Source organism: Niallia sp. FSL M8-0099, assembly GCF_038006945.1.
Lineage (GTDB): Bacteria > Bacillota > Bacilli > Bacillales > Cytobacillaceae > Niallia > Niallia circulans.
The window spans coordinates 1-57,671 of record NZ_JBBOWF010000003.1 but is presented as its reverse complement, the minus strand read 5'-3'; the positions used below and the strand labels follow the sequence as shown (position 1 = coordinate 57,671).

Below are 57,671 nucleotides of genomic sequence, written 5' to 3'. Positions count from 1 at the left end.
TTAATATATCATTAGATAGCTTGGTATTTATGGATGATAGTGAATGGGAAGTTTTTCAAATTCAAGAATTACTTCCAGAAGTGAAAGCTATTCATATGCCAAGGAAAAAACCATATTTATTTCGAGATAAGTTACTTGAAGCATATGAGTTGTCAAATCAATCATTAACTTCTGAAGATACAATGCGTACGAAAATGTACCAAGAAGAACAAGATAGAATTCGAGACAAAAGTCTTAAAAGTGATATGGATATTTTGAAATATTATAGAACTCTACAAATGAAAGTAAAAGTTTCATTGGCAGAGCAAATAATAATTCCAAGAGTAGCTCAACTAACTCAGAAGACTAATCAATTTAATTTAACAACTATTCGATGTACTGAGGATGAAATAAGACAACGGTGTAACAATGAAAATTATGATGTGATTGTGATTCAATTGGAAGATCGTTTTGGGGATTTTGGGGTTATTGGAACCAGTATAATTCATTATGAAGGAGAAAAAGCAGTAATTGAACACTTTATACTATCCTGCAGAGCATTAGGGCGTTTAGTAGAAGATGCATTACTCTCATCTATAATCCAGCGTACGAAATATAAAGGTATAACGAAATTAATAGGGGTTTATAAGGCGTCTCCTAAGAATAAACAAACAGAACTATTTTACGAAAAGCGAGGATTCCAACAAACTAGTAAAAATGAGATAAGTACCATTTATATTTGTAATCCATTTAAGTTTAAAAATAGTGAAAAGTGGAGAGAGAGCATAGAAATTTGTTCAACTTTTGAATAGATTAGGGTGATGATAGTGGATAAAAACGAGGAACTATATCTTGCATGTTATCAAACTCTTCTAATGTACTATTTTAAAGAGAGATTAAAGATAAATAATCCAATTGATTATATGTATTGTAATGCACTGGAAACAACTAGCAGAATTTATAAAGGCAGTTTCATAGAGAGAAAATCTAGATTCGACTATGAAAATCAGGTTAAATTATCAAATCTAAAGTATCTTAATATAAATCTTTTCGTTACAACATGTTCAGATTATCAAGAATTAAAATCTAATATGATTGAGCTACTTGGCAATGGTAAAGAAGTATTTTTATATGTTGATGAATACTATCTTCCTTATTCTCTTCAATACAATAAACTTCATACTAGTCATAGCCATATGATCGTCGGATATGAATATGCTGAAGATGGGAGTATGATATTCAATACAATCGATAACGTTGGAGCAAATATTAAACAACAAAAATGTCCTGAAGAGTACCTTAAGCTTGCGTTTAATGCTATAAGGAAAAAGTTTGTTATCCATTTTGAAATTAGTCAAAATTCTAATGAAACCTTAGATAAACACCATTTTATTAATCAGATTAGAAAACTCATTTTAGAGTATGAAGATGATTACGAGGTTTATTACGACTTCATTAATGCTTCTGAAGAGAAGTGGGAAAGCTTAAGGAAGCAATCTGAAGATTTGACTTTTTATTCACATGTTTTTGGATTAATTTCTGGTTCTAGGTACTGTTTCTTAAAAGGGCTAATTTCACTTGGTTGTCATAATCATTTAATTCAATCTTATCTTACTCAATACTACCAAGAAGCAAAGGTACTAATGTTTCTCTTTGGAAAAGCTGTGTTTTCCTCCAAATTAAATATGGAGAATATTAAAACAAAATGTAAACATTTATTGGAATTAGATAAGAACTTAATTAAGGAAATAAGAAGAGATCCATATATTATGGATTTTGCAAACAGGAGTAAAGAGAAAGCTTAACTCTAATTGTCGCTATATGAGTAGAAAGGGAGAGGGTTTTATGTTAGAAGCAGTTTATCAAAACGAACGTTATAATTGCACGCATATTACGATTGCCGCGATGCTGGAAAGGCTAGGGATTGATGTTACACTGCTTTTTAATCAAGCTGGACTCTACTTTGAATTTCAAAAGGGGCAATCTCCAACGATTGTTATAGAACCCTATTTTCAAAGTTTTAAAGATAACATAAAACAATATTTTGGACTGAATGTTGAAACTGAAGAATATCTGGATATAGATTCATTTATACATCGTTTAGAAGAACTGTTAGTCGCCAATCAAACAGTTGGTGTCTTATCAGATGTATTTTCATTAGATTACAGTCGTCTTAACGAAAAGAGAGTTCATTATTTACATAGTTTTGAAATACTAGGAAAAGTAGATAGTAATTATAAAGTAGCTGATCATTATTTTTCTCATAGTGAGAAAATGAACAAGTTTAGATTGATAAATATATTGAATGAGTTTCAAAATCAACTGTCAGGTGGGCGTTTAGTTCTTTTCTTTTTAACTAGAGATACTAATCAGTTTTTTTTACCAGAACAAAACTATATAGAAGTAATAAAAAACAATTGGAATGTAATGAGAGGTGAGCGTTGCTTTTTACTACAAGACACTACTGAATATCCTGGAGTGTTAGGGCTACAAGCTATAAAAAAATGTGGCGACCAGCTATTGAATATTATTAGAGGTAATTTTGATAATAAAGACTTTTTGGTTTCCCACATATATACAAGTCTGAAAGAAGTTTCAAATTCAAGATATAATGCCCATTCATATCTTAATAAATTTGGAGAGTTAGATTTAGCTAAGCTGTATCTAACTAGTCATCAAAGTTGGATTGTATATGCCAATTTACTAATGAAAGCTTTGATGTATCCAAATATAGATATGCAGGATAGATTACAAAAACGTATACAACTACTATTTAGCCACGAGCAAGCAATATTGGAAAATATAGAAAGACTCATAGTTAAAGTTTAAATTAACAGAACAAGGAGGTGTAAAGAAATGATGTTTAAAAAAATCCTATTCTCTCTAATCTGTATTATTTTTTGTTCATTACATGTATATAATTCGGCGTTTGCAATATCTTCTAATACATTAATAGATGATATAGATTCTTTTGTAGAAGAACAAAAAGAGAAAGCAAAGATTCCCGGTCTTGCTGTTGTAGTAATAAAAGATGGTAAAACTATTTATAAGGAGACAAAAGGATACTCAGATATTGAATCTCAGAAGCTGGTGTCAGACTCAACGATGTTTGAAATTGGTTCTAATACCAAAGCTTTCACTGCTTTAGCAATATTAAAGCTTGAAGAAGAAGGGAAATTAAAACTATCTGATCCAATCTCTAAATACCTTACATGGTTTGATGCGACTTTTGAAGGAAAAAGTGCTGATATAAAATTAGAACATTTTTTATATCATTCAAGTGGTATTCCATACTATACAATGGTAGATATTCCAAAGAGTAGTTCTGAACATGCACTTGAAGAGAATATTCGAGCACTTTCAGGTGTTGAATTAAAAGAGGCACCTGGTAAGGAATATCACTATGCAACAATTAACTATGATGTATTGGGCCTAGTAATTGAAAAAGTAACATCTACTAAATATGAGGATTATATTACAACAAATATCTTAAGTCCACTTGGACTTAATGGTATGTCCGTAGGTAGACCTTCTGATGAATCAAATATTTCAACGGGCTATAAACTTGCTTTTGGAAAACCCTTTCCATATAAAGCACCAGATTATCGAGGGAATACCCCAGCTGCATATATACTTACCGATTTAAATAATGCAGAAAAATGGTTGCGTATTCAAATGGGACTTGAACATAAAGAGTGGTTCAATCTTATATCTCAATCGCACCAGCCAGATCGAAGTGTTGAACCAACTATAGATGGTTCTTCATATGCTGCAGGGTGGGCAATTTATCAGGATGGCGATGGAATGGTAGCACACCTTGGTTCTAACCCTAACTATTCGGCTCATACATTATTTCGTCTGGGGCAAAAAAATTATGCAGTAACAGTTTTAGCTAATCTTAGCTCTTCAAATGTACAAAAAATTGGCCAAGGAATCATGGAGTTAATGGATGGTGAAGAAATAAGTGTTAGTGATAGTTTAGACGGCTATATTAAAATAGATTGGGTTAGCACATTAATATTAGGTGTAGGAGCTATATTCACAATATCCCTTATTGCCTTTTTAGGGTTACTGATTAAAGAAGTAATTCAGGGGAAAAGAAAGCTACGCAAGTTAGGAGTTAAAGAAAGTGCAATCATGTTTTTAGCTACTATACTTATAGTTATATATGAGCTTGCTATTTTTTATATTCCAGATATTTTTTTAGGACGAGCGAATTGGGAGTTTATTAAAGTCTGGGCTCCATTTACTTTATCCTTAGCTGGTTGGACTTTAAGGATAATTGGATTTGTATATTATTTATATTTTATTTTTCTACATGTAACTATAGGTACAAAGAATAAAGTAGTTTTTAATTTAATTATTTTAAGTATTGTCAGTGGTTTAGCAAACTCATTATTAATTTTTATAATCAACAGCAGTATTGGTATAGAAGATGAAGATCGAAATAGGATTTTTATGTATTTTATTATGGTTGTGATTGTGTATTTAATTGGTCAAAAGTATGTCCGTGGTGGGTTGGTTACACTTACCAACGAGTTTCTTTATGAAAAGAGAAAAGAATTAATTAATAGACTGATTAATTCTTCATATGAAAGCATCGATAGATCTGTAAAAAGTAATATCTATGCAACATTGAATGGAGATATGGAAGTAATCAGTAGAGCTGTCAATTCTCTTGTTACAGCTGGAACAAACCTTATAACATTACTCGTATGTATAGTGTACTTATCATTTATTCAATTTGAAGGATTTTTGCTATCAGTTGGGTTAATTGTCTTAGGCCTAACTCTATATATTTTGACGGGAAGGGTTTCCCAACGTTTTTGGGAAAAGAATCGGGATGTACAAAACATATTTTATAAATTAATTGAGGACATGATCTCTGGCTTCAAAGAACTACACATGCGCCAAAAGAAGAAGAGTGCTTTTTATAAAGACATAATTGAACAGTGCTTAAAACTTAAAAATTTTCGTATTAAAGGTGACTTGAAATTTATAAATGCTTATGTACTTGGTGAGTTTTTATTCATTATCGTTTTAGGGTTATCGGTATTCCTTCTTCCTAATATAATTGATAGTTTTGAGGACACTACTATTCTAAACTTTGTTGTTGTCTTTTTATTTATTATTGGTCCTGTAAATGGGTTGTTAAGTACAGTTCCAGTTTTATTTCAAGCTAAAGTTAGTTGGGGAAGAGTAGTTCAATTAGAGAAGGAATTAAAAACTTCTGCACATCCCCCTATAGATGAAGAGGTTCTTTTAGAGGAGTTTTACCATATAGAGCTTGAGGATGTAAGTTATCAGTATTTTGGAGAAGATTCTTTTAATGTGGGTCCATTGAATGCTCATTTCCGCTCAGGTGAAGTAACTTTTATAGTCGGTAGTAATGGTAGTGGGAAATCAACACTCGCAAATCTTATAATGGGATTATATGAACCTAGAGGTGGAAGCATTAAAATAAATGGTTCAAGTCTTTCTTCTAAACAGTTAGGTGAATATTTTTCAGCAGTTCAAAGTAACTACTATCTATTTGATCGATTGTATGGTATTGAAACGAACGGACGCGAGGAAGAAATAAAAAGATATTTGAAGTTGTTTAAGTTAGAGGCTAAAGTGCAAATTCAAAACGGTGAATTTACTACCACGAAACTCTCAACTGGGCAGCGGAAAAGGCTTGCTCTTCTAATTTGTTTACTTGAGGATTCACCTATCTATCTATTTGATGAATGGGCTGCGGAGCAAGATCCTCAATTTAGAGATTTGTTTTATCATGAGTTTATACCTGATTTAAAAACAAGGGGTAAATGTATTATTGCAATAACTCATGATGACCGATATTTTGATATAGCTGATCAGGTAATAAAAATGGAGTTAGGGAAAATAGTAGATTCTAATTATTCCTCAAAAACTGGTTATATATATCAACCTAGTTTAAATTAATCAAATGGGAAAATAATGCATTTTTAATGTGAAAGGGGAAAAGGTAAAGGTGGACTACAGACTATCAAAAAATGATGTGGAAGACATTGTGGCATTATCCCCTATGCAAGAGGGTTTATTGTACCACTATCGTATGGAGCAAAATTCGAATCAATACTGTCAGCATTTGATTTTAGACATTGAAGGTCGAATAGATATAGAAAAACTAAAAACAACTTGGATGAGAGTTCAGAAGATTAATGAATCACTTAGATCCATCTTTAGATGGAAAAATATGAAAAACTCTGTTCAAGTTATTCTAAAACAGAAGACATTACCTCTTCATATACATGACTTTCGTGAATATTCATTTCATGAAGCAAATCAGAAAGTAGAAATGGAAAAAAAACATGTTTTTGCAAAGCCGATTCCAATTGATTTAGAACCATTTTGCATTACCATTTATCTTATTACTGATTCATCCGCGGTTATGGTTTTTAGTTATCACCATATATTACTTGATGGGTGGAGTTTAGTTCAACTTCTTCATGAATTTATAAATCTTTATGAAAACGAAAATAGTGCTGAAATAGTTTTACCTAAACCCAAATTAAAGCAAACTGCTAAATGGCTTTTACAGAGGGATAAAATATCACTACAAGATTTTTGGAAGGATTATTTACATGGATCAAATGCCCAAACATTAATTCCTGTTAATAGTAAGGCAATTTCAGATGATAAAAATACTAATGCTGCTATTTATAATCATAAATTAACTTTCGAGAAAACGGATGAAATTTTGAATTTTGTTAAAAGCAATAGCTTTACTTTGTCATCAACTTTGTTAGCAGCTTGGGGGATCTTGACACAAATTTATAATGATACAGATGATGTCTTAATCGGTACAGTTGTATCTGGTCGTAAAGCACCTATTATTGGTATAGAAAATCTTGTTGGAGTTTTATCAAATACGATTCCTTTTAGAGTAAGAGATAATGGCAAGGATACAGTTCGGCAATTTATTAATCGGGTACATGAAAACTATATTAGTTTAGAACCATACGAGAATACTCCACTGGTGGATATAAAATCTTATAGTGGTATAGACAGTAGGAATTCCCTATTTGATACATTAATTGTTATTGAAAACTATCCCCTTCATGACTTATTAGAATTTTCAACTGATAAAAGTATTCAAATAAAATCGTTCGAATTTATAGAAAGTAATCACTTTCCTTTAACCCTAACACTAATGGTGGTAAACGGAAAACTTGAATTTAATTTCACTTATAATCCGGAAGTATTTCAAAGTTCAATCATCAAAAGAATAATTGAGCTTTATGAATCAATTATCAATAAATTTATTAGCCAATCTGAAAGTAGATTAGGGGCAATTAATTGGATTTCTGATAATGATAAAAATCTTCTCATTAATAGTTATAATACAACTGATCATGATTACAAAAATAATTGCCCTATACCTACATTACTAGAAAGTCAGGCTAAGCGTTGGCCAAATCGTATTGCATTAGTCTGTAACCAAGAAGAAATAAGCTATTCAGAATTAGATAATTTAGTAAATCGAATTGCAAATGGTCTCTTAGACAAAGGGGTTCAGCCAGAAGAAGTTATTGGTATTATGATGCCACGTTCTATTAATTTGGTAGCGAGTATGCTTGGAATTATGAGAGCTGGTTGTGCTTATATGCCAATTGATCAAAAGCTTCCATTAGATAGAATACAGTATATGTGTTCAAATGCTGGTGTGAAACATTTAATCTTGGATAACGGTGACACCCTTATAGTTTCAAATGTCATTTCACATCCTATCGATGAACTCGAAAAATATCCATCTGTTAAGGTTAAAGTAAATGTAGCTCTAGAACAATTAGCATACGTTATTTATACTTCTGGCTCAACTGGAGTGCCAAAAGGAGTAATGGTTACTCATAAGGCAATCCTAAATAGATTAAATTGGTCACAAACGAAATATCAATTAACCTTAGAAGATACGATACTGCAAAAGACACCTATTAGTTTTGATGTATCCGTATGGGAACTATTTTGGTGGATTTTTGGAGGAGCTAAACTTTGTTTATTAACACCTGGAAAAGAAGGGGATCCGAGTTCATTAATACAGCATTTATATGATAATAATATAACAATAATTCACTTTGTCCCAAGTATGCTTGGTTATTTTTTAGACTACTTGGAAAGAAATCCGCATGAAATAAAGAAACTTAAGAGCCTTCAAAGAATTTTTACGAGTGGGGAAAGTATAAAGCTAAGTCATGTAGAACGGATTAACAAACTGCTAACGATTCCAAATGGTACAAAAGTTACGAATATGTATGGTCCAACAGAAGCTACAGTAGAAGTTTCATACTATGATGTAAACGATATAGAAGAAGGTCTTACTTCAATTCCTATCGGTAAACCAATAAGTAACGTGAACCTTCATATCCTCGATAGGAATATGAAACTTCAACCAATTGGAGCAATAGGAGAGCTTTATATCTCTGGTGTTTGTCTGGCAAAAGGATACATTAATCAGCCACAACTAACTTCAGAGAAGTTCATTCAGCATCCATGGAATAAAGATGAGTTAATTTATAGAACTGGCGACAAGGCGATTCAACTTCCTAATGGGAACATTCAATTTCTTGGTAGAGATGATGACCAAGTGAAAATTAGAGGTTATCGAATTGAAATAGGTGAGATTGAGGAAGCTTTGTTATCTGTACCATTAGTTAATGACGCACTTGTATTAAAAGTGGAAAAAGATGATGATGTCATTCTTCACGCTTTTGTTATTTCTTCTGAAGAATTAGAAGCGGAGAACATTCGGAAGGTATTGTTAGAAAAACTCCCAGAATATATGGTTCCCAACTATTTTCACAAGGTTCTAGAGTTTGCTAAGACTCCTAGCGGAAAAATAGATAGATTAGCTATGGTTAAAAATATTAAAGTGCAATCCAATAATTCAAAATCTCTCAGTCCAGAAAGTGAAACAGAGAGAAAACTCATTTCTATATGGAGCGAGGTATTAGATCTTTCTAATATTGGAGTTCATGATAATTTCTTTGAAGTTGGTGGACATTCACTGTCATTGTTAAAAGTTCAAATGATGATTCAAGATGTTTTTGGAAATGAACTTACTGTTTCGGATATGTTCCGTTTACCTACAATAAAATTTCTTGCAGAATATTTAGATGGAAAAAACCAAGAAAACACTGTAGATATCCAAGAACAACAGAGCCAAAATCAAATAGATAATGATATTGCAATTATAGGAATTGCAGGACGTTTTCCAGGTGCAGATAATACCGAAGAGTTTTGGGGAAATCTAGTAGAAGGTATTGAATCAATTCACTTTTTTTCAGATGAAGAATTAGTGAATTCTGAAATACCTGAAGAACAAATTAGAAATCCTAAGTATGTAAAAGCATCAGGGATTATTAATGATGCAGAATTTTTTGATGCAGAATTTTTTAATATGAGCCCAGTTGAAACTGAGATGACGGATCCACAACAAAGATTATTATTAGAGTGTTCATGGGAAGCTTTAGAGAACGCAGGATATAATCCATTTGAATATAAAAATAAAATAGGATTATTTGCTGGCACTAGCATGAGTACTTATCTCGTAAATCAATTACTCCCTCTCGCAACTTCACGGTCATTGGACGAATATAGATTAATGCTTGGAAATGACAAAGATTTTCTAACAACACGAGTATCACATAAGCTTAACCTGAGAGGTCCGAGTTTAGCCATCCAGACAGCTTGTTCCTCTTCATTAGTTGCAGTACATGTAGCTTGTCAAAGTTTACTTAATAGGGAGTGTACAATCTCATTGGCAGGAGGGGTATCTGTTGAAATCCCTCAAAATCATGGTTATTTGTATCAAGAAGAAGGAATTCGTTCTCCTGATGGACATTGTAGAGCTTTTGATGAAGGTGCATCTGGAACTGTTAGAGGAAGCGGAGTAGGCATGGTAGTTCTGAAGAGACTTAATGATGCTATTAAGGACGGGGATCATATTTATTCTATTATAAAAGGATCATCTGTGAACAATGATGGGGCTGTAAAAGTTGGTTATACCGCTCCTGGAGTCGAAGGACAGGCAGAAGTGATTATGGATGCTCATAATAGGGCAGGTGTGAATCCTGAACAGATTACTTATGTAGAAACGCACGGAACTGGGACAAGTTTAGGTGATCCTATTGAGATTGCAGCCCTGACGAAGGCATTTAGAAAGAAAACAGATAAATATGGATATTGTGCAATTGGTTCTGTAAAGACGAATATTGGACATTTAGATGCAGCTGCAGGCATTGCTGGATTGATTAAGACTGTACTCGCAATTTACAATAGGGAACTTCCTCCTTCGCTTCATTTTCAAAGTCCTAATCCTAAAATTGATTTTGAAACGAGTCCATTTTATGTTAACAACTTGTATAAAAAATGGGAGTCACCTATCTCAGTACCACGAAGAGCTGGTGTTAGTTCATTTGGTATTGGGGGAACCAATGCTCATGTAGTCTTGGAAGAATTTAAATCAGAATTAAAAAATGATAGTAAGGGGAGAACTCAAACTTTAATAGTACTATCAGGCAAATCCGAAAATTCAATTATACAAAATAAAAAAAGGTTAGCTTATCATCTACGTAAACATCCAGATATTAATCCTGCCGACATTGCTTTTACTCTTCAAGTAGGAAGAGCTGCATTTGACACTCGACAATACTTGCTTGTTAAAGATCGTGATGACTTGATTAAAAAACTAGAACAATCCGAACAAAATAAGATTGCCAACATAAAAGAAAATAGTCCGATAGCTTTTTATTTTACTGATCAAGATTCAGCGTATATTGGTATGGGTCGTGAGTTATATGAAACACAAGAGTATTTTTGTGAACAAGTCAATTTATGTTCTCAAATTCTGTCTCCATTAATTGGTTATGAAATTAATAAGGTATTATATCCAGGTGAAAGAAAACCAATAATAGAAGAGAATATTAGTAATTCTTTAACGGCTCCAATGTTATTTACCATTGAGTATAGTCTTGCAAAATTTTTGATTCGCATCGGTATTATTCCAAACTGTTTAATTGGGAATAGTGTTAGTGAAATTACCTCTGCTTGTTTATCTGGAGTATTTTCTTTAGAAGAGGCTCTTTGGCTTGTCACAGAGCGTGAAAAGGTATCTCAATTAACGTTTGCTGATTTCACACAACAATCGAGTCAATTAAATCGTCTTAAGAAAGAACTTCATCAACAGCTAGCTAAAAAGGTAACATTTAATGCTCCAAATATTCCATTCTATTCAAATATAAGCGAGGATTGGATAACAGATGAGCAAGCGACTAGTTCCGAATATTGGATTCAGAATATTTTTACGAATGCTAAGATAAGACACTGTCTGCAGTTTATTGAAAACTTTCATAGTATCTTAATCAGATTGGGTTCGGATAATAATGATACTAATATGATAAATACTGCGAATGTAAAACTTAATACTTTAGCCTCTTATGAAGATAAAAATAGTGATATGTATTACCTCTTAAATACTATTGGGAAACTTTGGATGTTAGGATTTAATCCAGATTGGAATATCTTGCATGAAAGAGAGAATAGAAGGCGTTGTCCACTACCAACCTCTTATTTTGAAAGAAAACGATACATGTTGCATGGTGAAAAAAATTTAAATGTTTTGTTAAATCAGGATTCTAACGATATTTATCAAACTTTTGTAGCAAATTGGTCAAGAGCTTTTAAAAGTATTAATAGGATTGTAGCTACAAATGGACTTTCTTTTATTATTTCTGAAGAAGAGAATGAATTAGAAGAGGAACTAAAATATAAATTAGAAGTGCTTGGTAAGACTGTGTTCATACTAAAAAAGGAACATGATTTTAATTGGGAAGTTGTGCAAGGATACTTGAAGAATATAGAAGTACCAGTTTCTATTTTCGATATAAGAGGCTTATATTCAAAACAGCCACTAATTGCGAGTTGGAGAGATTTATATAAACGATTATCAGCTTTCGATGGAAAGCTAAATTATATTCTTGTTGGGGATAAATACTATAACATAACAGGAATTGATAAAATAATCCCTTCTAAGACTGCGGATTTAGAACTCTATTTGGGGAATATCCAAAAGTCAAAAAATATTATGGTAAAAGTAATTGATATTCCAACGCCTGATAAAATTTCATATGACATAGTAAATCTATTAATACAGGAAGCAGAGATTAAAGAAAGTCACAAACAAATTGTTGGATACCGTGGAGGGAAGCGTTGGATAAGAAGTTATCAAAATATAAAACTTCCACAGGGTGCAAATTTACGAACTGACTTGCAGAAGGTTTTTTTAGTTATTAGTTTAACATCAACAAGTGATGAATGGTTACTCTTAGAAAAGTATTCTGAAATGGAAAATATAAATATTGTTCAAAAAAACATCTCATTTAATGGGAGTTATCGTGAGGAAGAGCAAGATTACAGTAAACTAATCTTGCAAGTTAAAGAGAAGTTTGGGCATATCGATGGAATTATTTTCTCACTTAATGGCTCAGAATTACTTGGAGGCAAATCATTTGAAGAGTGGGAGCATGTAATATCTTTATTAGACTTGGAAGTACGAAGATTGCAAGATTCTATCAGAGATTTAATTTTGGATTATACTGTCATACTTCTAACTGGTCTAAAGAAGTATACGAGTGTATTACATGCTTTTACCTCTTCGGTTGCAAATGTAGTCGCAGCTGAAGGTGAAGTGCATTTGTGGAATAGCGTTTATATAGAAGGAAGTTTAGAGAGTCTTGAGATAAATCATATGAAAGAGATTTTAGGGAATATAGATACAATTATTTTTGATATGGAACCAGCTGATTGGGTTATTTCAATTAAGGATGAAATGACATTAGTTACTAATAAACAAAATGTAAAAGATGACTTAAAGACATTTTATTCAAGGCCAAAGCAAAGTAATGAATATATAGAGCCTAGAGATTATGTTGAGAAATTTATTGCCCAGGTTTGGCAAGAATTACTTCATATTGATCAGATAGGGGTAAATGATCATTTCTTAGAACTTGGTGGAAATTCACTTTATGGCTTACAGATAGTGTCTAGATTACGAGAAGTGTTCCAAGTAGAGTATATGCTTGAAGATTTATTTACCCATCCAACTATTTCAACCACTTACAAAAAATTGGAATCTATTTGGGGGAATAAAGAAATATTGGAGGAAATTGTTAAGGTTTATAACGAAATCATTCTTACAACGAGATAAGTACGATTATTATTATAGTAATAAGGAGCGATAGAGGTGGAATGGTATGCGATTTTTGTTGAATCAGGAAAAGAAGAAACTGTGCAAAAATTATTGAAGTTACATTTTGGTGAAAGTTTCGTCGCCATTATTCCAAAACGTATAATTCCAGAAAAAAGAAATGGAAGGTTTATTAATGTAGTAAAAACTTTATTTCCTGGATATGTATTAATTCGGACTAAAATAAATAACTCTATTCATGCCAATGTTAATTCTTTACCATATATATTTCGTATACTTGAGAATAAAGGAACTTGCGTTCCTCTAGAGCCCAAAGAAATTTCTATTCTATTAAAACTACTTAATGGTCAAGATATTATAGAATTGTCAAAAATTGATGTGAACACAAATATTAAGGTGATTTCGGGCCCTTTATTTGGACTTGAAGGTATTATCCAAAAGATTAATAAACACACTCGGAGAGCAAAAGTCTTCGTTAATTTTGCTGGAAGAGAAACTTTATTTGATGTAGGTATAGAATTTTTGGAGAGGGTATAAATCCCTCTCTGCTTTGTAGAATTAAGGCACATTATATGAGGGATTTTGCAGAAAAAAATAAAGTATTTTAGTGGGAATTATTGAAATATTTGGTTAACATGGTAATATAGTTATATAATATCCTATTATTCTTTTAATGAAGCTTAGGCACATTATAAGAATTGTGGTGTTTATACAAAATAATTAGTTATGGACACAGTTCATGACCGGCGAAGCATGCCTTAATTCGATTATTGTCAGTAATACATCATTTTAATATGAGAATATAAAGGAGGGTTAATGAGTTGGCCACAAATAATACACAGTTTTATCCCTTAACGTATTCCCAAAAAAGAATCCTCAATATTGAATTAGAACATTCTCATTCCTCTTTGTGCAATATTGGAGGTCATGTGACGTTTGAAGGATCAATCCAATTAGCAATTTTGGAACAAGCAATTCAAATGTTTATAGAGGATAATGAAGCTGTCCGAATACAAATTACTGAAATTGAAAGTAATTTTTTTCAAAAGGTCAAAGAATATCAAAGAAGTCCTTTTGAAATTATTGATTTTTCTGAAAGGGGAAATAAACAGGATAACTTTTCTGATTGGATACAACATGAAGCTGAAAAGCCATTTGTTTTTACTAACAGTTGGCTTTTTTATTTTGCACTATTTAAACTCTCAGAAAATAAGTATGGTTATTTAGCAAAATTTCATCATATTATCGCTGATGGTTGGTCTATGCAACTAATGACTGACCAAATAATTGATAACTACCAACTACTAATTGGTCAAAACCTCAACAATAAAAATCAAAAGTTAACAACTTATATAAATTATATTGAACAAGAACAAAACTATTTGAATTCTCAACGATTTATTAAAGATAAATCATATTGGAATAAAAAATTCGAATCACTCCCGACTGATTCGGTTAATACATTAATAAACAAACAAACTAATAGTACAAAGGGCAAACGTCTAGTTTTTAATATTGAAAAAGAAACCTCTTTACAAATAAAAAATTTCATTAAAAATACACCTTACTCATTACAAACATTTTTTGTATCATTGTATTCCATATTAATACACAAAATTAGTCGGAAATCGGATGTTTATCTTCGTATACCCGTTTCGAACCGTACAAATGGTATTCAAAAAAATACTTTTGGTATGTATGCTTCTACTATTCCTTTTTGGATTAATATTTCATCAGATGATTCTATATTAGAAGTCCTGAAAACAGTACATCTTGAATTAAGACGCGATTATATTCATCAAAAATATCCATTTAATCTTATTATCAGAGAGTTACAATCTAACTCCAAAATATCGGATCAAATATTTGATTTAAGTATTAATTGTTACAACACTTATTTAAGGCAAGTAATGGATGGAGTAAAGGTTTATAATGAAGAATTTTATAACGGACATCAAAATTATTCAATGCAACTTATTGTGAGGGAATGGTCAAATTCAGGGAGTATAGAGTTAGATTTTGATTTTAATGTTGGAAATTTTTCCGAAGAAGAAGTAGTTTATTTATATGAAAAACTACTTTTTTTAGTTAATCAAGTATTAAAAACTCCAACAAAGAAAGTTGTGGAACTTAGTATTCTGAGTGATAACGAAATAAGAGAATTACTTGTGGACTTTAATTCTACTGAGTCTTTTTATCCTAAAAATAAATCAATGCATCAGTTATTTGAAGAACAAGTATTACTAAACCCATACAAGATTGCAATAAATTTTAATAATCTAACCATTACATATGAGGAACTTAATGAGAAAGCAAACCAACTTGCAAACTATCTAATTTCACGAGGGATAGGTCAAGGTAGTATTGTGGGAATCTTAGCAGAACATAATCAATATTCAGTAATCGGAATTCTAGCTATTCTTAAATCTGGTGGAGCATACTTACCAATTGATCCAACATATCCTATTTCTCGTATAAAGTTTATCCTTGAGGATTCAGGTACTAAATTAGTTTTAAGCGATAATGTAGAAGTTGAGCAACAGGTCGAAGTTTACGATGTGGAATTTATGAAATTAAATGACGGAAAATTTTTTTCTGGGAAAAATCGCAATCCTGAGTCTAAGTCTAAACCCAATGATTTAGCCTACGTAATTTATACATCTGGTTCAACTGGACGTCCAAAAGGGACACTAATTGAACATCAATCACTTGTAAATTATATATGGTGGGCAAAAAAAATGTATGTAAGTGATATCAATGAGATTTTTGCATTATTTACTTCCTTTGCATTTGATTTAACTGTGACTTCTATTTTTACACCCTTAATAAGTGGTGGAAGTATTGCAATTTATAATAATGATGGAAAAGATCATGTGCTTCGCAGAATATTAAATGAGAATAGAGTAACGGTTCTAAAACTTACCCCTGCTCAATTATCGTTAATGCAGAAATTCGATGAATTAACTAACAATACATCTATTAAAAGAATGATAGTCGGAGGAGAAGAATTAAAATCGAATTCAGTTCGCCTTCTATATGAAAAATGGAAGCGACCAATTGAGATTTTAAACGAATATGGGCCAACAGAGGCAACTGTCGGATGTATGATAGCAAAATATAATCATAAAAATAACCATTTGAAAAGTGTACCAATTGGAAGACCAGCTGATAATGTTCAAATTTATTTACTAGATTCCTATAAAAAGCCAGTTCCAAAACAAGTAGAAGGTGAAATATATATTTCTGGAGAAGGATTAGCAAGAGGTTATTTGAATAATCCAAAGCTAAATGAAGAAAAGTTTATTGATAACCCATTCATACCTGGTAAGAAAATGTACAAAACTGGTGATAGGGCAAGGATGCTGTACAATGGCGATTTAGTGTATTTGGGTAGGAATGAAGACTTTATAAAACATAAAGGTTATAGAATTGAATTAGGTGAAATAGACAGTATTTTACTATCGTGCGAAGGCGTGCTGGAATCAGTCACATTGCAGAGGATGGATAATTCCGCTAATGCATATCTTTGCTCCTTTGTCGTGTGTGCTTTTCATAGAACTGAAAGGGAACTAATGGAAGAACTATCAAAGCAAATCCCTTATTACATGATACCAGAAAGTATTAACTTTCTTGATAGAATGCCTTTAAATAAGAGTAATAAAATTGACAAACATCGTTTACTCACATTAGAAACTCATATAAGCAAAATAAATAAAACCTCATATGAAGAGAGAGTAGCTGTACTAGTTAGTGTAGTATCGAAGATTCTTCAAGTGAAAAATGTGTATAAGGAAAGTAATTTTTATCATCTTGGTGGGGATTCGATTAAGGCTATACAAATAGCATCTGCTTTAAATGAGAAAGGATATCAGATTCTTGTAAAAGATATTATGACTAATCCTGTTATTAAGGATATTGCAATCTATATGTATTCACAGCAAAATATCGAAAGAACTATAGAGTCAACTCAGGGTAATGTTCCTTTAACTCCTATTGTTTCGTGGTTCTTCGAACAAAAATTTGAATTTCCAGAGATGTATCACCAAAGCATTCTTTTGCAAGTAAATGATGATATAGGAGAAAGTGACCTAAAATTAATGTGGAGTGAAATAATAAATATTCATGATTCATTAAGAATGGTTGTAAACTATGATACTGGTCAGTTAATGTATCAGAAAGAACTGGACCATCATAAGCTTTTCTTGAAAAAAGACTTTAGTTGTCTTCCATCCGAAACCCAAGAAGAAAATATTCAGAAGACTATCCAGGAAATAAAGCGATCAACTGACTTAGAGAAGGGTCCATTGGCTAGGGCTTGTCTTTTTGAATTAGGCTCGATGGGGAAAAAATTATTACTAACTGCTCATCATCTAGTTATCGATGGTATATCTTGGAGAATTATATTAAAAGATATGCAAACTATAATCTCCCAATTAAGGGGAAATAAAAACTTAACTTTTTCTAATAAGTCTTCTAGTTATAAAGATTGGGCTCTTAAAATAAATCATTATAATTGTGCAGAAGAGGAAAGTTATTGGAAACAACAGAGCGAAAAAATTTATATGACATTACCGTATAAATATACTGATTCTTTTGGAAATCAAAATATATGCGTAGTACAAAATTTACTTGAGCTTGATGAAACCAATGATTTATTGTACTCAGCTAATCAAGCATATCGAACTGAAACCAATGATTTACTATTATGTGCACTTTTTTTAACGCTATTTGATTTTTGTAATACCAAAAAAGCTGTTGTTGAGATAGAAGGCCATGGAAGAGAAGAATTGTTTCAAGGTATAAATCTAAATAGGACTGTTGGATGGTTTACAAGTTTATATCCTTTTGCTTGGGAACAAACAAATGAGGATCTTTCCTTACAAATAAAATCAATTAAAGAAAGATTAAGAGAAGTACCAAACCATGGAGTTGGTTTTGGAATTCTAAAATATATTCAAAAAAAGAATAATATGAATCATCCACTAATTCGATTCAATTATTTAGGAGAATTTATTAATGAAGGTAATGAAGAATTTTGGAAGGTACTTGATATATCAGGTATCACAAAGAATACAAAAAATATAGCAAATCATTTATCAACGGAAATTGATATACAATGTATCGTGTTGAAGAATAGATTATCCATTTCAGTGAATTATAGTCTCTCTTCCTTTACTGAAGATACTATGCAATCTTTCTTACAAGCTTATATGAATCATCTCCGTAAAATCATCCAACATTGCTGTAATCGTGAGTCTTTAGATTTTACACTCTCTGATTTTGATGGAGTCCAATTATCTGAAGAAGATTTTAATAAAATCTTCGAATAGACGTAAGTGAGGAATATTAGATGAAAACAAATTTGTATGTACTTCCATATGCTGGTGGTTCTTCAACTCTTTATATGAAATGGGCTCGTTATCTTAATAAGGACATTGAAATAATTCCAATTGAGCTTCCAGGGCGGGGTAAGAGAATCAATGAACTCCTACTGGTTAATTTTGACGAAATGCTCCAAGATATAACCCATAGTATATCAGAAAAAATTTCTAGTGATGGAGATTCTAGGTACGCAATTTTTGGATACAGCATGGGGAGTCTTCTTGGTTATGAATTGTATTATCAAATAGAAAAAAAGAAACTCCCTTTACCTAAACATATGTTTTTCTCGGCTATGGAGGCTCCGCATTTGCTAAAAAATGAACTTATTCATACTCTTTCCAATGAACAATTATGCAATAAAATTGCTACACTTGGGGGGACCACGCAACAATTTTTTGAATCAAAGGAGTTACTAGAATTTTTTCTACCGATAATTAGAGCAGATTTTAGTGTAATTGACTCATATCTTTTTATACCAAAAGCAAAAAAAATTAATTGTGATATTTCAATCTTATATTCACAAGATGATGTAGAAACTAAGGTAGAGAATGTACAAGAATGGAAAGATTATTCTAATAAAGAATGTAGTTTTCATTCTTTTAGTGATGGTCATTTTTTTATTAATAAATACCCAATAGAAATTATGCAAATTATAAATAGAACGCTCTTATGAAAATGAAAGGTTGGGAATGCTAGATGACCAGATTATCTGATCAACAAGTCAAGCAATTCACCGAGATTTTGAAGGATAAAGGAATATTAACTTCTAAACAAAGCTATATTCCAATACGAGAACAAAATGGTATGGCTAGACTCTCTTTTGCTCAACAAAGAATATGGCTATTTGAACAGTTAAATCCAGGGAATACAGCGTATCTAATTCATACTGGAGTTAGAATCAAAGGCCATCTAAATTATGATGCTCTTTGTTTTAGTATTAAAGAACTAGTTAAACGTCACGATATGCTACGAACGACTTTTAAAAATATTGATGGTCAGCCGATGCAAATAATGGATCCAGATATAATAATAGAACCAGAGGTAATTGATATTACTGAATTTGATTCGAACAGCGTTCAACATGAAATTAAAAAATATTCTAGGCAGGAAACAACAAAACCCTTTAATTTATCATCAGAACCATTAATGCGAGTTAAGATTCTAAAAATAAGTCCAACTAACAATATAATGTTTATTACTATTCACCATATAATTTCTGATAGTTGGTCGTTAGATATCATGTTGAAGGAAGTAGCTGTACTTTATGATGGTTATATTAATCAGAAGTTATCTTACCTTCCGGAGAATAAAATCCAGTATGCTGATTATGCAGAGTGGCAGCATAAATTAAATTGGGATTCACAAATTTCATATTGGACTAACAAACTTAGGAATGCTCCACATGTATCCGAATTACCAACTGATTTTCCTAGGCCGGAAATACAGGAATATAACGGTGGATTATATCGTTTTCAACTTTCAAATGAACTTACTTATAACATTCGTAAATATTGTAAACAAAATAATGTGACCCAATATATGTTTTTTCTAGCTGCATTTAATGTACTTATTATGCGGTATACAGGTCAAGATGATATTTTAATTGGAACGCCAATTGCTGGGCGTGAACATGCTAATCTTGAAAATTTGGTAGGTATGTTTGTAAATACTACTGTAATTAGAACTCGATTAATTGAAAATATGACATTTAAGCAGTTAGTAAATCAAACAAAAGAAACAACTCTTGAAGCGTTCGAAAATGGAAGTCTACCATTTGACAAATTAATTGAGAAAATTGCACCTAAACGTGATAATAAGAGGTCACCTCTTTTTCAAATTATGTTCATGATGCAAGAGTCTGCTGTTCACTCATTTAATATGCATAATTTAAAAATATACAAAATTGATACTGATTATGGTACTTCCTTATTCGACCTTTCTTTAGCTTTTAAACTAGAACAAGACTGTTTCTTAGGTGTTTTTGAATATAATAGTAATTTGTTTCAAGAAAACAGTATCCAACGTTTACAACAACATCTAATTAATTTACTTAATCAAATTTGTGTTTTTCCTGATAAACCAGTTGTGGAATTATCTTTTTTGACCCAGGCTGAACTTCAATATAATGAAAAATTGGAATTAACACATTATGAACAAAACAATAACATAGAAGGAATCCATAAAATTTTTGAAAAACAGGTTATTAATTTTCCGAACCATGTTGCCATTACTAACGGGGAAGAGTCTTTTACCTATGAAGTATTAAACAATAAAGCGAATCAACTAGCGCACTACATAAGAAGAAATGAAAAAAATACTGGTAACGAAATTGGAATAATGCTCGGTCATAGATTAGATACTGTTATTGCGGTTTTAGCAGTTTTAAAGGCCGGATATAAATATATTCCTATTGATGTTAATGCACCAATGGACCGAATATCGATAATTTTAGAGAATCATGAAGATTGTTTGGTCATTACTACATCAGAATATTCTTCAGTTTTAGAAACTCTTGGAGTAAATTTTATACTGACAAGTCCTAACGCAAATGAGATATATAATGAATCACTGGAGAACTTAGAGTTAAATACTTTTCAGAATGATGCATGTGTTATTTACACATCTGGCTCAACTGGTAAGCCGAAAGGAGTAAAACTGAGTCATAGGGGGTTAATAAATGTCACAGAATCATTTATTAACTCATATAATGTGACCCCAAAGGATAGGATTTTGCCCTTATCATCTGTTGCTTCAGCGAGCTTTGTTGGAGAGATATTTCCCATGTTGTGTGTAGGTGGTAGTATTGCCTTATTTGAACATGATGGGATATTGGACGTGGAAAATCTATATAACAGAATCAGCGAGAATGATATTACAATTATCAGTACTGTTCCATCTTTTATTAGGTATTTAAATCAACATCAACATCAAATTCCTTTGTTACGTTTAATATTGAGCGGCGGTGAACCTTTGTATTTTAGTGATATTTATAACCTAATTAATGAAAAAACCATTGTAAATGGATATGGTCTAACAGAAACAACAATTTGCTCAACTTATTACATTATTAGTAAGGAAGATTCAAAAATAGATGGACCATTACCAATTGGAATACCTATTCAAAATACACAGGTTTATATTCTTGATAGAAATAGAAATATAATGCCGTTTGGTTGTATTGGCGAGATTTATATTTCTGGTAGTGGAATTTCAATGGGTTATATAAATGATAATGAATTGAACGATAAACGTTTTATTGAACATCCATTTATAGTAGGAGAAAAAATCTTTAGAACAGGTGACCTTGGACGCCGCATGTCGGATGGAAAAATATTGTTTATAGGTAGAGAAGACTATCAAGTGAAGATTCGAGGTTATAGAGTAGAGCCAAATGAAATTGAAGCCTGTCTTCAACGCCATTCTGATATTCAGAAAGCACTCGTAATAATTAAGGAAGAAGATAAACATGAAAAAGTAATCTCTGCATTTATTCAAACAAAGAGCGGACAAGATATAGAATTAAATGGTCTAAGAAATTGGCTAAGAGACAGATTACCAGAATATATGGTTCCAACAAGGTACCTTTATCTTGAGGAATTTCCAATAGGAGTTAATGGTAAGGTTGACATTCAGAAACTCATGAATAGTCAATCTTATTTTAATTCTAGCAATGAAATTTTGGAGGAAGCTGGTACATTAATAGAACAAAAGATTGCTGAAATATGGAAAGAGGCATTATCAATAGAAAAAGTCGGAATCAATCAAAACTTCTTTGACATTGGAGGACACTCATTGATGCTAATAAGTCTAATGTTGAGGATTAAAAATGAAATCTATTCTGAAATAAAAATTGTTGATTTATTTAAGTATCCTACGATTGCTTCATTGTCCAACTTTTTGGATAATGAACACAAGGATCAATTCAGTGAAACCAATTCCATACTGGAGAGGGTAGCTAAACAAAAAGCAATGATCAAGAAAAGACATGAATTTATAGACAATATAAAGCTCAGAGGGAGGGATTTAAAAAATGACGAATAAGCCTCAAGAGGAGAATATCGATGGAATTGCAATTATAGGAATGGCAGGGAAATTTCCTGGTGCCAAAAACATAAGGGAGTTTTGGGAAAATCTAATTCAGAACAAGGAAAGTATTACATTTTTTGAAGAGGAGGAGCTTCTTCAAGCAGGAATACCTTCTCATCTATTAAAAGACCCATATTATGTTCGTGCTAGAGGAGTTTTAGAAGATATAAATTTATTTGATGCATCATTTTTTAATATGACTCCTAGAGAAGCGGAAGTTACTGATCCTCAACATAGATTGTTTTTAGAAAGTTGCTGGGAAGCCATGGAAGATGCAGGTTATAACACAGAAAGATATCCACATCGAGTCGGTATTTTTGCAGGTGAGAGTATGAATAGCTACTTAATTGAAAATGTTTACCCACAATTTAGTGGTGCCCTTGGTGTTGATTCGTTACAGATGGCTATAGGTAATGATAAGGATAGCTTAACAACAAATGTATCTTATCGTATGAATTTAAGAGGACCAGGTATAACCATACAAACTTCTTCCTCGACTTCTCTTGTTGCTATAGCAATGGCATGTCAAAGTTTACAAAACTTTCAGTGTGATATGGCATTGGCTGGCGGCGTTGCTGTTGGAGCACGCCAAAAAACAGGGTACTTGTATCAAGAGGGTGGAATACTTTCTCGAGATGGACACTGTCGAGCATTTGATGCAAACTCTAGCGGATTTGTTACTGGGAGTGGAGTAGGTTCTATTGTCCTTAAAAGACTAGAGGATGCTTTAGAAGATAAAGATCAAATTTATGCTGTTATTAAGGGATATGCTGTAAACAATGATGGTTCTAAAAAAGTTAGTTATTCAGCTCCGAGTGTTGAAGGACAAGCAGAGGTGGTTTCAGAAGCTCTTGCTTATTCTGAATTTGAACCGGAGAGTATTGGATATATTGAGGCACATGGTACAGGAACACCAATGGGAGACCCAGTAGAGTTAGGGGCATTAACTCAAGCATATCGGATGATGGGCGCAAATAAAAATCAATTTTGTGCTATTGGTTCAGTAAAAACCAACATCGGACATCTTGATACAGCAGCTGGAGTAGCAGGCGTAATAAAAACAGCTCTATCATTAAAGAACAAAAAGATTCCAGCAAGCTTACATTTTCAATCACCAAATCCTCATATTGATATAGAGAATAGCCCTTTTTATGTAAATACAAAATTAACTGATTGGAATGCTGAAGAATATCCTAGACGTGCTGGAGTGAGCTCTCTTGGAATGGGGGGAACTAATGCCCATGTTGTTATAGAAGAAGCACCAGCTAGACCAGCTATAAAGGAAACTAGTAATTCGAAATTATTACTGATCTCCGCTCGAACTGAAACAGCACTACATTCCATTGCAGATAATTTAGCAGAATTTTTATTTGATAACCCACATGTCAATATGGATAATGTTGCTCATACACTCCAAATTGGTAGAAAAGAAATGGAATTTAGAAGTCATATAGTTTGTAATAATGCGAAAGAAGCTATTCGTATATTAAATGAACGAAAATATGATATGAGTATTGTTGGCGGAACTTCTAGTATCAAGCCTATTACCTTTATGTTTAGTGGGCAAGGCTCCCAGTATGTAGATATGGCTAAGGACTTGTACAACCAAAATGAAGTATTTCGTAAGACAGTAGAAGAATGTTCAACTATCTTAGAACCATTGATTGGTTATAAGATAGAAAAGATTATATATCCTGAAACCACTGAAGTAAAGACAGATATTGAAAACCTCATAAATCAGACAATATATACGCAGCCTGCAATCTTTACCATTAGCTATGCGATAGCCTCACTTTGGATTGAAATGGGGATAAAACCAAATTATTTAATTGGACATAGTATTGGTGAAATAGTCGCAGCTTGTATTGCAGGGGTTTTCCCGCTAGAAGATGCATTAAAGTTAGTTGCTGGTAGAGGGCGATTAATGCAAAATATGGAACCTGGGGCAATGTTAGCAGTAAATTTATCTGAAGCTGAAGCTTATGAAATTGCGGGTGATAAATTATCAGTAGCTGCGATAAATAGTCCAAACCTCTGTGTTATTTCTGGGCAAATCGACGAAATAGATCAACTTCAAAATAAATTAGAAACAAATGGAGTATTCTACAAAAGGTTACGAACGTCACATGCATTTCATTCTATTATGACAGAACCGATACTAGATGAATTTAGGAAACTTGTGAATATGATTTCATTTAACTCTCCAGAATTTACTATTATTTCTAACGTAACAGGACGTATTATCGGAAAAGAAGAAATCACTGATCCAGAGTATTGGGTAAAGCATATGAGACAGCCTGTGAATTTTGACGCAGGTATAAGAGGATTATTAAAAAAATCTGAAATGATTTTCTTGGAAGTGGGGCCAGGGGACACACTATGTTCTTTGGTTCAAGAACAATTGTCCATTGAAGATAAAGAGCAGGTTTTATCATCTATTAGGTCAACATTGGATAAAGTTAATGATTATGAGTTCTTTTTAAATACTGCAGGAAAACTATGGGGTAATGGATTTAAATTTGGAGATTCAGCTTTTTATCAAAAAGATGAAGCATCAAGAATTTCTTTACCTACCTATCCGTTTGAACGAAAAAGTTATTGGATAAAGGCTAAATATGAGCATAAACACATTATTGAGAACAATAACAATATAGAAATACCCGAAACAATTGATACTTCAGAGAGAGTAACGCTTAGGTTAAATACTTATGAACAAAGGCCACGACTTTCAAATGAATTTGTTAAAGCTGAAAATGAATCTCATCAGAAAATTGCGAATATATTTACTGATTTATTAGGAGTTGAACCAATAGGGATTTTTGATAACTTTTTTGAGTTAGGAGGCAACTCATTACAAGCTACCCAATTAATATCAAGAATTCAAAAACAATTTGGTGTCAGCCTTCCTTATCAAAACTTTTTCGAGGAACCAAATATAAATAATATTAGCAATTTTATAGACTCTCTAACAAAAGAAGAGGATACAATCGATTCTATTCTCGAGGAATTAGAAGGACTGACTGAAGAGGAAGCGGCCAAAATATTTATTCAGTTCAATACTGAGAAATAAGAGGAAGTGATTGCATGAAGACTATTTCTGATAGAATTTCTCAATTATCTCCAGAACAAATTATACGTCTTAAAGAAAAATGGGAAAATCAATTACAAAAAAATATACCAAATCAGGATACTACCTCTCTTTTGTCATTAAATCAACAGAGAATCTATTTACATCAACAAAATTATCCTGCTGATAGTTCCTATAATATGACTTACGCCGTTGAGCTACTTGGTCCAATAAATATATCAGCATTAGAACATGCAATTAATAGAGTAGTTTCTAGACATGAGATATTAAGAAGTCGATTTATTGAAAGAGAAGGTAAACCTCAACAAATAATTGAATCTTCATTAATTATTGATCTTTCTTATGAGGATTTAAACAAGATAGATTTTAATGAAAGAAAAAATGAAGCAATTAACAAGATTAAAAATATACAAAACATACCATTTGATTTAGAAGTTGGTCCTTTACTTAGAGTAACGGTATTTGAACTTGAGAAAGAGAGATTCATATTTTCATTAATGATGCATCATATTATTTCTGATGGATGGTCCATTCAAATTTTTGTTAATGAACTTTTGTCATTTTATAAGGAAGCTGTAGGGTTTATCCAAGTAAAACTACCTCCTTTAAAGATGCAATATAAAGATTTTGCAGAATATCAGAGACAGTGGATGAAAAGTGAAGAATTTAATCATCAAATGAACTATTGGAAAAGTCAATTAATGGACTCGACAGGTTTCCTAGATTTACCTACAGATTTCTCCCATCCAGTTAAGATTTCTAATTCTGGAAGTGTACATTCAGCAACTATTGATTCTGATAGATTAAATAAACTTAGAATGTTAAGTCAGAAAAATGGTACAACAACATTCATGACAACTCTTGCTGTTTTCAATGTACTTTTATATCAATTTACTACCCAGTCTCGGTTAGTAGTAGGAGTACCTTTTTCGGGAAGAACTAATTATGACTTTGAATCTATCATTGGCTTTTTTACAAACACTGTGGTATTCGATACAAACTTAAATGGAAATCCAGAATTCAGTAATGTATTGGAGCGTATTTCCAAAACGAGTATAAATGCTTATAGTAATGCGAATATTCCTTTTGATATGTTAGTTGAAGAATTATTTCCAAATAGACCACATGGGAAAATCCCTTTATCTCAAGTTATGTTTATTTATCAGAATATTAAAACTACAAATATGAATTTGGATAACATTCAGATTAATAATGTACCTATAGAGAGTTCTACCTCAATGGCGGAACTTTCATTAGAGTGTATTGAAAATGAAAACACAATTGAGCTTCGATTTGAATACAGAACAGATCTTTTTAAATCAAAAACTATTAAACGCTTGGCTGATCATTTTTTAACATTGGTAGATATCATTGTGAGTAATCCATCTATTAAGCTTTCAGAGTTACCTTTACCAGTGGGAGATTGTAAATTATTGAGCATGTGGAATCAGACGAGAGAAGATTATGAGTTGGAAAGTACCATTCATGATCTTTTTTCAGTTCAGGTATCTGATCATCCTGATTCTGTGGCATTTATTCAAGGCAATCGCTCTATCACATACAGCGAATTAGAAATTAATTCAAACAAATGGGCAAGATATCTTAAGAAACATGGTGTAATGAAGGGAAGTAAAGTGGGAATTTGTTTAGAGAGATCGTTGGAATCAATGATTTCTGTACTGTCTATCCTAAAACTTGGAGCAATGTTCGTACCATTGGACATTAATTATCCAAAAGACCGTCTAAAGTACATGATTGAAGATTCAGGTATTAAGACTATTTTAACCAAGGCAAAATACACTTCCTTATTGCCTATATCTACGAATCAAACTGTGATTTGTGTGGATGAACATCAATATAGCTTGATGCAAGAGTGTAGTGAACGTCTAGGTACAATTATAAATTCTCATACTCCAGCGTATATGATGTACACATCTGGGTCTACTGGACGTCCTAAAGGAGTTATAGGTACTCATCGAAATGTAATTAACCGAATAAAATGGATGGTCAATAAGTATCCGTTTGAGGAAACGGAAATATGTTGTCATAAGACATCTTCCAATTTTATTGATTCGATTTGGGAGATGTTTGGTCCACTATTAAATGGGATACCCAGTGTAATTATTTCTGATGAAACAGTAAGAGATATCAATCAATTTATATTTGTGCTTCAACAGAACAAAATAACAAGAATTGTCCTTGTTCCTTCGGTTCTTAAGATGATAGTAGAAAATAATATTTATATTTCTAGGGATTTGCCTTTCCTAAAATTTTGGGTTGTGAGTGGAGAAGAGCTAAATATTACACTAGTAAATAAATTTAGGCAGCTTTCAAATCAATGTACTAAGCTAATTAATTTATATGGTTCCTCAGAAGTCATGGCAGATGCAACTTATTTTGATACCTCTGATTTAGTTCAAACAAATCAAAAGGTTCCTATTGGTAAGCCAATAGGAAATACAGAGATATATATTTTAGATTCTGAAATGAAACAAGTTCCAATTGGTGTGGTTGGAGAAATATATATCGGCGGAGAAGGGGTTGCAATAGGTTATAACAAAGAGGATTTAACACAAGAAAAATTTGTTATGAATCCATTTAAATCAGACAAAGGAAAAGTTTTATTTAAATCGGGTGATTTAGCAAAGTTTTTGGAAGATGGGAATATAGAATATATAGGACGTAAAGATTCCCAAATTAAACTTAATGGAATTCGTATTGAATTAACTGAAATTGAATCTGTTTTATTGAATCACAGTGAGATCATTGAAGCAGTAGTATTAATGAATAATCGAATAAATACTCTTTGCGTATACTTTGTGGGAGCTATTGATAAAGAGGAATTAAAAAAATATCTTAGAAAACATCTTCCACAGTATATGATACCTCATTTGTATTTACGTTTGGAAAGGTTGCCATTACTACCAAACGGTAAAATTGATAAAAAGAAACTTGTATCGATGGATTATTCATACACTAGGGTCAATGAAGATCTTCCAAAAAATAAAATAGAAGATAAACTTTTAAAAATATGGAAAGAGGTATTAAAACAGGACTCAATTGGAACTAATATTAGTTTCTTTGAATATGGAGGTAATTCAATTAAGGCTTCCCTGCTTTCAGTTAGCATATATCAATCATTTGGAGTCCAAATTCCTCTAAGGGAAATATTAGAAGGGGTAACAATTCAAAAACTAGCTACAATTATCAATAACCATGATATTCAGATGAAATTACCGAAAATAGACAAGCAATCAAATCTATCAAATTACAGAGCAAGCTCATCACAATCAAGGCTATTCTTTATGAACAGATTAATGGAAAATGGAATTCATTATAACCTTCCAAATATTATTCAATTTGAGGGAAAACTAGATGTGGAGAGGCTAAGAAACTCAATTGATATTTTGATTTCTCGTCATGAGATTCTTAGAACATCATTCCAACTAACAGCTTCTACTGTAGAACAGAAAGTTCATGATGATATTGAGTTTGAACTGGTAACAATCTATGAGGGAATAGAATTTTTAGAAGCTAGAATGCGTAAGTTTGTAAAGGAATTCGACTTAACAAAAATTCCGTTGTTTAGATTTCTATTAGTAAACCATGGGGAAAATTTTCATTCTTTACTAATTGATATGCACCATATTATTGTGGACGGGATTTCTATAGATTTATTACGTACTGAACTTTTAAGTTTATATAATGGTGAAGAGCTATCCCCTAAAACATTACAGTATAAAGATTATGCAGTATGGCAAGGAAACTTACTACAAACTGATGAAATGTTAAATGGTGAACAATATTGGTTAAACAAATTTAGTGACGGTGGTCCTATTCTTCAGTTGCCTACTGATTATTTACGACCACCAATAAAAAAATATGAGGGCGAAGAACAGGAATTTGTGATTGATTTAGAAAAATTAGCTTTCTTAAGAAAATTGGCATCAGAATTGGGTGTTACCCTGTATTCTCTTGTTTTATCGATATTTGGAGTTCTGTTAGCAAGAAATTCGGGTCAAGAAGATATAGTTATAGGTACAGCTGTGTCTGGAAGAAGGCATCCTGATATTACTGATATGATAGGTGTATTTATTAATAATGTCGGCTTGCGGATTTACCCAAAATTAGAAAAAACTTTCAGATCATATCTCTATGAAGTAAGAAAGACTGTTTTTGATGCTCTTGAATATCAGGATTATCCTTTCGAAGAACTTGTAAACAAGATTCCTTTAAAGAGAGATTTGAGTAGGAATCCTCTGATTGATGTAATGTTTATTTGGCATAACTATAAATCTGACGAACATATATCATTTCCAGATTTAAATGTAAGTTATGTAAGACCAACATCACTTGGTGCTAAATATGACTTAACTTTAAATATTTGGGAGGAAAAAGAAAATCTAACCTGTCACATAGAGTACGATAAAAATTTATTTAAACCAGAATCCATAGAACGCATTAGTGAACAATTTCAATTAATGATAAATGTAATTGGGGACTATATTGATAAGGAAATATTAAGAATTCCTTTAGTAAGAGAAGATGAAGTTTCTGATATTACTAGTACAAGTCATTTGTCTTCATCTAAAATTGAATATCATACTATCCTAGAAAGCTTTGATGAATGTGTTCGTACTATGCCAAGTAAAGCCGCTATTGTTTTCAATGAGAGAGAGTATACGTATATCGATTTATATAGAGATATAAACGAATTAGTTAGAACTCTTTTAGAGTCTGGTGTTGGCCCCGAACAAATTGTTGGTGTAATGCTTGACCGTTCATATACTACTGTTGTAGCAATACTAGCAATCCTTAAATCGGGAGCAGCATTTCTTACAATAGATCCAACATATCCTGCCGAGAGGGTATCGTATGTTCTACGTGATAGTAATACATCAGTAATAATCTCTGAAGATAAATACAGAACCAGTTTGGATTTTAATGGGAAGACTATCTATATCAATAGTGATAATAAAAATGTCAATCAGTCTATCCCTGTAAATCCAATAAAATTGGAATCAAATAACTTAGCATATGTTATGTATACATCGGGATCAACAGGGGAACCAAAAGGTGTGATGATTGAACATAAAGCTTTGAATCACTATATATCAAGCATCAGTAGTAGATTAAATTTAGACAGCACAGCAAGGTTTTTAGCATTAACTACAGTGTCATTTGATATTTTCATAACAGAAATGTTGTTTCCATTAACTTTGGGAGCGAGTGTGGTAATTAGTGATGAAGAACAGCAGAGAGATATGCAAAAGTTAACTGAGTTAATAATTGATAATAAAGTAAATGTAATTCAAACAACCCCTTCTAGAATTCAGCTAATGTTATCTCACTCAGGTTGTAATGATATTTTTAACAATTTGGACCTGTTAATTGTTGGGGGAGAGACATTTCCGAATCAAATGCTACCAAAACTGAGAGAGAAATACAAAGGAACACTTTTAAATGCGTACGGACCAACAGAGACTACAGTTTGGACGACAATCAAAGAGTTAAAGAATGAAGACAAAATCACTATTGGTCAACCATTACCAGGTTATAGATGTTACGTATTAGATGAATATCAACAATTATTGCCTCAGGGTGTTCCTGGTGAACTCTATATTGGTGGGCCAAGTATTGCACGAGGGTATAAAAATAATGAGAATTTAACTCTTGCAAAATTTATCAATGATCCTTTTAATCCAACTGAGCGAATTTATCGAACAGGAGATAAGGCAATAAAATTAAAAAATGGAGAAATCGAGTTAATTGGAAGAACAGATGACCAAATGAAGATAAGAGGTTATCGAATTGAACCAGTGGAGATCGAGAATACTTTAGGTCTTTTAGAAGGAGTTAACCAAGCGGTAGTATTAAAAAAGAAAAAAGGAACTGAAGATATATTATTTGGTTATTATGTATCTGATGAAGAGATTGACACAAAACTAATGCGTCAGTTTCTAACCACTAAATTACCAGCATACATGATTCCACAGTATTTGATTCGCTTAGATTCATTACCCTTAACTCCTAATAATAAAATTAATAGAAAAGTTCTTTCTGAAAGAAACGATAATTTAAAGGGTGGAGATTTTTCTAAATTAAAATTTCATCCAGAGAATGTAGTTCAAATATCTCTTCTTAAAATATGGAGTGATATTCTCCAAACAGATGCCATTGATATTGATGATAATTTCTTTGACATTGGGGGGAGCTCGATACTGCTTATGCAAATGCATGATCGAATTAACATAGAGTATCCAAATAGAATTACCATCACTGAACTATTCGGATATCCAACTATTCGTATAATATCCGAAAAATTATCAAGTACTCCGGAATTAACAAAGCATATTGAAGTAAGTAAAATACCAAATAATTATGCCTATTCCGTCCTAGCCAATCGTCCTAATGGAAAGTGTACTCTAAAGTTGGATTCCTTAATAGTCAAAGAATTAGATACCTTATCCCATATTCAGGGTTGTGCTTTGGATGAACTATTATTAGCGGCTTATATCTATACTCTTAGTGAATTTAGCCAAGATAGAGTGCCAAGTATATACACTTGGGTTACTTTAGATCAACAACTTCGACTAATATCTGTAGATTTAAATAGCCATAAAATAAATGGAATAAAGACATTTATTAAAATTGTTAGTAATCTTTATAATCAATCTTTTCATACAAATATTTATGAATACCTTACCTCTCAAAAGATAAGATTAAAACAAAATGAATTTTTACCGGTTTTTTCTAGTTTTGAACATAAAGCAACATTAGATGGAATTCGACACATTTCAAGATTACCTTTCTACTATTCTCGAAATAACGAGAAAATATTTATTATATGTGAATACGAAGGTAAGTATATTCGTAAGGAAGGGGTTTTAGAAATGCTTGATATATTTTCTAATGTACTCGAAAGCATTATAGAATCTATAGGCCCGAATGGAGGAGAAGTAATTCATGAATAGAACCGCATTGTTATTTCCAGGTCAAGGTTCTCAGTACGTTGGTATGGGACAAGATATATATAAATCTAGCTCTATTGTAAGAGAAACATTTGAAGAAGCTGAAGAAACAGTAGGTATTGAACTTTCAAAAATCTGTTTTGAGGATAATAATGGAACTTTGACTAGTACAGAAATTGCACAACCTGCAATTCTTACACTTTCAGTTGCTCAATTTAGACTCTTAAATGAAAGGTATGAGATAAATCCGAGTCTTTTAGCTGGACACAGTTTAGGTGAATATTCGGCCCTTTGTTGTAGTGAGGTATTTTCATTTTCTGATGCTCTCAAAATTGTACAAAAACGTGGACAATTAATGAAAGATACTTCTCAAATGAAAGGTACAATGGCTGCAGTTATTGGCATTGATTCTAATGAAGTAACCAGTGTTTGTCTAGAACTACTGTCATTAGGCCATATAGTAGGGATAGGAGCATATAATTCCCTGACACAATGTTCTATTTCGGGAGAAAAGAAGGCGGTAGAAATGGCCAGTACGCGACTTAAAAAGATGGGTGGAACTGTTATACCATTAAATGTAAGTGGTGCATTTCACAGTTCTTTAATGAATGAAGCAGCCACTGAATTAAGAAAAACTCTTGAAAAATACCGATTTTCAAGAATGAAATGGCCAGTACTTTCAAACGTTACTGGGGAACCTCACCATGGAGTTAACAATATTATTGATAATCTTGTTTTACAAATGACTGCACCAGTTCAATGGATCGAGAATATGAACTATCTATTGAAGAAAAATATTACTCATGCCATTGAATTAGGTCCAGGCACAGTACTTAATAATTTATCTAAGGAATTTAATGGTCTAGAGGTATATTCATATGACACTGAAAAAGATGCAGAGATATTAATAAACTTATTGACTCCTGAAGAGGACAGATTGGCATTCATAGGAAGAGCGTTAGCTACTGCTGTTTGTATTAAAAATAACAACGACGATGTGGAACAATATAAACTTGGTGTCATAGAACCCTATCAACGCATTAAAGAAATGTACTTGTTATTAGAAAAGAAACAGGAAACACCAACAATGGAACAACTAAAGGAAACAATTGAAATGTTGCTAACAGTTATCCAGACTAAAAAAGCTGATATGCAAGAATGTAATATTCGAATAAAGTCCTTACTCTATGAAACTGGTACTAAGGACTTGCTTAAGGAGATTAATCTTCCATTTAATTTGATGCATTGAAGCGAGGTTAAAATATGTTGAAATTGAATTACAATAAAAAATATAAAAGTGGTGATTTTTTACAAGAAGAAGAATCATTACATGAAATAGCTGTTATTGGTGTTTCGGCAAAACTGCCACAAGCAGACAGTCCTGATTCATTTTGGGATTTATTATGTAGTGGAACAGATGCAATTAGCACTTTTCCTAAATCCCGAATACCAGATGTTTCAGCTTATATGAAGTATAAAAATAATTACCCACATAACTCGTATTGTGATGGAAGTTACCTTCCACATATAGATTATTTTGATCATGAATTCTTTAATATTACGGCAAAGGAAGCTTCTCTAATGGACCCTAATCAGCGGATTTTTCTTGAAGTAGCTTGTAAAGCTATTGAAGATGCTGGATATGGCGGGGGAAAATTATCCGGAAGTCTAACAGGTGTTTATGTTGGATATTCAGGTAATGGTGAATATCAAACGTTTATTTCAGATGTCCAACCAGAATCCGTAATCTTATCTGAAGCTGGAAATATTCAATCAATTATTGCTAGTAGACTTGCTTACACCTTGGACTTAAAGGGTCCCTCTTTATTGGTTGATACTGCTTGCTCTTCTTCACTTGTTGCTGTACATATGGCATGTCAGGCTATTAGAAGTAATGAATGTGATATGGCTATTGCAGGTGGGATTAAAATATCATTTCTTCCTTTTGAGTCTGATGACAAACTTGGGATTGAATCTAGCAGTGGAAAAACAAGAACTTTTGATGATAATTCTGATGGAACTGTATTTGGCGAAGGAACTGTAGCCTTGTTGTTAAAACCTTTACAACGTGCTCTTAATGATCATGATCATATTTATGCGGTGATAAAAGGGTCTGCAGTGAACCAAGATGGACGCTCGATTGGAATCACCGCACCTAATGTACTGGCTCAAGAGAATTGTATTACACAAGCTTGGGATAATGCAGGTATTGAACCGGAAACCGTTTCTTATATGGAAGCGCATGGAACTGGAACAAAGCTTGGCGACCCTGTTGAAGTAGATGCTATTTCGCGTGCATTTAGAAAATATACAAATAAGCAACAATTTTGTGGTCTGGGTTCTATCAAATCGGTTTATGGTCATTTAGATCACGCTGCAGGAATATTAGGATTACTTAAAGTAATATTAATGTTAAAAAATCGTAAAATTCCACCTACACTTAACTTTTCTTATCCTAATAGAAACATTGACTTTATTAGTTCACCAGTTTACGTTTCTGATAAAGTTCAAGAATGGGAGACAGTAAATAATCACCCAAGAAGGTGTGGAGTAAGTTCTTTTGGTTTAAGTGGGACCAATTGTCATGTTGTTTTAGAAGAAGCTCCAGCTTACCAGGTAAATGATCATTCGAAAACAGTAAAGGAAGAAAAAATTCACCTATTTAGTCTTTCGGCTAAGAAGAAACATGTTCTTGAGAAAATGGTGACTATTCAAAGGAAATTTATAGAAAACAATATCCAAGAAGATATAAAGAATGTTTGTTATACGGTTAATACTGGTAGAACACATAGTATATATCGTCTAGTTATTTTAGTAAGGAATATGGATGAGCTCTTAATCAAGTTGAAACATCTTGAATATCATGGATTGAATACTTTTGAGGATCAAGATATATTTTACGGATCTCATTTTGTTGTGCCCAATATTAAAAACCAACTTGAAAATGGAGAGATGTACGGTTCTGATAAAGTTTATCTTACAAGCGCTTTAAATAATTTTATTAAAGGATTGTCAAATAATCTTACCCCTATCGATTTTCGGAAGATTTGTAACCAATATATTCAAGGTGCTGATATATCATGGCATTCTTTTTACAGCTTATTTTCGGATACTTATTACAAATTAAGTATGCCTGGATATATCTTTGACAATATAAGATGTTGGCCAAACATTCCTAGTACTAAATCGGCGATTAGTATAAAGAAGGAAAAATCAGCTAAGGATTTCGGACATCCCTTTATTGATGAATGCGCAATAGTATCATTAGAACAAGACATTTATGTGAGTAAGTTCTCAATGAATGAACATTGGGTACTTAGAGAGCATAAAATTTTAGGGAAAAGTCTGTTGCCTGGAACTGCTTATTTAGAGATGATAGAAACAATTTGCTCTAGGTACTACCCTACTGAATATTCATATGAAATTAGGGATGTCTTCTTTCTTAACCCATTAATAGTAGAACCAAATACAGAAATTGAAGTTCAAATGATAGTAAAAGAACGAAAAGATAAACTAGATATCATTATTGCATCAAAACAATCAGAATCCCATCAATGGGTTAAATATTGTGAGGCTAATGTCTATTCAATTCAACTTCCACTCGTGAAATCAATGACCTTAGATGATTTATATACTCAAATGCAACCCATAAATGAGAATAACAACAATAGTGAGGAAAGCTTTTTTGATTTCGGTCCACGATGGACTACACTATTAGATCGGTTATATGTTGGAAAGGAAGAGGTTTTAGCTGAATTTAGTCTACCGGATTGTTTTTCATCTGATTTAGAAAATTTTCGTTTACATCCATCTTTACTTGATGTAGCTGTAAATGTTGCTAGTCAAGTATCAGGAAACGGCTTATACCTACCCTTATCTTATAATTCAATAAGGGTGCATTCAGCTCTACCAGGAAAAATTATCAGTCATGTACGTAAAAAGAAAGTTAGTCATTCGGATGCTGAAACTATGTCTTTTGATGTAACGATATACGATTCCGAGGGTAATATACTATTTGTTGCCCAGGACTTTACAGTAAAAAGAGTAAATTCAATTGATTTTCATCAAAGTAGTGATGAGATATCTTCAACAAAGTTCTATCAAATAAATTGGGTTCAGCTTCCAGATCTTCCTAACAATAAATTATCTGAAAGAAATGGAAAGATGTTATGTATCCGATTTGAAAATAGTTGTAACGATTTATTAAATCATTTTTCAGTTAGCTCGAATATAATAGATGTCATCATTGGAAGTGAATTTAAAAGAATTAGTCCAAATCAATATATTTGTTCAGGAACAAAAGAGGATTATGACAAACTTTTTAGTATGTTAGGTGATGTCGATATATACAAGATTCTTCATATGACAACACTATTACATAAAGAACAGATTAAAGAGAGGAGAGATATAGATAATATAATTCAGAATAGTGTATACAACCTAAAAAATATGCTAAGAAGTATGATTGATAGCCAGAAGAACAGGGGTATAGAGATTATACTTTTGAGCAAGAACGGATTTCAGGTTACAGGAAATGAAGCATTGATTCATCCATTAAATGCTGCATATTTAACATGGGGGCAGTCAATTCCTGATGAATACCCTAACTTGTCTTGTCGATCCATCGATATCGACGATAATACTTTGCTAGAAATAATCGAGAAGGAAATTTATTTTGAATCACAGCAATATATTACAGCAATCAGAAATCAAGTGCGTTATCAAAAGGAAATATCAGTTCTCAGCCAAATAAATAGTACTATCAAGAAGAACCTCCCTCTGCGTCAAGAAGGGGTTTATTTAATTTCTGGAGGTACAGGGGCTCTAGGGAATGAGGTTGCAAAATTCCTTGCAAGAAAGGAAAAAATCCATCTGGTTCTTGTAGGTAGAACCACTGAAAAAGAAGGAAATATTAGTTATACCCAGAGAATACAAGATACCAAAAAACATATTAATGCTTTGGGTTCTACAGTTGAATATCTTCCTGCCGACATCAGCAATGAAGAACAAGTAAAACGCGTTGTACAACATATTAAAGGGAAGTATAAAAAAATCAATGGAATTATTCATGCTTCTGGAATAGCCTCAAAGGGATTTATTATCAACCGAACAGATGAGGAAACTGACCAAGTGTTGAGTTCAAAGATTTATGGTGCTTGGCTCCTTGATAAGTACACAGTCAATGAGGAAATGGATTTTTTTATTTCCTTTTCTTCAATTTCAAGTTTATATGGTTCAGCTGGCCAATCTGATTATGCTGCTGCAAATGCTTACTTAGATGTTTTCTCAGATTATAGGAACTCTCATGGGCGCAAAACCTTAACAATAAATTGGGCACCATGGAAGGATATAGGTATGGCAGCTGAGAATAATGTTCAGGACAATGGAGTATTCAAAATGCTGGATGTTTCAGAGGGAATTGAAGCATTTGAAAATATCTTTGGGCATGAAGCGGGTTCTGTTGTTGTTGGTAGGCTTAATGAAAAGTTATTAGCTACTAAACTTAAAGAGGTAGATATATTGTTTGATAACGAAATAATTTCTAGAATTCAAAAGAGTGTATCTACTGTTAAAACTATTAATCCTAAAGAGGAAAATGGTTCTACATCTTTCAAAAAGAAAAATTCGTCAAGAAATGAAGATGTCATGAATACGATTTCAAATATTTGGCGTGATATTTTAGGTATAGAAGAGGTTTCAATTTATGATAGTTTTGGTTCTTTAGGTGGGGATTCTATTACTGCCACGAGAATATATAAAGAAATAGATAAAGAGTATCCAGGAAAAATTGATATAGGGAGCATTTTTGCATTTCCATCGATTCTAGAAATATCAAAACATATTGAAAATCAGATTCAACAAGACCTAGCTGAAAAAACTGTTTCTAATAAAGATAGAGTAAGCCATGGGTCTGATGAGTTAATAGACGATGTACTAAAGCAACTAAGAGATCAGTCACTATCTGTAAGTGAAGCAATGGAATTAATTTAAATTCAAAAAGAATTAAGGGGAGATGTTGTAATGTTTATTGATGATGTGGTAACGAAAATTTGGGAACCAGTTTCTGATGTTTATGAAATCGAATTTAATAATGCTTTAAAATATGAACCGGAAAAGTTAGCGGAAATTATCATTGAAGAAGTAAAAAAAGTTGATACCGTTGTCTTCCAGAGTAGGGAGCTAAATATGATTGCACTCGTAACTAGCGGTTGTCCTCATAATGTGAGAAATGGAAAAATGTCAGGATGCAGTTTTTGCGATTATAATTCTACTGAAACAAAAGGGGTTGCAATGTTGAATGCTCTTAAGAGAATGAGCCCTGAATTATACGCTAAAGTTGTAAGTTTTAGTATTGAGAATGCAAGAGATAAAATTCATAGACCTAGTGCGGTAGAGCTTATTACGGCATATGACTGCTTAAATCCTCAAGAAATCCCGGAAAAAGTATATGAAGATGTTATTGATAAAGGACAAATGTTTAACAGAAAAGTCCGTCCATTTAAAACTATTTTTGAAACAAGAGCATCAAGTATGAATTATAACAAAATCATGTCTTGGAAAAAGAATTTAGGGAAAAAGGTAATGATAGAATTTGGGGTAGAAGTAGGTGATGAATGGGTAAGGAATCACTGGGTAAATAAGAATTTAAGTGCTGCACAAATCGAAAAAGCTATCGCAACCATTCGTAAGGCCGAATGTGAATCTAGTGGTAACTTGCTTATTGGTGTTCCAGGTTGTACAGAAGAGCAGTCAATTCAACTATTCAAAGATTCAGCTATTATGCTAGCAGACCTAGGTATCGACCACATTTTATGTTCTCCTTTAGGAAGAAAGGAAAGAACTTTACAAGGATATCTGCACACTAAAATGGTAAATAATGAGCGATTAAATGAGTTTGGACTAGTAAATGGAGATCAGACAGGTATGCCTTGGATATTTACTGTAGTTAATGCTCTTTATGCTGTTGGAAGTGAAAGACCAGACATTATCCCGAAACTAACTACTAGCCCAGCAAATTTACCACCATATTTAAGAACAACGGAACTTCTTTATAAAGGAACTGAATTAGAAAAATGTATTGATATTGCGGGAAAAACACTTAAAGAATTCTATAATATCAATCAAGATTTTGAAAAAATCAAAGTACTATACCATGAAATGATCAATGATCCAGCTTATGCTATCTATGAACAATTCTTAGAAAAACAGAAGAAAGCTGGAAGTCTTAAAGATACATTAGTTATATTAGCAGAAGAGTTGGCAAAAGAATTTTGGGATGAGGATTGGGAAGAAAGAGTAAATTCATTCCGTGAAAATGAGCTTTCAAACCTCGGTGCTTAAGGAGGAAACTCAGTGGATCAACTAAAACAATATATTTTACATCAGGTCGCAAACCATCAACTAACAATAGAAGAAGCAAAAAAATTATTGAAGGAACTTAACCAGAAAAACACAAGTAATGAAGAGACTTCAGATGACATTGCAATTATTGGTATGGCCGGAAGGTTTCCCAAAGCAGCTGATATCAAAGAGTTTTGGAATAACATTTTGAGAGGTGTCAATTGTATTGACAGACCTTCAATATTAAGAAGAAAGGGCTGGGAGGATGTTTTAAAAGACCATTTTCAATTAGAAAATCTCTCGGAAGAATTACTATCTTTTGGCGGTTATCTTGATGATGTAAATGCCTTTGATGCTGAATTTTTTGGAATATCAAAAAAAGAAGCAAAGTTTATGGATCCTTGGCAAAGAAACATGTTAGAAACCGTATACCTCGCATTGGAAGATGCGGGGTATGGGGGTCAAACCGCTTATGGAACTAATACAGGAGTGTTTATAGGTAGGGACCATGCTGTTGAATCTTCCTATGCGAAAATCGCAGGAAATGTTCATCCATTAGTTCTTACAGGATCATATTCATCTATACTTGCTAGTAGAATATCACATACATTTAATTTTCAAGGTCCAAGTATTGTCGTAGATACTGCTTGTTCATCCGCCTTAGTTGCTATTCATCAAGCATGCCTCGCATTAAAGAATGGACAATGTAACTTAGCTGTAGCTGGTGGCATAAACCTTAGGGAAAACTTTATAGAATCTCCAGACCAACCAATGCAAGGGATATTAACAGAAGAACCAATGGTAAGGACCTTTGACAAAAGTGCAAAAGGAACTTTGTTAAGTGAAGGTGTAGGTGCTATTTTACTTAAACGTTATAAAGAAGCTGTTAAGGACGGAGATAGGGTCTATGCTATTGTAAAGGGTTCAGCTGTCAATAATGATGGTGGTAAGATGGGTATTGCTACCCCCAATGCAAATATGCAGCAAAAAGTAATTGAACAATCATGGGAATCTGCTGGAATAAACCCAGAATCAATCTCCTATATAGAAGCACATGGAACAGGAACTCTCTTGGGCGATCCAATAGAAGTTAAAGCAATAACTGAAGCTTTTAAAAAATTTACTAACCGTAAACAGTTCTGTGCAATCAGTACTGTAAAAACAAACGTAGGACATACTGTCGCTGCATCTGGAATAGCTTCTTTAGTTAAAGCAGTATTTGCGATGAAATATAAGAAAATTCCTTATCACATTAACTTTAAAGAAGTAAATCCATATATAGATTTTACAGATAGTGCAGTTTATGTAAGTGATCGTACAGCCAATTGGGTTGATTCATTAGAACCACGTAGGTGTGGTGTAAATTCATTTGGGTTTAGTGGAACAAATTGTCACATAGTGTTAGAAGAACCCATGAATAATGGAAACTCTTCGAATGGATGGGCAATAGAGGAGCCTTCTTTTCCCTATTTATTTTCAATTTCTACTAAGAATGAGAAGACTTTAAGGGAACTTGTAAAGAGCTATAAATATTTTCTTGAAGATGTGGATTGGCAAAGCTTAGATCTACAAGATATGTGCTATACAACACTATGTGGAAGAGGACATTATGAATCCCGTGTACTTTTACAGGTTAATAGCATTGAAGAGTTATATAACAAAATTCTTCTTCTACATAATTGTGATGATTGGGAAGAAATTGATGATAGTAATATTCATTTTGGATGGCATCGAATAATTAAAAATTACGAAAATGTAAAACAAAATGGAGAGATAACAGATAAAGATTTAAATGCGCTAAATGATGAGGCATCCTATATTCTAAAACTCTTATTAGACGGTGATAATCTCAATTGGAAAAAGTTATCGGAGTACTATGTAAAAGGTGCATCAATAGATTGGAAAAGTCTATTTCATCACAAAAAAACATTTAAAACTGAACTACCATTGTATCCGTTGGAGCGTAAAAGGGTCTGGATCGATGGTTCAGAGAAAAAAATGAAGTCAGCGAAAGAAAGAAGACGTGAGCGACAAGAGGCATCCATAAGGCGTAAAGCTAAACTAGTTTCCCAAGAAAACCAAAATGAAATTATATCTCCTGTAACTGATGATGAGAAAATAATGATTTCTATTTGGAAAGAGGTTTTAAATGTAGAAAAAATTGGTGTACACGACAACTTTTTCAGTCTTGGTGGTGATTCAATTAAAGTAATACAAGTTACATCTAAAGCTCAAGATCAAAGTTTTAATATGTCGGTACAACAATTATTTGAGAATCAAACTATATATGAACTAGTTCAGGCAGTTGGAAAAGAAAAGAAAGAACAAAAACCTGTTTTAATAAAGAACTTTGAATTGATATCTGACGAAGATGTATCTAAAATACCATCAAATATAGAAGATGCGTATCCAATAAGTGCACTCCAAACAGGTATGTTATTTCATAGTATCTGGTCAACTTCATCTGAATCTTTTCATGATATTTTAAGTCTACATATCAAGGAAAAGTTAGATGAAACTAGTTTCAAAAAAGCAGTCAACATTATGGTAAGTAAACATCCAGTATTACGTACTACATTTGATTTTATTAATTTTAGTAAGCCATTACAATTAGTCCATTTTAACGCAAAAGCTCCAATTTATATTGAGAAAATTACTGGATTAACCCAAGAAGAGCAGGATGCATACCTTGAAAAGTGGCGTTCAAAACAAAAAGATGAAGGGTTTGATTGGTCGAAACCACCGCTTTTACGAGTATTTATTCACTACAGAAGTGACGATGCATTCCAGTTGTCATTAATTTTTCACCATTCTATTTTAGATGGGTGGAGTGTATCTAGCCTATTGACGGAATTGTTCAAGTATTATTCATTACTAAAAGTAGGAGTACCAATCTCGCAAGATTCACACTTAGAAATTGGTTTCAGGGATTATATTGCAGCAGAAAGTAAGATGATTCAATCAGACGATGCTCCTAAATACTGGAAAGAAAAGCTAGATGGATTGGAAGCTATAGATTTACTAAGTAAGCGGATGAACGATGATAGAAATGAGCATAGATTTCTCCAAGAAATTAGATTAACTGTGAATGAGCAACTGGTTGAACAATTAATAGAAGTGAGCAGAAAAATTTCTGTTCCATTAAAAACAATTTTTCTAGCAGCACATATTAAAGCATTACAACTAATTAGTGGTAAAAATGATGTATTATCAGGAATTGTAGTAAATGGAAGATTAGAACAAAATGGTGGGGATAGAGTCCTTGGTTTATTCCTAAATACCCTACCTTTTAGATTTAACAGTTCATATTCAACTTGGGAGGAATTGCTAAGAAGTGTATTCCAAAATGAACAAGAAGTGATTCCATATCGCAGGTATCCTCTCGCAGAAATTCAAAAGACTACCAATAAGCCTATAGTAATATCAAGTATATTTAACTATCAGAACTTCCATATCTATAATGAGGTTAATAATTATGGGGAGTTGGAAGTACTTTCTGATGAAATGTTTGAGGTAACAGATGTTCCTTTGTATGTAAGATTCATTCAAGGGAGATTTAACAAAGAGGTTACATTAGGATTACAGTACGATTCAGATATCTTTACGGAATCAGAAATAGATAGAATAGGAAAATACTATTCAAATATTTTATGTGCGATTGCGTCAGACTCAATGGAAAATAGTTTGAAGACTAACTTACTTACAGAAATAGAACAGGAAAAAATTAAGCACTGGAATAGCACAGAAACAACTTTTCCTAAGAATAATCTATTAAACATGATTGAAACTCATGCTTTATCAACACCTGACAAAATTGCTCTTACATACGGAGAAAGTCATTTGAGTTTCAGCGAAATGTACGAGGAAGTAAATCAGAAGGTTAAGGTGCTAAAGAAAATTGGTTTGAAACCAGGAATGCATATTGGAGTTTATATGAATCGAAGTATCGAATCGGTAGTAAGTTTACTGTCGATATGGAAAGCTGGATGTGTATATGTTCCACTTGATCCAGTATATCCATCTGAGAGAATTGAATATATGATAAAAGATGCTAATTTATCCCTAATATTAACTCAAAATGAGACAAACGATTTCCTATCTGAAAAAGATGTTTTGGTATGGAATGTCGATAATGTTCCGAACTTTCAAAATGAAAATCTAATGCAACAAGAATACAATAGCTATCATGATGATTTAGCTTATATTATATATACCTCAGGTTCTACGGGCGTACCTAAAGGTGTAATGGGTAGGCATAGTGGACTATTAAATAGGTGTGAGTGGATGTGGGAGAAGTATCCATTTAGAGAAGATGAGGTTTGTTGTTGTAAGACTTCTATAAGCTTTATCGATTCTCTTGCAGAAATTCTTTCTCCTCTAGCTCAAGGCATACAATTAGTTATATTCCCAACTGAGATTGTCATGGACCCGAGTTCACTTGTTCAAGAAATGTTCACCCATAAAGTATCTAGGATTGTAGTAGTTCCATCTCTTCTAACTTTACTACTAGATTTATATGATGATTTATCCAATCTCTTACCACATCTACAATTATGTATAACAAGTGGTGAAGAGTTAACATCATCTATTGTACGACAATGGAATAAAAAAATGCCTGGACGAAAACTAATCAACTTATATGGTTCATCAGAAGTTTCAGCGGATGTCCTATATTATGAAATAAATACAAATGAAATAGAAAATATAGTCGTCCCACTGGGGAGGCCAATCTCAAACACTAAAGTATATATACTAAATTCAAAGTTAGAACAAGTACCTATTGGTGTTGTGGGATATATATATATTGGTGGATCTGGATTGGCAATAGGATACCACAATCACGAAAATTGGACGGAGGAACGATTTGTTACCATTTCAAATGGAGATATACAAGAGCAAGTATACAAAACTGGTGATCTTGGTTACTTTAATTCTGATGGTGAGGTTATATTCAAAGGCCGTAGAGATAACCAAATTCAACTTAATGGTTATCGAATTGAACCTCAGGAAATTGAAACTGTACTTAGAAGATACAAAACGATTAAAGAGGCAGTGGTAAAGGAAAATCAGGATTCAACTAATAATATTTTGTTGGTAGCATATATAACAGGAAATTCTACTGATAACTATCCATCAAATGTTGAATTAAAAGAGTTTCTACAAAAATATTTACCAAATTATATGATACCAAATGTATTCTGTTTCGTGGAATCTCTACCAAAATTACCAAATGGTAAAATCGATCGTAATTTATTACCTTCCAACATCGAACAATATACAGATATTCCGGGTAGGAATCAATCATTGACAGCTATCGAAAAAACATTAATGGAAATCTGGACTTCTTCGCTTGGACAACCTGCACGTAGTATTTATGAAGACTTTTTTAATGCAGGTGGTAATTCCTTAAAAGCTATGCGATTTATCTTTATGGTTCAGCGAGAATTTCAGATTACATTTACAATGAGGGAATTTTATAGAAAACCTAAAATTTATGATGTTGGATTATATGTTGAACAATCTCTTCAATCTAGAGAGAAGATTACTGAATTAGATTCTTCTCTAGTGAGTTTGAGTGGGGATGAGATTTCTGAATATTATCCACTAACAACAGCCCAGGAGAAGATATGGACATATCAGCAATTAAACTCAGATAGCTCAGCCTACATGTTAAAGATGAAAATTGACATTAAAGGTGATTTGGATATCAAAGGATTAGAGTGGAGTCTAAATGAATTGTTGAAAAAACATTCAGTATTACGTACCAAAGTGATTTTTAATGGCGATGTACCTTTACAAAAGGTTCTAGAATTCTCACATTATAAGATATATTTTCTTGATGTTAGTAATGAAATAGATATTGATGAAAATACTATTTTCCAAAGAATAGAAAACGAAATGTATATAAAACATAGACAAGAATATATGTTTCACATGCAAGGAATTAAGTATGCTCAGGATAAATATCAATTATTTTTCATGATTGAACATTTAATATTCGACTTTTGGTCAATTGGTCTGTTAGTCAGTGAATTAGCTGATCTTTACGGAAAATGGTTATCTTTTAGAGTTGGAAATATTTCATTTCCCGAAACTGAAATTATTGAGATACCTTTCCGAGATTATGTACAATGGGAACAACGACTAAAGAACTCAGATGTAACTGCTGATAAGTTGAGATATTGGGAAAAAATGCTTTCAAATCCTATACCGAATTTGCGATTACCTACTGATAGACCTCGTCTAGAGAATGTTCTATATACAGCAAAACGAACTGGCCTTCTTTTCCCAGCCCAACTTACAGATAGAATTTATCAGTTTAGTCAGAGCCAAAATACAACAGCATTCGTAACACTTTTATCGGCTTTCTATGCATTAATGTACAAATATACTACAAAAACAGACATAATTGTTGGTATTCCTGTCTCAAACCGAATAGAGGAAGAATTTGAATCCTTAATAGGTTGTTGTATTGATACATTGGCACTACGAAATAAATTTGAAGTGAATTCTAATTTCGAGGAGATTATGAGAGCTTCCAAAGATACATTCATTAATGCATATATTTATAATCGTCTTCCTTTCGATTATATCGTTCAGAAAATTTCGACTAACAAAGGGTATACAACAAATATTTTTCAATATATGTTCAATTATATGAGTGAGCAAGATTGGAATGTCAAAATGCCAGGTAATTTAGATGTTTCTACATCTATGGTTCCGTCCCAGCATGCAAAATTTGAGTTATCAGTAGAGGTACTTGATACTTCAGAAGGAATGATACTAGAAGTTGAATATGCAAGGGAGTTATATGATGCTTCGACCATTGAACAAATCAAGCAAGACTATTTATATTTGATAGAGAAGATGTTAGAAGATAAAAATAAACCATTATCTGAAATTAAACTTAGGCACGAATCAAAATCTCTAAATGTTCCATTGGAGGAAGAAGCAACATTTGATTTTTAATAGTAAGGATACTACTCTAAAGCTAGTGACCCCCTTAACAGGGTGTTCCTAGCTTATTAAAATTATTTTGAGGAAAAAATTTTAATTAGAAAACTATTAATATAGAAAATTATAATCAAAGTAATAATTAATTATATATATCTTAAATGTCCTTCTTTGAAAACTCATCTAAAAAAGGAGAATATTAATGAATTTTTCTCATCAAGTGTATTGGTTAAATAAGTTAAAATCATTTGAATTAGCCACAAAATTGATACCCGATCTAATTTCAAATAAAACTGAGGAAGCAGAATATGCAACTATTGAGGCAGAAGTTCCAAAAAATCTAGCTGAGTCAATTCTAAAGTTAGGAAAGTATTCTCCTATTTCAATTTTTATTATCGGAGCTACTCTATTGAAAGTTCTTTTACAAAAGTTTTCGGGAGAAGAAAATACTGTTATTGGAATACCTACTTACCCATCTATTGATAAGACTTCCTTTTTACCATTATTTACAGAGCAGAAAGAAGAAACTACCTTTAAAGAATTTCTTCTACAAGTAAAAGAGACTATTTTGGATGCATTCAAGCATCAAGATATTTCTTGCCAAGAGTTAGTAAATCTTTTAATGCAAGAGAATGAGATAAAAATAGAAAACTTATTTCACATCATTTTTAAATCTCAAGGCTTACATGGTTCTAAATCAATTGATATACCAATTGGTACGGATGTTTGTATTCAATTAGATGAATCACCAAATAGGATGAGACTACTCGCAACATACAATACGAAAGTATATAAAGAATATTCCATTAAAAATTTTTTAGATCGGTGGATATTTCTTGCCCAAAACATTATTGAGAATCCAAATATCAAATGTTCAGATATAAAATGGATGGATGAAGTAGAACAGAAGTTTATTCTGGAAAAATTTTATTATGAGAATAATAGCTATCCTGTAAATACTCCTTTGCATATACTATTTGAACAACAGGTACTTAAAACACCTAATAGTGTTGCAGTAATTTATGGAGAGACTGTACTTACTTATGATGAATTAAATAAGAAGGCTAACAAATTATCAGCAAAGATTCTTGAAATATCTTCACAAAAAAATGAAGATAACACATTTGTTGGAATTTATAAAGAAAGAAGTACGGATTTCCTAGTTGCTATGCTTGCAATTTTAAAAGCTGGTAAAGCATTTATTCCTATAGATCCTACATATCCTGAACAGAGAATTCAATACATGCTCACTCAAAGTGGGTGTAGTATTGTGATAGTCGATGAATATGTTAGAAATAACACCGAGTACCTATATGAAAAACTTGATTCGGTGATTTTCATTTCTAATCAAGATACAGACTTGGAAGATTATCCATCCGATAATTTGAATTACCCTATTTCAGCAAAAAATCCGATTTATATGATGTATACATCTGGCTCGACTGGACTTCCTAAAGGAGCAGTTCTAAGGCACGATGGAGTAATAAATCATATATATGCTCAATTTGAATATATGAATCTACATGATGATCTTGTGTTTTTACAAAGTGCACCTTCATCATCTGATATTTCAGTCTGGCAATTCCTTTCACCCATATTAATAGGCGGAACTACCGTTATAGTAGATAAAAATAGTTTATTAAATCCAAATGAACTTTTTGAACTAATACAGTTACACAAGATTACAGTCATTGAATTTGTACCCCAGCTTCTAGAAATGTTTGTACAACATGCAATGTCTCAATCTAATAATACGTCGATACTGTCTTCATTACAATGGATTATGGCAACAGGTGAAACTTTATCTGTGTCATTACTCAATATGCTATTGGAATTCTTTCCACATACAAAGATAGCAAATGCATACGGTCCAACTGAGGCTTCCGACGATACAATGCAGTATAACACCAAAGAACGATTAACTGAAAATGAAGCAAGAGTTCCAATAGGGAAACCATTACCGAACGTACGTGTTCATATACTTGATGATAAGTATATGTTAGTCCCAATAGGAGCTCCGGGTGAGATTTATATATCAGGTATTGCTGTTGGTAAGGGATATTGGTTGGATGACGAAAAGACACGAGAATCCTTCATTTCTGATCCTTATTTTCCTAATCAAATGATGTATAAAACCGGTGATGCTGGAAGGTGGTTACCCACTGGAGATGTAGAGTTCTTAGGAAGAATTGATAAACAACTAAAAATACGAGGATTTAGAATAGAACCTAGTGACATAGAACATGAGATACTTAAACATCATTCTATAAGACAATGTGTTGTAGTTGCACAGGAAAAAACAAATGGGGACCATATGCAATTAGTTGCTTATTTGGTGATTGAGGAAAGTAAAGAATGGGATTCTTCTTCATTTAGAAAATGGTTGGAACATCGCTTACCCCAGCATATGATTCCTTCCCAATTTATTAGAATAGATAGTATACCTCTAACACCAAGTGGAAAAGTAGACCGTGTTTTACTTTCCAACCATCAACTTTTAGTAGAAGATAAGTATAAATCTAAAGAAATAGTCCAACCACGTAATAAAACAGAGGAAATATTACTAGAGGTTTGGACCGAAATACTTCCAAAAAAAAAGATAGGCATTTATGATAGTTTTTTTGATTTAGGAGGGGATTCAATACAAAGTATTCAAATTGTAGCAAAGGCGAAAACAAGGCATATAAACATTACGCCTAAAGATATTTTTGAGCATTTAACTATAGAGAATATAGCTAAAATAGCCTCAAGGCGTGAAGATGTTACAAAAATGAGCGAAGAGAGTGACGATCCTGTCCTACTTACCCCTATTCAAAAGTGGTTTTTTGAACTTAATTTACAAAATCCGCATCATTTTAACCAAGCGGTCATTTTGAATTTAGATCCAAGAATATCTTTCGAGATGGCGAAACGAGTAATTCATACTATTGTTAAGCAACATGATGCGCTGAGAATGTATTTTAACGAAAAGGATGATGTCATTAATGTTATCGAACCAAGTAATGAATTGATTGAAGAAGAATCATTATTATTAGTAAAAGATATATCAGAGTTAAACAGCGAAGAACAAAAAATCGTAATTGAAGATTACGCTGCAAAGTTACAAACAGAGATTAATATTTTTCAACCTTTTGTTTTCAAATTTGCATATATAGAAACCGGATTTGGTCAGCCTTCGCGACTAGTATTGATTATCCATCACTTAGTGGTGGATGGTGTGTCTTGGAGAATCTTAATTAATGATATATTTACATGTTTTCAACAGTTACTAAATAATAATAGAATAAATTTATTACCATCATCTACTTCATTTGCAGAGTGGTCACGTACTCTGCAACAGTCATTTTCTGTAAATAGATTAGAATTAGAAGTAGAATACTGGGAAAAAATTATCAAGCATTCTAACAAAGGAAAAATATTATTCGAAACACCGAATGTTAAATATGGAAAAGTTCGTGAATATACAAATTTTATTTCACAAGAAAATACTAGTAGATTTCTAAATATCGTCCCTAATTTCTTAAAAGCTAGAATAGAAGAGGTTATTCTTTCTGTTTGGATAGAGACACTTTATAAATATTTTAATATAAATTCTATTCTAATTGATATGGAAGGTCATGGGCGTAACCTTTCAATGGAAGAAATTGATTTGACTCGTACTATTGGTTGGTTTACAAGTCTATATCCATTGCATATAGAGCGGAAATCAAACTGGGATTATTTTGATTTGGTTCAAGAAATTAAAATGGCTTTATCTAAAGTACCACAGAATGGAATAAACTTCGGTCTACTCCGATACATGTCCAAAAAACATACTCTTTCTACTTTCCATAGTTCGGGAATCAGATTCAATTATGTTGGAGACCTAGATTCAACCCTACCATCAGGTAAACTGTTATCAATTTCATCAGAATCACCTGGTGAGTCAATTGGTAAAGGTAATCGAACTAACTATGTATTAGATGTAAACCTTGGTATAAATCGAGGGAAAATTCACTATAATTTCGTTTACAATGATTCGTTTTTAAGTGTTCATGAAATAGAAAAAATTTCAGAAATTTTAATAAGCGAAATAGATATAATGACTCAGTACTGTGAAACACAACAGAGTTACAACTACACTATTCTTAGTATCCCGCAAAATGATATAAAACGAAATGACATTGAGCAGATTGTAAATAGCGAATTTGAAATCGAGGATATTTATCCTGTAACACCTATGCAACGCGCTATCTTGTTCCATAATATTTTTTATGCGAATAAAGGTTTAAATAGCCAACAAATTTATTGGATACTTGAAGGAGATCTTCAAGTAGAAATATTTCAAAAGTCATGGGAAAAGGTAATTAACGCCCACCCTATACTTAGAACATCATTTAGATGGAGAAAACTTAAAGCTCCGATACAAATTTTATATCGTCGAATTCCATTTGATTTTGAGTATATTGACTGGTCAATGATGGACACCACTAGTCACCAAAGTAGAATTAATGAGTTCATAGACTACGAGCGAACAAAAGGTATAAATTCTACACACTTGCCACTAGTAAGATTTAAACTCATTAGACTATCAACCAATGAGCATTTCTTTATGTTTACTTACTCAACTTCTTTATTCGATAATTGGAGCTGGAGGAACATAATGAATGATGTTATTGAAACATATGACTTTCTTAACATGGGTGTTGATGTAGAAATTACAAATCAAGGGAAATTTGTGGATTATGTTAAATGGTTTTTCAGTAAAAATACGGACTTAAGTAGGTTATATTGGCAGAATGAATTTAAGTCTATGAAATTATTCACTACTGAATCGTTAAATTTAACTAGTAATCAAACCTTTATTTCAGGAGAAATAGAACTTGAGTTTAGTAGCGAGGAAACTAATGATGCTGAAAGAATAGCTAAAAAGTACGGTATAACTCTAAACAGTCTATTACAAGCAGTATGGGCTATGACTTGGTGTTGCTATGATAATAACCATGATGTATTATATGGAATTCTTAGTTCAGGGCGCACATCTGAAGTTCAAAATGTTGATAGAATTTCCGGACCGCTATCGAACTTTCTGCCAATGCGTAGTAAATTAAAGGATGAGATAACTGTGATTGATTGGATTCGTAATTTACAGATATGCCAAATTGAAGCGCTTCAACATGATTTCGTTTCTCCGGAACAAATAGCTAAATGGACACATGTAAACCTTGATTATATACAGCAAGCTATATATGAACGTTCATTTATCTTCGTTGGTGAATCAGATGAATCATATATGAATCATATTAAACACAGGAGTCTTAATATTCGTGATATAAGCAATACTCTAACTCACAATGTACCTTTTAGAGGGTATGCAACTAAGAATAGGTTCATATTAATGTCCATCAAATTTGATAAAAAGAAATATCCAACTTCAAAGGTAGAGTTATGGCTTCAAAATTATAAGAAACTTTTTAATTATGTGGTTAATAACATTAATTCTAATATAAATCTTGAACAAATCATAGAAAACCATGCTTGCTTTAAAAAGAATATAAATAAAGAGGGATAATAATTATATTTATTCAATAGCCATTATTAAATGTAAATATATAAGGAAAAAACAGGATGCACCTAACAAGCCTTAGTAATCAATCTCAATTAATTTAAATGGGGTTTGTACAATGGGGATATACTGGAATTCCTAGTTAATACAGTATGGATGAAATTTAGTTCCGAATTGGCACCTGCCAAAATTAATTAAAATAATACCTATAATAACTTAATAGTCCAACAATGAATATGTGGTCAGCCTCTTTATGATTTCACTAGTACTCAACGCTATTTGGAAATCATGGAAATATATAACCCTTATGGTAATATTTATGGTACAATTGGTTAAAAAGAATATTGCTAGGCTTTTATTTAGTGAAAATAATTGAAAAATTAAATTTATTCTGAGATGGAAAAGAGAAATAAAGAAAGAACGTGAAAAACAATTGAGTCCACAAGTATAGGAGGAGAAAAAAGTGGGGATTGAAATATATAAAGATAATATTGGTGAACATGGATGTTATTGTATGAGAAGTATGAAAAAGTCTGATGGGTACAAACAAAAGGTACAATGGACGGAAGAAGAATCAAAAAACGGTCTAGTATATATGCAATTCAAAGATAATGGGAAACAATTAGGCTTTATAGAGTATGCTCCAGGGGAAGACTCTTGGAGAGCAGTACATGCGGACAATTATTTAGTAATTCATTGTATATGGGTTGGGGAGAATAATTTGGGTCTCGGATCACAACTTATACAACAGTGTATCGATGATGCGAAGAACCAGAATAAAAATGGAGTCGTAGTAGTTACAAATCCAGATACTGGTTGGGCTCCTTCAAAAGAAATTTTTATTAAAAATGGTTTTAAGCAAGTTGATAAAGCACCTTACTCTTTTGAACTATTAGTTTATAAAATACTGGATAAACACGAGAACCCATACTTCCCAACGAATTGGAATGAACGCTTAGATCGTTTTAATCAAGGATTAACTATATTACGTACTAATCAATGTCCATATTTAGACGTGGCTACACAAAATGCATTAAAAGCGGCAGAAGCTGTAAAAATCAAACCAAATATTATTCAAATTAAAGACCGATCAGAAATGATGGAATTATCTCCAACGCCTTATGGTGTCTTTAATGTGATATTTGAAGGGGAATTAATATCCTTCCATAGAATGACTCCCCATTCATTTGCCAAAAGATTAACGAAGGTTAAATCCAAGTAGGGGAAGGTTAGTGAAAAGATGGAGGATATCGAAACTAGAATTAAAGAAGTTATAATTGAATATATTGATGAAATAAATGATATTTCAGAAATAAGTAATGAAGCAGATCTGTTTACATTAGGTATCAACTCTGTCACCGGATTAAGAATTTTTGTAGCAATAGAGAATGAATTCGGATTCGAATTTGATGATAACAGTTTAAATCCTGAAACTTTTAGTAATGTAAATCAACTAAGTACTTACGTTAAGCAAAAGGTAATAGCGATGAATTAAGATGATGGTTCTTTAAGTTAAAATGTTGTTTCGGGTAGGAGCTTGTATAATTCCTACCTTTTTATATTTTGTAAAACATAGATACTCAGTAATATGAACACCTCATGCGAAAAGTAAAATAACTCAAGGAGATATAAACAATGTCAACTTTAAATATTATTGAAGATTTAGAGTCGGGAGTACGGAACTATGTAAGGAGTTTCCCTACTATGTTTGTTAAAGCGAAAGGGTATAGACTATACGATCATATCGATAGAGAATATATCGATTTCTTTTCTGGGGCTGGGGCTTTAAACTATGGACATAATAACCCTAAACTCAAAGAGAAGCTCCTTGAATATATTATTAATGACAATATTACCCATAGTTTAGATATGGCTTCATTAGCTAAAACAGATTTCATCGAGAGTTTTAATAGGATTATTCTTAAACCTCGAGGTCTGGAGTATCGTATGATGTTTACAGGTCCCACTGGGACAAATGCAGTAGAAAGCGCCATAAAGTTAGCAAGAAATGTAACAGGTAGACATAACGTAATGGCATTCACCAATGCTTTTCATGGAATGACTCTAGGCTCTCTTGCTTTAAATGGAAATAAATCTAAACGTAAGGCGGGAATTCCCTTAAATCATGTTTTGCGTATGCCTTATGATGGATATTTTGGTGAAGACTTCAATACTTTAGAGTATATTGATAAATTACTAAGTGACCCAGGAAGTGGAATGTCTTTACCAGCGGCTGTTATTCTTGAAACTGTACAGGGTGAGGGAGGATTACATTCAGCGAGTATTGAGTGGTTAAAAGGTATTGAAAGGATATGTCGTAAATATGGAATGTTGTTAATTGTAGATGATATACAAGTTGGGTGTGGTCGAACTGGTTCATTTTTTAGTTTTGAAAATGCAGGAATTATACCAGATATCATATGCCTCTCCAAATCCATTAGCGGTTATGGCCTACCAATGGCATTAAACCTTATTAAACAAGAATATGATGTTTGGTCACCAGGAGAACATAATGGTACATTTAGAGGTAATAATCTTGCATTTATAACTGCTGCAGAAGCTTTGAAATATTGGGAAGCAGATAATTTTAGCCAAAATATAAAGATCAGCTCTACAATTATTGAAGAGTTTTTAGATGAATTAGTTAGGAATTTTCAGGATCTACCTATTAGCAAGCGTGGAAGGGGAATGATTCAAGGTCTTGCTTTTGAAGTAGATGGTTTAGCAACTACAATCTGTTCAATTTCATTTAGCAATGGTTTACTAATAGAAACTTCGGGTTCAAAATCGGATGTAATAAAGCTGATTCCACCTTTAACTATTGATCAAAGAGGTTTAGAACAAGGATTAAATATATTGAATAATAGTATCAATGAAGCACTTTTTCATACATCAAGTTGAGAGTAAATTTGATAAGGAAGTGAAGATATACACGTATAACTTCGGACAAGAAAATCATAATATTCTCATAAAAAAGGAAGAAGTAATTTATGGGATGCATAATGACTAGTCCATTTTAAGTTTCAAGCGCCGACCGAAGCAATAATTGCATATTATTCATTACAACTGGTGTGTTATATAAAAATGAAAAAAGTTCGTAATTTACCGATATCAAATTGAATCGCACCAAAAAAAGGCAAGCAAAAAGTATAAATAATATTTATGTATCTGAATAGATCAAACATATAGGATAAGGGCAGAGAGTTGATTACCTGAATATCTAAGTGATCTTGGATTGCAAGAGCCATTGTACTAGGAAACCTCTTTTGTTATTGCAGCACAATGTCCACTTAAAAATCAAGATTGATAACAAATTTATAACAATAGCTAATAGAAAGGAACACGCCCATGTTTCGGACGATGATGAATGGAAAAATCCATAGAGCTACAGTAACAGAAGCTAATTTGAATTATGTTGGCAGTATCACAATTGATGAAGACATACTTGATGCTGTGAATATGCTACCTAATGAGAAGGTACAAATTGTTAATAATAATAATGGAGCTCGCTTTGAAACATATATTATACCAGGAAAAAGGGGCAGTGGAACTATCTGCCTTAATGGTGCGGCAGCTAGATTGGTGCAAGTTGGTGATATGGTCATTATTATTTCATATGCTGTTATGTCAAATGAAGAAGCGCAACATCATAAGCCAAAGGTTGCGATTATGGGTGAGAAAAACCGGATTTCTGAACTGTTGAGACAGGAGCCGATACACACAATCAAGTAAAGTTATAACACTACAAAAGATTAAAATCGAGTAGGAGGGAGTGATTAACTCCCGACCTCTCACACCACCGTACGTACGGTTCCGTATACGGCGGTTCAATTAAGATAAATGACGCAGAATTTATAACGAGTTTGTAGACTTTTAAACCCTTGATTATTCCAATAGGAAATATCGAGGGTTTTATCTAATATAGGACTATTCGAGACGCGCCAATAGCCCTTCCGGCTATTTCCCCATTCATAAGCCTTCCCTTTTGGGACACCTAAATGTATAAGGTTGCGATTGTCTTTGGTTTCTTCCAGTCTTTCCATTGGCACATGCGAAGTCTTCTTCGTATCCAACCATCAAATTTTATAAACAGTGATTTAGTATCCGCTAATGCAAAATATCCACACCAACCCATTAGATATTGGTTTAATTTCTCCATCCGATATCTCATAGAATAGGGCATCTTTCTGGAAGTGATTTCTCGTATTTTCTTCTTCATTCGTTTTAAGCTTTCTTTTGCGATACGAACCTTTGGTTCTTTAGAAGACGTGAAGCTAAACCCTAGAAACTTCCGTTTCCATGGTCGGTCTACTGCTAATTTCTTCTCATTCACTTTTAATCGAAGTTTCTTTTCGATGAATCGTTGAATGCTTACCCTTGTTCGTTCTCCTGCCCGCTTCGATTTTACGTAAACATTACAGTCATCCGCGTAACGAACGAATTTATGCCCTCGACTTTCTAGCTCTTTTTCTAGTTCATCCAGAACTATGTTAGAGAGTAATGGACTTAATGGTCCGCCTTGTGGCGTTCCTTTTTCTGTACTTGAAATAACTCCATCCATCATAACGCCCGCCTGTAAATATTTGCGGATTAGCTTTAATAGTGGTTTGTCCTTGATTCTTTTCGCAAGTGTACTCATGAGTCTATCATGGTTGACCTTATCAAAGAACTTCTCTAAATCCATGTCTACAACCCATCTATATCCTTCTTTGATATATCCCTTTGCTTCCCTTACCGCATCATGGGCGCTTCGGTTTGGTCGAAAGCCATAGCTATGTTCGGAGAACATCGGGTCATATATCTTCGATAATACTTGGGCAATGGATTGTTGAATCAAACGATCTTTCACGGTTGGAATACCTAGTAGCCGAAAACCTCCACCAGTTTTCGGGATTTCGACTCTTCGGACAGGCATTGGCTCATAAGTACCCTTGAAAATAGCCTCTCTGATAGAATGCCAGTTTTCGACTAGGTGCTGTCGTAGGATTTGTACGGGCATCCTATCTACTCCATGACTTCCTTTATTCTGTTCTACTCGTTTTAATGCTTGAAGCATATTTTCCCGTGACAGGATTTGATTTAAAAGCATCGTTATTCTTC

Annotated in this window: 20 protein-coding genes and 1 pseudogene (1 of these 21 running past the window's edge); 20 read left to right on the top strand and 1 reads right to left on the bottom strand. The window is 32.6% G+C overall.

Annotated elements, in window-relative coordinates:
* The 20 genes from NSQ92_RS24675 to panD form a co-directional block, all read left to right on the top strand.
* Positions 1-791 carry the 3' end of an HAD-IIIC family phosphatase gene (locus NSQ92_RS24675; protein WP_341123804.1) on the top strand. 1,006 nt of this gene lie to the left of the window's left edge, so the window shows 791 of its 1,797 coding nt (coding positions 1,007-1,797); its start codon lies beyond the left edge, outside the window; it ends in the stop codon at positions 789-791.
* A 15-nt stretch (positions 792-806) separates the two neighbouring features.
* Positions 807-1,784: a BtrH N-terminal domain-containing protein gene (locus NSQ92_RS24670; RefSeq protein WP_341123803.1), complete on the top strand. Its 978-nt coding sequence runs from the start codon at positions 807-809 to the stop codon at positions 1,782-1,784.
* Between the two features lie 40 nt (positions 1,785-1,824).
* A complete protein-coding gene (locus tag NSQ92_RS24665) occupies positions 1,825-2,808 on the top strand; it encodes a BtrH N-terminal domain-containing protein (RefSeq protein ID WP_341123802.1) in 984 nt (327 codons plus the stop codon).
* A gap of 27 nt (positions 2,809-2,835) precedes the next feature.
* Complete coding sequence (locus tag NSQ92_RS24660; RefSeq protein WP_341123801.1) at positions 2,836-5,922, top strand: cyclic peptide export ABC transporter; 3,087 nt, start codon at positions 2,836-2,838, stop codon at positions 5,920-5,922.
* Positions 5,923-5,971: 49 nt separating this feature from the next.
* The gene (locus NSQ92_RS24655; RefSeq protein ID WP_341123800.1) at positions 5,972-13,204 is read left to right on the top strand and encodes a non-ribosomal peptide synthetase/type I polyketide synthase; all 7,233 of its coding nucleotides are present in this window, start codon (positions 5,972-5,974) and stop codon (positions 13,202-13,204) included.
* A 36-nt stretch (positions 13,205-13,240) separates the two neighbouring features.
* A complete protein-coding gene (gene loaP, locus NSQ92_RS24650; protein ID WP_341123799.1) occupies positions 13,241-13,741 on the top strand; it encodes an antiterminator LoaP in 501 nt (166 codons plus the stop codon).
* 284 nt (positions 13,742-14,025) lie between these two features.
* Complete coding sequence (locus tag NSQ92_RS24645) at positions 14,026-18,534, top strand: amino acid adenylation domain-containing protein (RefSeq protein WP_341123798.1); 4,509 nt, start codon at positions 14,026-14,028, stop codon at positions 18,532-18,534.
* Between the two features lie 20 nt (positions 18,535-18,554).
* Positions 18,555-19,259 carry a thioesterase II family protein gene (locus tag NSQ92_RS24640; RefSeq protein ID WP_341123797.1) on the top strand — a complete coding sequence of 235 codons (705 nt, stop codon included), beginning with the start codon at positions 18,555-18,557 and terminating at the stop codon, positions 19,257-19,259.
* A gap of 23 nt (positions 19,260-19,282) precedes the next feature.
* On the top strand, positions 19,283-22,627 hold the full coding sequence (locus NSQ92_RS24635; RefSeq protein ID WP_341123796.1) for a non-ribosomal peptide synthetase: 3,345 nt from the start codon (positions 19,283-19,285) through the stop codon (positions 22,625-22,627).
* Entirely contained in the window at positions 22,617-25,742 is a 3,126-nt protein-coding gene (locus NSQ92_RS24630) for a type I polyketide synthase (protein ID WP_341123795.1), read from the top strand. Before NSQ92_RS24635 ends, NSQ92_RS24630 begins: the two co-directional genes overlap by 11 nt.
* Before the next feature lie 14 nt (positions 25,743-25,756).
* Complete coding sequence (locus NSQ92_RS24625; protein WP_341123793.1) at positions 25,757-32,734, top strand: amino acid adenylation domain-containing protein; 6,978 nt, start codon at positions 25,757-25,759, stop codon at positions 32,732-32,734.
* A complete protein-coding gene (fabD, locus tag NSQ92_RS24620; RefSeq protein ID WP_341123792.1) occupies positions 32,727-33,980 on the top strand; it encodes an ACP S-malonyltransferase in 1,254 nt (417 codons plus the stop codon). Before NSQ92_RS24625 ends, fabD begins: the two co-directional genes overlap by 8 nt.
* Positions 33,981-33,994: 14 nt before the next feature.
* Positions 33,995-38,722: a type I polyketide synthase gene (locus tag NSQ92_RS24615; protein ID WP_341123791.1), complete on the top strand. Its 4,728-nt coding sequence runs from the start codon at positions 33,995-33,997 to the stop codon at positions 38,720-38,722.
* A 30-nt stretch (positions 38,723-38,752) separates the two neighbouring features.
* Complete coding sequence (locus tag NSQ92_RS24610; RefSeq protein ID WP_341123790.1) at positions 38,753-40,072, top strand: hypothetical protein; 1,320 nt, start codon at positions 38,753-38,755, stop codon at positions 40,070-40,072.
* A gap of 12 nt (positions 40,073-40,084) precedes the next feature.
* Positions 40,085-47,041, top strand: a complete 6,957-nt coding sequence (locus NSQ92_RS24605) for a type I polyketide synthase (RefSeq protein ID WP_341123788.1) — start codon at positions 40,085-40,087, stop codon at positions 47,039-47,041.
* Between the two features lie 187 nt (positions 47,042-47,228).
* Positions 47,229-52,577: an amino acid adenylation domain-containing protein gene (locus NSQ92_RS24600; protein ID WP_341123787.1), complete on the top strand. Its 5,349-nt coding sequence runs from the start codon at positions 47,229-47,231 to the stop codon at positions 52,575-52,577.
* Between the two features lie 508 nt (positions 52,578-53,085).
* Positions 53,086-53,793 carry a GNAT family N-acetyltransferase gene (locus tag NSQ92_RS24595; RefSeq protein WP_341123893.1) on the top strand — a complete coding sequence of 236 codons (708 nt, stop codon included), beginning with the start codon at positions 53,086-53,088 and terminating at the stop codon, positions 53,791-53,793.
* A gap of 18 nt (positions 53,794-53,811) precedes the next feature.
* Entirely contained in the window at positions 53,812-54,066 is a 255-nt protein-coding gene (locus tag NSQ92_RS24590) for an acyl carrier protein (RefSeq protein ID WP_341123786.1), read from the top strand.
* A 140-nt stretch (positions 54,067-54,206) separates the two neighbouring features.
* Positions 54,207-55,472: a diaminobutyrate--2-oxoglutarate transaminase gene (gene ectB / locus NSQ92_RS24585; protein ID WP_341123784.1), complete on the top strand. Its 1,266-nt coding sequence runs from the start codon at positions 54,207-54,209 to the stop codon at positions 55,470-55,472.
* Positions 55,473-55,919: 447 nt separating this feature from the next.
* Entirely contained in the window at positions 55,920-56,303 is a 384-nt protein-coding gene (gene panD / locus NSQ92_RS24580) for an aspartate 1-decarboxylase (protein WP_341123783.1), read from the top strand.
* A 95-nt stretch (positions 56,304-56,398) separates the two neighbouring features.
* Here panD and ltrA read toward each other — a convergent pair.
* Positions 56,399-57,660 (bottom strand): annotated as a pseudogene (gene ltrA / locus NSQ92_RS24575) (group II intron reverse transcriptase/maturase).
* Positions 57,661-57,671: the final 11 nt, after the last annotated feature.

What these genes read in the sequence shown, in the direction of transcription:
- NSQ92_RS24610 (WP_341123790.1), top strand. Translation starts at nt 38,753, where the DNA reads ATGTTTATTGATGATGTGGTAACGAAAATTTGGGAACCAGTTTCTGAT.
- panD (WP_341123783.1), top strand. Translation starts at nt 55,920, where the DNA reads ATGTTTCGGACGATGATGAATGGAAAAATCCATAGAGCTACAGTAACA.
- NSQ92_RS24635 (WP_341123796.1), top strand. Translation starts at nt 19,283, where the DNA reads ATGACCAGATTATCTGATCAACAAGTCAAGCAATTCACCGAGATTTTG.
- NSQ92_RS24660 (WP_341123801.1), top strand. Translation starts at nt 2,836, where the DNA reads ATGATGTTTAAAAAAATCCTATTCTCTCTAATCTGTATTATTTTTTGT.
- NSQ92_RS24625 (WP_341123793.1), top strand. Translation starts at nt 25,757, where the DNA reads ATGAAGACTATTTCTGATAGAATTTCTCAATTATCTCCAGAACAAATT.
- fabD (WP_341123792.1), top strand. Translation starts at nt 32,727, where the DNA reads ATGAATAGAACCGCATTGTTATTTCCAGGTCAAGGTTCTCAGTACGTT.
- NSQ92_RS24665 (WP_341123802.1), top strand. Translation starts at nt 1,825, where the DNA reads ATGTTAGAAGCAGTTTATCAAAACGAACGTTATAATTGCACGCATATT.
- NSQ92_RS24630 (WP_341123795.1), top strand. Translation starts at nt 22,617, where the DNA reads ATGACGAATAAGCCTCAAGAGGAGAATATCGATGGAATTGCAATTATA.
- NSQ92_RS24600 (WP_341123787.1), top strand. Translation starts at nt 47,229, where the DNA reads ATGAATTTTTCTCATCAAGTGTATTGGTTAAATAAGTTAAAATCATTT.
- NSQ92_RS24590 (WP_341123786.1), top strand. Translation starts at nt 53,812, where the DNA reads ATGGAGGATATCGAAACTAGAATTAAAGAAGTTATAATTGAATATATT.
- NSQ92_RS24640 (WP_341123797.1), top strand. Translation starts at nt 18,555, where the DNA reads ATGAAAACAAATTTGTATGTACTTCCATATGCTGGTGGTTCTTCAACT.
- NSQ92_RS24595 (WP_341123893.1), top strand. Translation starts at nt 53,086, where the DNA reads ATGAGAAGTATGAAAAAGTCTGATGGGTACAAACAAAAGGTACAATGG.
- NSQ92_RS24615 (WP_341123791.1), top strand. Translation starts at nt 33,995, where the DNA reads ATGTTGAAATTGAATTACAATAAAAAATATAAAAGTGGTGATTTTTTA.
- ectB (WP_341123784.1), top strand. Translation starts at nt 54,207, where the DNA reads ATGTCAACTTTAAATATTATTGAAGATTTAGAGTCGGGAGTACGGAAC.